This is a genomic window from Pontibacter lucknowensis, assembly GCF_900156415.1.
GTDB lineage: Bacteria > Bacteroidota > Bacteroidia > Cytophagales > Hymenobacteraceae > Pontibacter > Pontibacter lucknowensis.
In genome coordinates, this window is the sequence record NZ_FTNM01000004.1 from 403,701 (window position 1) to 444,403 (window position 40,703).

The 40,703-nt window shown below is 53.0% G+C and carries 35 protein-coding genes (1 of these 35 only partly in view); 18 read left to right on the forward strand and 17 right to left on the reverse strand.

What is annotated here, in order from left to right; all coding sequences use genetic code 11:
* Together BW972_RS14800 and BW972_RS14805 are read right to left on the reverse strand one after the other, a co-directional pair.
* Positions 1-569: the start of a S41 family peptidase gene (locus BW972_RS14800; protein ID WP_076422682.1), read on the reverse strand. Its footprint begins 2,707 nt before the window's first position; only the first 569 of its 3,276 coding nucleotides appear in the window; the start codon lies at positions 567-569; the stop codon falls past the left edge of the window.
* 60 nt (positions 570-629) lie between these two features.
* Positions 630-1,940, reverse strand: coding sequence for an NCS2 family permease (locus BW972_RS14805; RefSeq protein WP_040574002.1), 1,311 nt, complete (start codon positions 1,938-1,940; stop codon positions 630-632).
* A gap of 322 nt (positions 1,941-2,262) precedes the next feature.
* Between BW972_RS14805 and BW972_RS14810 the strand changes: the two genes are divergently transcribed.
* Positions 2,263-4,731, forward strand: a complete 2,469-nt coding sequence (locus tag BW972_RS14810; RefSeq protein WP_083674194.1) for an outer membrane beta-barrel family protein — start codon at positions 2,263-2,265, stop codon at positions 4,729-4,731.
* Between the two features lie 107 nt (positions 4,732-4,838).
* Positions 4,839-5,573 (forward strand): Mut7-C RNAse domain-containing protein, encoded by a 735-nt coding sequence (locus tag BW972_RS14815; RefSeq protein WP_076422683.1) that lies wholly within the window; start codon positions 4,839-4,841, stop codon positions 5,571-5,573.
* A gap of 78 nt (positions 5,574-5,651) precedes the next feature.
* Here the strand turns inward: BW972_RS14815 and BW972_RS14820 are convergent, their stop codons facing one another.
* The 3 genes from BW972_RS14820 to BW972_RS14830 all read right to left on the reverse strand — a co-directional run bounded on the left by BW972_RS14820 (position 5,652) and on the right by BW972_RS14830 (position 8,018).
* Complete coding sequence (locus BW972_RS14820) at positions 5,652-5,903, reverse strand: hypothetical protein (RefSeq protein WP_007655196.1); 252 nt, start codon at positions 5,901-5,903, stop codon at positions 5,652-5,654.
* Positions 5,904-6,129: 226 nt separating this feature from the next.
* The gene (locus BW972_RS14825) at positions 6,130-7,203 is read right to left on the reverse strand and encodes a 3-oxoacyl-ACP synthase III family protein (RefSeq protein WP_076422684.1); all 1,074 of its coding nucleotides are present in this window, start codon (positions 7,201-7,203) and stop codon (positions 6,130-6,132) included.
* A 164-nt stretch (positions 7,204-7,367) separates the two neighbouring features.
* Complete coding sequence (locus BW972_RS14830) at positions 7,368-8,018, reverse strand: CatA-like O-acetyltransferase (protein ID WP_076422685.1); 651 nt, start codon at positions 8,016-8,018, stop codon at positions 7,368-7,370.
* Positions 8,019-8,190: 172 nt separating this feature from the next.
* On the opposite strand from BW972_RS14830, the gene BW972_RS14835 reads away from it, so the two are divergent.
* The 6 genes from BW972_RS14835 (at position 8,191) to BW972_RS14860 (ending at position 18,127) form a co-directional block, all read left to right on the forward strand.
* The gene (locus BW972_RS14835; RefSeq protein ID WP_076422686.1) at positions 8,191-8,817 is read left to right on the forward strand and encodes an OB-fold-containig protein; all 627 of its coding nucleotides are present in this window, start codon (positions 8,191-8,193) and stop codon (positions 8,815-8,817) included.
* Between the two features lie 5 nt (positions 8,818-8,822).
* On the forward strand, positions 8,823-10,958 hold the full coding sequence (locus tag BW972_RS14840) for a flotillin family protein (protein ID WP_076422687.1): 2,136 nt from the start codon (positions 8,823-8,825) through the stop codon (positions 10,956-10,958).
* Positions 10,959-11,027: 69 nt separating this feature from the next.
* Positions 11,028-11,369, forward strand: a complete 342-nt coding sequence (locus tag BW972_RS14845; protein WP_076422688.1) for a hypothetical protein — start codon at positions 11,028-11,030, stop codon at positions 11,367-11,369.
* 86 nt (positions 11,370-11,455) lie between these two features.
* Positions 11,456-11,791 carry a DUF2185 domain-containing protein gene (locus BW972_RS14850; protein ID WP_076422727.1) on the forward strand — a complete coding sequence of 112 codons (336 nt, stop codon included), beginning with the start codon at positions 11,456-11,458 and terminating at the stop codon, positions 11,789-11,791.
* Between the two features lie 156 nt (positions 11,792-11,947).
* Positions 11,948-16,915 (forward strand): DNA repair ATPase, encoded by a 4,968-nt coding sequence (locus tag BW972_RS14855; RefSeq protein ID WP_076422689.1) that lies wholly within the window; start codon positions 11,948-11,950, stop codon positions 16,913-16,915.
* A 372-nt stretch (positions 16,916-17,287) separates the two neighbouring features.
* Positions 17,288-18,127: an MBL fold metallo-hydrolase gene (locus BW972_RS14860; RefSeq protein WP_076422690.1), complete on the forward strand. Its 840-nt coding sequence runs from the start codon at positions 17,288-17,290 to the stop codon at positions 18,125-18,127.
* Positions 18,128-18,342: 215 nt separating this feature from the next.
* On the opposite strand, the gene hflC is transcribed toward BW972_RS14860, so the two are convergent.
* Together hflC and hflK are read right to left on the reverse strand one after the other, a co-directional pair.
* Entirely contained in the window at positions 18,343-19,281 is a 939-nt protein-coding gene (gene hflC, locus BW972_RS14865) for a protease modulator HflC (protein WP_007655185.1), read from the reverse strand.
* 3 nt (positions 19,282-19,284) lie between these two features.
* Positions 19,285-20,268: an FtsH protease activity modulator HflK gene (gene hflK, locus BW972_RS14870; protein ID WP_076422691.1), complete on the reverse strand. Its 984-nt coding sequence runs from the start codon at positions 20,266-20,268 to the stop codon at positions 19,285-19,287.
* A gap of 226 nt (positions 20,269-20,494) precedes the next feature.
* Between hflK and BW972_RS14875 the strand changes: the two genes are divergently transcribed.
* Complete coding sequence (locus BW972_RS14875; RefSeq protein WP_007655183.1) at positions 20,495-21,106, forward strand: hypothetical protein; 612 nt, start codon at positions 20,495-20,497, stop codon at positions 21,104-21,106.
* 13 nt (positions 21,107-21,119) lie between these two features.
* Here the strand turns inward: BW972_RS14875 and BW972_RS14880 are convergent, their stop codons facing one another.
* The 5 genes from BW972_RS14880 to BW972_RS14900 form a co-directional block, all read right to left on the reverse strand.
* Positions 21,120-21,569 (reverse strand): hypothetical protein, encoded by a 450-nt coding sequence (locus tag BW972_RS14880; protein WP_007655182.1) that lies wholly within the window; start codon positions 21,567-21,569, stop codon positions 21,120-21,122.
* Between the two features lie 13 nt (positions 21,570-21,582).
* On the reverse strand, positions 21,583-21,948 hold the full coding sequence (locus BW972_RS14885; RefSeq protein ID WP_007655181.1) for a spore germination protein GerW family protein: 366 nt from the start codon (positions 21,946-21,948) through the stop codon (positions 21,583-21,585).
* A 227-nt stretch (positions 21,949-22,175) separates the two neighbouring features.
* Entirely contained in the window at positions 22,176-23,198 is a 1,023-nt protein-coding gene (locus tag BW972_RS14890) for an LLM class flavin-dependent oxidoreductase (RefSeq protein ID WP_076422692.1), read from the reverse strand.
* 12 nt (positions 23,199-23,210) lie between these two features.
* Positions 23,211-23,912: a DsbA family oxidoreductase gene (locus tag BW972_RS14895; RefSeq protein ID WP_076422693.1), complete on the reverse strand. Its 702-nt coding sequence runs from the start codon at positions 23,910-23,912 to the stop codon at positions 23,211-23,213.
* Positions 23,913-23,987: 75 nt separating this feature from the next.
* A complete protein-coding gene (locus tag BW972_RS14900; RefSeq protein WP_076422694.1) occupies positions 23,988-24,617 on the reverse strand; it encodes an NAD(P)H-dependent oxidoreductase in 630 nt (209 codons plus the stop codon).
* Positions 24,618-24,733: 116 nt separating this feature from the next.
* Here BW972_RS14900 and BW972_RS14905 point away from each other — a divergent pair, with 116 nt between their 5' ends.
* The 3 genes from BW972_RS14905 (at position 24,734) to BW972_RS14915 (ending at position 27,944) form a co-directional block, all read left to right on the forward strand.
* Complete coding sequence (locus BW972_RS14905; protein ID WP_007655175.1) at positions 24,734-25,174, forward strand: winged helix-turn-helix transcriptional regulator; 441 nt, start codon at positions 24,734-24,736, stop codon at positions 25,172-25,174.
* 121 nt (positions 25,175-25,295) lie between these two features.
* Entirely contained in the window at positions 25,296-26,708 is a 1,413-nt protein-coding gene (locus tag BW972_RS14910; protein WP_076422695.1) for a DUF1800 domain-containing protein, read from the forward strand.
* A gap of 24 nt (positions 26,709-26,732) precedes the next feature.
* Positions 26,733-27,944, forward strand: coding sequence for a DUF1501 domain-containing protein (locus tag BW972_RS14915; protein WP_234986399.1), 1,212 nt, complete (start codon positions 26,733-26,735; stop codon positions 27,942-27,944).
* A gap of 57 nt (positions 27,945-28,001) precedes the next feature.
* On the opposite strand, the gene BW972_RS14920 is transcribed toward BW972_RS14915, so the two are convergent.
* From BW972_RS14920 to BW972_RS14935, 4 genes are all read right to left on the reverse strand, one after another.
* Entirely contained in the window at positions 28,002-30,470 is a 2,469-nt protein-coding gene (locus tag BW972_RS14920) for a TonB-dependent receptor plug domain-containing protein (RefSeq protein WP_076422697.1), read from the reverse strand.
* Between the two features lie 119 nt (positions 30,471-30,589).
* Positions 30,590-31,735, reverse strand: a complete 1,146-nt coding sequence (locus tag BW972_RS14925; protein ID WP_040573996.1) for a putative sensor domain DACNV-containing protein — start codon at positions 31,733-31,735, stop codon at positions 30,590-30,592.
* A 229-nt stretch (positions 31,736-31,964) separates the two neighbouring features.
* The gene (locus tag BW972_RS14930; protein ID WP_076422698.1) at positions 31,965-33,563 is read right to left on the reverse strand and encodes a M20/M25/M40 family metallo-hydrolase; all 1,599 of its coding nucleotides are present in this window, start codon (positions 33,561-33,563) and stop codon (positions 31,965-31,967) included.
* Between the two features lie 156 nt (positions 33,564-33,719).
* Positions 33,720-34,289: a pseudouridine synthase gene (locus BW972_RS14935; protein WP_007655166.1), complete on the reverse strand. Its 570-nt coding sequence runs from the start codon at positions 34,287-34,289 to the stop codon at positions 33,720-33,722.
* 359 nt (positions 34,290-34,648) lie between these two features.
* Here BW972_RS14935 and BW972_RS14940 point away from each other — a divergent pair, with 359 nt between their 5' ends.
* The 4 genes from BW972_RS14940 to BW972_RS14955 are packed head-to-tail and all read left to right on the forward strand — an operon-like array spanning position 34,649 to position 37,316.
* Positions 34,649-35,086, forward strand: a complete 438-nt coding sequence (locus tag BW972_RS14940) for a hypothetical protein (protein ID WP_076422699.1) — start codon at positions 34,649-34,651, stop codon at positions 35,084-35,086.
* A 9-nt stretch (positions 35,087-35,095) separates the two neighbouring features.
* A complete protein-coding gene (locus BW972_RS14945) occupies positions 35,096-36,190 on the forward strand; it encodes a toxic anion resistance protein (protein WP_076422700.1) in 1,095 nt (364 codons plus the stop codon).
* Entirely contained in the window at positions 36,190-36,375 is a 186-nt protein-coding gene (locus BW972_RS14950; RefSeq protein WP_007659868.1) for a hypothetical protein, read from the forward strand. Before BW972_RS14945 ends, BW972_RS14950 begins: the two co-directional genes overlap by 1 nt.
* A complete protein-coding gene (locus BW972_RS14955) occupies positions 36,372-37,316 on the forward strand; it encodes a hypothetical protein (protein WP_076422701.1) in 945 nt (314 codons plus the stop codon). The genes BW972_RS14950 and BW972_RS14955 overlap by 4 nt, the downstream gene beginning before the upstream one ends.
* Before the next feature lie 51 nt (positions 37,317-37,367).
* On the opposite strand, the gene BW972_RS14960 is transcribed toward BW972_RS14955, so the two are convergent.
* The gene (locus BW972_RS14960; protein WP_076422702.1) at positions 37,368-38,924 is read right to left on the reverse strand and encodes a protein adenylyltransferase SelO; all 1,557 of its coding nucleotides are present in this window, start codon (positions 38,922-38,924) and stop codon (positions 37,368-37,370) included.
* A gap of 185 nt (positions 38,925-39,109) precedes the next feature.
* Here BW972_RS14960 and BW972_RS14965 point away from each other — a divergent pair, with 185 nt between their 5' ends.
* Positions 39,110-40,039: a 2-hydroxyacid dehydrogenase gene (locus BW972_RS14965; protein ID WP_076422703.1), complete on the forward strand. Its 930-nt coding sequence runs from the start codon at positions 39,110-39,112 to the stop codon at positions 40,037-40,039.
* Positions 40,040-40,453 (forward strand): VOC family protein, encoded by a 414-nt coding sequence (locus BW972_RS14970; RefSeq protein WP_076422704.1) that lies wholly within the window; start codon positions 40,040-40,042, stop codon positions 40,451-40,453.
* The last annotated feature ends 250 nt before the right edge of the window (positions 40,454-40,703 follow it).

Genomic DNA, 40,703 nt, shown 5'->3' on the forward strand with positions numbered 1-40,703 from the left:
CGCCAGCTATTCTCGCCGCCTTTCCGGTCGTGGTAGAGCATGGTACTGCCATCGCGGCTCAGCTTCACGTCCTCGGCTGGTGTAGTGAGCACCTGCTTCACGCGACCACCCGCAACAGCCACCTGGTACAGCTCCGAATGATAGGCGGTTGGGTACTGGCGGTTGCTGGCTGCGTCGAGGCGGGTAGAACCGAAGTATACCGTTTTGTTGTCGTGGCTGAACTCGTACGGGAATTCGTTTGCTGAGTGGTAGGTAATGCGCTGGGCTGTACCACCAGTGGCCGGCATCACAAAGATGTCGAAATTGCCGTAGCGGTCGCTGGCGAAGGCGATGGACTTGCCATCGTGGCTCCACACCGGCATGAAGTCATGCGCCTCGTGCAGGGTGAGTGGAACGGCCGTGCCACCCGCTGCCGGTACGGTATAAAGGTCTCCTTTGTACGTGAAAACGATGGTTTTGCCATCAGGGGAAATAGCCGGGTAGCGCATCCAGGAAGGTGCGTCCTGTGCAGCAACTGAAAGCGCCGATCCGGCGGTCAGCAATGCTGCTAAAGCATACTTTTTGATCATTGGGTTCGGATTGAAAGCCCTAATTTAAGGATTTGTGGGAAAAATATACGAGGTAATTGCTTAATGCGACTGCATCACGAGCGCCAGCACACTAAATGCGACAATCACCCACAGCGTAGGCGATATGGTTCTGGCGTTTCCGGTGGCGACCTTGAGTACAGCCCAGCTCAGAAAGCCCCAGATGATGCCCTGTGAAATAGAGTAGGTAAAGGGGATCAGCACCATGGCCAGAAAGGCAGGTATGGCTTCATCCATCTTCAGCCAGTTGATTTTGACAACCGGTCTTACCATAAAGGCACCAACCAAAACCAGGGCCGGAGCAGTCGCAATGGCCGGAATCATGGAGAGGAGCGGAGCCAGAAAAAGGAAAGGTAAAAACAATAAACCACCTACCACCGCAGTCAGTCCAGAGCGGCCGCCGGCCTCAATTCCGACTGCCGACTCCACATAGGCCGTGCCGGGGCTGGAGCCGAGCAAACCTGCAATGGTAGTAGACATGGCATCAGCTGTTAGAGAACGGGCTACATTGCGTGGCTCCCCGTGCTCATCTGTCAGGTTGGCGGCTTCGGCCAGACCTACAAAGGTGGAAAGACTGTCGAACAAATCGGTGAAGACGAAAGCGAAGATCACCGGAAAGACAGCAAACTGCAGCGAATTGATCAGATCCAATTGTAGGACCAGGCTGAAGTCGGGCGTAGAAAAGAGTCCCTGCCAGCTGATAACCGGATCAGCCTCCATGGCCCACCAGCGACCCAGCGGATAAGCCGCCAGGGTAGTCAGCACAATACCGATCAGGATGGCTCCCGTTACGTTGCGTGTGATCAGGACCGCCATCAGAAATAGCCCACCCAGAAAAGTAAGGACTGACGGCGAAAGCGGACCAAGGCCAACAGTCGTAGCCGGATTGGATACAATGAAGCCGGCATTGGCAAAACCGATGAGGGTGATGAACAGTCCTATGCCTGCGGCGATGGCGTAACGCAAAGGGCGGGGGATGGCCTTGACAATCAGGGTGCGTACCTTGAAGACCGAGAGCAGCAGGAAGATGATGCCTGACCAGAAAACAGCTCCCAAAGCCACTTGCCACGTGATGCCCATGCCCATCACCGCAGAAAAAGTGAAGAAAGCATTCAGCCCCATGCCTGGCGCCACAATAATCGGATTGCGGGCATAAATTCCCATCATCACGCTACTGAAGAAAGACACCAAGACCGTCGCCGTCAACGCTCCCGAAAAAGGCATTCCCGCCTGACTCAAAATGGATGGATTAACGACAACTATATAAGCAGTGGCCAGAAACGAGGTGAGCCCAGCCAGGACCTCTGTCCGAATGTTCGTGTTATTCTTTTTTAGCTCAAAGTATGACTCCATGCTCGGACGTGGGTTAGCAAGGTATGACGGTTTAATATTAGGCAATTTATACGGAGATATCTTAACAAAATGTTAAAGTCCGGTATTGCGCTCAACTTTTTCTTGCTTTAAAGCAACCCTTCACTTACAACACTTCTCTCTTGCTTTAAACTTACCTGATCGGATTGTCCATTTTTAAAACACAGTGTTCATTATCAGACACATAGATAGAACAGGTGTCGGTTGAATATGGTCTAATGTGTTGAAATCAAGCATTTTATGTTGTTGGCATGCAATTAGAATAAGGATAAATAAACTATGAAAAATATTTAATCCAGTCCACATGAAAAATCCTCTATCTATCCAGTCTCAACTTAATGGCAAGGTGCTGTTGCTGGTGCCATTGTTATGTTTCATTTTCACAGCCGCCTCGGCACAGCAGGCCACCATATCAGGCAAAGTGCTGGAAACAGCTGACAAGCCGATGGGCTACGCCAACGTGCTGCTTCTGCAGGCGGCAGACTCTTCTCTCGTGAAAGGGACACTCTCTGACGAGAGCGGTGCTTTCCTGTTCGAAGGTATAGCGGTTGGCAGGTATAAGGTCGTGGCGAGTATGGTAGGTTTCGGTAAGTCAAAGGCTATGGAAGCAAATGTAAGCTCCGAGTCAGAAGCGCTTAAACTGAATCCGATTATGATGAGTCAGTCTGCCACGGCGCTGAAGGAGGTCGTGATCGAAGCACAGAAGCCGCTAATCGAGCAGCATCTCGACAAAACGGTGCTGAATGTGGAGAACAGCATTGTATCAGCTGGCAACACGGCCCTGGAAGTGCTGGAGAAGGCGCCAGGCGTGGTGATCGACCAGAATGACAACATCAGCATGCGCGGGCGCCAGGGTGTAATCGTGATGGTGGACGGAAAGCAGGTACCGATGTCGGGTGCTGAACTGGCCAACATGCTGCGCGGCATGTCAGCCAGCAGCGTGGAGAAAATCGAGCTGATCACCAACCCATCTGCGAAATATGATGCGGCCGGCAACTCGGGCATCATCGACATCCGCCTGAAGCGTGACAAGAGCCTGGGTACAAACGGAACCTTCAACGCTTCGTACGGACAGGGGCGCTTCGCCAAGTCAAACCAGGGAGTGCAGTTGAATCACCGTACGAAGAAGTTCAACCTCTTCGGCAGCTACAATTATGTGCTGCGCAAAGATTTCAATGACCTGGATATCTACCGCCGCTTCCTGGACGAGAACGGCAACTTCATAGGCGCTTATGATCAGCAGAACAGGTTTGACTTTACGCTGAACAATCACACCGGCAGAGTAGGGGCTGATTACTTTTTGTCTCCTAAAACAGTGTTGGGCGTAATAGCCAGTGGATTCGTGTCTGACTTAGACCGCGGAACAAACAACCGCTCCAGTGTGATCAATGCAGCTGGCGTACCCGAATCGTCTTTCATCACCACTGCCGATGTAGAGCATGGACGCCGCAACCAGGCTTATAATTTCAACCTGAAGCACACGATCGACAGTGTAGGTCGTGAGATCACGGCCGATGTGGATTATATCGCATACCGCAATACGGATGTGCAGAACTTCATTACCAATTATTACAACCTGAGCAATGAGCAGATCCGCAGTCCCTACCTGCTGTACGGTACCCTGGACGGTGAGCTGACCATCAAATCAGCACGTGCAGACTACCGTCAGCCACTGGCTGCGATCGGTGGCAATTTTGAGGCTGGTGTAAAAAGTAGTTTGGTTACGGCCGACAACAACCTGGCCTTTTTTGATCGCAGCAACGGCGGCAATGTGCCGGATACCGACAAGAGTAACCACTTCCTGTATGACGAGAACATCAACGCGGCCTACGTCAATGCGAATAAGAAATGGGCGAAAGCAGGTTTGCAGCTAGGGCTTCGTCTCGAAAATACGATTGCCAAGGGCAGACAAGTTGTAGGTGATGATGACTTTAAACGCAACTATACCCAGCTGTTCCCGAGCGCAGCGGTTAACTATAGCCTGAGCAAGAAGCATGACCTGGGGATGTCTGTAAGTCGCCGCATCAACCGTCCGTCCTACAACCAGCTCAACCCGTTCAAGAACTTCCTGGACCCAAGCACTTACGCAGCGGGAAATCCTGCCCTGAAGCCGGAGCTTTCCTACTCCTTCGAGCTGACCCACACCTTTGATCAGCGTTTCATCACCAAACTGAGCTACAGCCACACCACCGATGTGATGGTGAATGTGCTCTCGCCAGACCCGAATGCAGAGAAGCTGGTGGTGCAAACCTTCCGCAACCTGGCTACACTCGACTACTATGGCCTGACTCTGACTGCGCCTTTCTCGATCGGGAACTGGTTCAACAGCGTGAATAACGGCACACTCTACTATGGTCACTACAAAGGTTTTTTGGCTGAAACAGACCTGAGCAACGGTCGCCCTACTTTCAACTTCAACTCAAACAACACCATCAAACTGCCAAACGACTGGTCAGCGGAACTGGTAGGCGTTTACCGCAGCCGCGAGGTATATGGCTTCCTGGAAGTTGACCCGATCTGGTTTATGTCGGCAGGTGTGCAGAAGCAGTTCTGGGACAGAAAGGCAAGCGTGAAACTCAATGTGTCGGACATATTCTTTACCAACAAAGCCAACGGTTATACCGCCCTGGCCCGTTATGAAGAGAACTTCTACCAGCGCCGAGACACGCAGGTGGCCACCCTGAGCTTTAACTACCGCTTTGGTCAGGCGCAGTCTGGTCCGTCCCGCCGCCGCACAGGCAGTGCCGAGGAAGAGACAAGAAGAGCGAATTAAGTGATAAATAGTGTAAAGACTGGTTTTTGTTAGTTGATAAACCGCCCGGGCCTTGTCCGGGCGGTTTTATCTTGTGATGCGTATACCTTGGCTATACCTTTTACCTCATGTCCCACATTGCCCACTTCCGGTTTCACGGTTCCCTGAACGATTTTCTGCGCCCACGCCAGCGCAACACCAGCATCAGCTATACCTATGCCGAGCACCAAACATTGAAGGATATGATGGAAGCGATGGGGGTGCCGCATGTGGAGGTGCGGGAAGTGCTGGTGAATGGGGAGCGGTCTTCTCTAAGTCAGCGGCTGGAGGAGCAGGCGCAGGTGGAGGTATACCCTTTTGAAGGCGGGGAAGCGGAGCTGCTGGCAGGTATAGCGGAGCGTCGATTCGTGCTGGACGTGCACCTCGGCACGCTGGCCCGCTCCCTGCGCATGCTGGGCTTCGACACGGTATACGAGCAGCACCTGCACGATGCGGAACTGGTACGGCTGGCCTATGAGGAGCAGCGCATCCTGCTGACGCGGGATGTGAACCTGCTCAAGCACAAGGCTATACCTGCGGGCTACTGGCTGCGCTCACAACAAACCGAAGAGCAACTGCAGGAGGTGATCAGCAGGTATAAATTGGCGGATCAGCTTCGGCCTTTTACCCGCTGCATGGTGTGCAATGGCCACATTGTGCAGGTTGAAAAACAGGAAGTGCTGGAGCAAGTGCCGCCTAAAACCAGGCTATACTTTGAAGAGTTTTACCAGTGCCAGCAGTGCAGACGGGTATACTGGAAGGGCTCGCATTTTGAGCGGATGCAGGAGCTCGTTAGGCAGCTAGAAGCACAGGGAGAGGTATAGGAGCCGGTTACTTTTTCAGGCTTGGATGGGAGGCTGATAGAATCGATGGCCTCGATTGATGGAGTAGAGAAGATCCTTTTACCTCCTGCTGTCGAACCACTTGATCAGGCTCACATACACCACTGCCTGCGGAAAGGTAATCAAAAAACTATAGGTAAATCGGGTAGCCCAGTCGGCAAAGAAGTTGACGCTGTCCTGGGAGGCGATAAAGCTGTTGACAAGGCAAAGTGGTGTAGCAACCAGCGCCACAAATCGCAGCGTAGGCTTTAGGTGTCTGAAGAAAAAATAACTCTGAAGTTTTGGCTTCAACACAAGCAGCAAATTCTTCATTTAATCAGGTATAAAAATAAAATATTCCCTCTGCTTAGCACATCTGCCAGAGCAGATCATAGCCACTAGCAGGTATACAATTTTGCCCGGCACTATGTTAATGCAATTTACAAAAAATTAAGGGTAAGCGAAGTATTTGAGTAGAGTAATAGACCCCCGATTTATACAAACAGGAAGTCCCCGCTAGCAGTAGCAAGGACTTCCTGTTTAGCCTCTGAATCTGGAGCTATACCCTGTAGCAGATCGCGTTTATGTTCATACCTGCCCCCACGGAAGCGAACAGAATGATGTCGCCGTCGTTGAGTTCGTGCTTCTCATCCTGGCCTCTGCGCACAATGTCGTAGAGCGTCGGCACGGTGGCCACGGAGCTGTTGCCCAGGTAGTGGATGCTCATCGGCATGATATCTTCCGGAATGTCGCGCCGGCCGTAGAGTTTGAAGAGCGCCTGTATCATACCCTCGTCCATTTTCTCGTTGGCCTGGTGGATGAATACCTTTTTCACGTCCTTGATATCCACGCCACACAGATCCAGGCACTCCTTCATGGCCTCCGGCACGAGCTTGATGGCGTACTCGTATACCTTGCGGCCCTTCATTTTGATGTAGCGCACCCGCGGGTCACCGTCCGGCATATAGGACTTGTTCATGTTGATGTAATAGGCCTCCTCCACGCTGTGGCTGCGGGCGCAGCTGGCCAGTATACCGCTGCCGTCTTCGGGCACCTGCTGGTACTCCACCACCGAGGCACCGGCGCCGTCGCTGAAGATCATGCTGTCGCGGTCGTACATGTCGATGACGCGGGAGAGGGTTTCAGCCCCGATCACCAGTGCCTTTCGGGCCATTCCTGCCTTAAAAAAAGCATCCGCCTGGATCATCCCCTGCACCCAACCCGGACAGCCAAACAGTATGTCGTACGCCACGCAGTTCGGACTCTTAATTTTGAGGTTGTGCTTTACACGACTGGCCAGCGCCGGCACGGCATCCGACTGAATGGTGCCCTCAATGACGTTGCCGAAATTATGCGCCACGATGATCATGTCCAGCGTTTCAGGATCGATGCCGCTGCTGCGAATTGCTTCTTCGGCCGCGAGTGTAGCAATGTCGGAAGTGGTGAGGTGGGAGGCCACGTAGCGGCGCTCCGCTATACCTGTTATCTTTTGAAATTTCTCAACAACCACGTTCGGGCAAACCCCGATCGGCTCGTTCTGATCAGTGTAGAAATTGTGAGAGGTGAAGTCCTGGTTGGTTTTTACTTCAGTCGGAATATAACTGCCGGTGCCGGTGATAACGGATCGCCACATATTGGTAGATTATAGGGTGAGGAAAAGTCAGTTGGGTACATGACCCAACTGCTACACAATATATTGGTTGTCACTATATACGGCAAGATAATTCTACCGAAAATGTTTAAACATTATTGCATTTTATACTGACTTCAGGTATAGCGCAACAAATACGTAGAATTCTACAAGGTATAGCGTTGAACCACCCGATTCAGCTCCTCCATGAACAGGTGCATGTGGTAGCCATCCGCTAGGGCGTGGTGCAGTCCGATGCTGATAGGCAGGTATACCTGATCGCCGCGCATCTCCAGTTTGCCATACCCGATCTTCGGTATACCTGCATCTTCCTGCCCGATCGAGAAGGCATGCTCCATGCCTCTGAAGGTGAACCAGGGTAACGTGGTCATGTGCAGCAGGTCTATACCTTGATGGCCGTTGAAGAGCTTCGTGCTTTGCTTTACGGCTGCAATGATGTGGGCGCCTTCGGCACAGAAATCGGCCAGCTCTTCGTGAAAGGGGAAGTGGGTGAAAGCGATCTGCTTGTTGTCTTTGAGAATGGTGGTCGACAGGTCCAGTCCGCTATACCGGACCACCTGCCCGTTTTCGATGCGCAGCAGGAAGTTCTCTACCTGCCTGGCAGCCTGCACGGTGGCGTGCATGTAGGCCAGCGAAATAGACAAACCGTGCTGTTTGCAATACTGATAAAGCGGGGTGATGTCGGCTTCTGTGTGAACGTTGAAAAACGGCTGGGTGAAGGTGCTGAAAAATCGGAAGGTTTCTTCCCGTTCCCACCCTTTGATAGGGATTATTTCTTTGCTGTAGCGGTTCTGCATGTATAAGTAGGACAGTTTTTCGGTAGACTGTCATTTGTAAACGAAAGCGCAAAGATAGGGGATGCTGCACATTTCTCATTTTTTCCAGGGGCGAAATGCAAAAAGTGTATGCTTTGTTATGAATATTCTTTTATATTTATAGCACAATATATGTCATTATCTGCAATTGCCTATGAACGAACTTTTACAAGCTACTTTTTCCGCCGTCAACATCATTCCCACCGCCTTGCTGGCCTTCGTGCTGCTGTACTGGCTGGCCGTCATCTTCGGCTTTCTGGACCTCGACTTTTTTGATGTGGAGGTGGAGCCTGAGGTGGATGCCGATGGTGTGTCTGCCGTCAGCTGGCTCAACAATGTGCTGGCCTTCTTCAACCTGGGCAAGGTGCCTTTCATGGTGTTCCTGACTTTCCTGGCGCTGCCTTTCTGGGCGTTCTCGATCCTGGCCAACTACTACCTCAACGAAGGCTATACCCTGCTTGGGTGGCTATACCTGATCCCGGCTTTTGTGGCCGCGCTATTCTTTGCTAAGTTTCTGACCATGCCTTTCGTGCGCGTCTTTTCCGCCATGGAGAAAGAGCACGAATCGGCTGCCAATATTATCGGGCAGATCTGCACGGTTACCTTGCCGGCCAGCGGCCACGAGTTGGGGCAGGCTGCCGTGAAAACCACGGGTGCGCCGCTTTTGCTCAACGTCAAAACCTCCCACGGCTCCGCTGTGCAGAAAGGGGAGACAGCGCTGGTGCTCGAGTACAATGCTGAAAACAAATTTTACCTCATAGAACCTTACCAAACCATTTAATTCCCATGTTAGAATCTTTATCCTGGTCTATCGTCGCAATTTTGGCGGTAGTCGCCATTGGCTTTATTGCCATCGTTATCAAAATGTACCAGAAGGCCATCCAGGGCGAGGCCATGGTGCGCACCGGTCTGGGCGATACGAAAGTGTCGTTCTCAGGTATATTCGTCGTACCAGTTATCCATAAACTGGAAGTGATGGACATCACCCTCAAAACTATCGTGATTTCCCGTACCGGTTCGGAAGGTCTGATCTGTAAAGACAACCTGCGTGCCGACATCAAGGTGAACTTCTTTTTGCGCGTGAACAAGACGCCGGAGGACGTGATCCAGGTGGCGCAATCCATTGGCTGTAAGCGTGCCTCTGATCACTCGGCACTCGAAAGCCTGTTCGATGCGAAGTTCTCGGAAGCGCTGAAAACCGTGGGTAAGCATTTTGACTTCGTGGACCTCTACCAGAGCCGCGACGATTTTAAGCGCCAGATCCTGCAAACCATTGGTACCGACCTGAACGGCTACATCCTCGACGACTGTGCCATTGACTACCTGGAGCAGACGCCGCTGCAGAACCTGAACGAGAACAACATCCTTGACGCCGAGGGTATCAAGAAGATCATCGACCTGACGGCCAAGCAAAAGGTGCAGGCCAACCTGATTGAGCGCGAGAAACAAAAGACCATCAAGAAGCAGGACGTAGAAGCGCAGGAAACCATCCTGGAGCTTGAGAAGCAATTGGCTGAAAATGAGGAAAAGCAGAAGCGTGAGATTGCCAACATCAAATCACGTGAGTTTGCTGAGATGGAAAAAGTGCGCCACGAAGAGCGCCTGAAGGCAGAGAAAGCCCGCATCGCGACCGATGAAGAAGTAAAAATAGCCGAGCAGAACAAAGACCGCCAGATCCTGGTGGCAGAGCGCAGTAAGCAGCGTACCGACGCCATCGAAACGGAGCGAGTGGAGCAAGCAAGATTGCTCGAGGAGAACGAGAAAGAGCGTATTGTAGCACTGGCGCAGATCGAGAAAGAAAAAGCCATTGAAGAGGAGCGCAAGAACATTCAGGGCATCATCCGCGAGCGTGTGACTGTGGAGAAAGCCGTGGTGGAAGAAGAAGAGAAAATCAAGGACACCAGGGCATTTGCGGAAGCAGAGCGTACCAAAGCAGTGGCGATCAAGAATGCAGAGAAGGAAGCGGAAGAGTCGCTGGTGAAAGAGATCAAGAGCGCTGAGGCGGCCCGTCAGGCGGCGGAGTTCCGAGCCAAGCAAATGCTGATCGACGCCGAGGCAGAGCAGGTGTCTTCGAACAACCGGGCCCAGGCTATTAAGACCATGGCTGAGGCCGAGGCAGCGCAGGCAGCAGCGATCGGTTTGTCAGAGGCACAGGTGATGGAAGCCAAGGCCCATGCCCGTCAGAAAGAAGGCGAAGCCGAGGCGCTGGTGATCAAAGCCAAAGCCAACGCACAAGCCGAAGCCGACGAGAAACTGGGTATGGTAACCGCCAAAGTGACCAAAGAGAAAGGTATAGCTGAAGCGACTGTCGTAGAAAACATGGCGTCAGCAGAAGAGAAACGCGGTCTGGCAGAGGCTCGTGTGATTGGCGAGAAGTTTACGGTAGACGCCAAAGGTATAGAGGAGAAAGCCGAAGCCATGCGCAAACTCGATGGCGTGGGCAAAGAGCATGAGGAGTTCAAGCTGCGCCTGGAGAAAGATAAAGCCATCGAACTGGCCCAGATCAACATCCAGAAAGACATTGCCGGTGCGCAGGCCGAGGTAATTTCCGAGGCCCTGAAAGCAGCGAAGATCGACATCGTGGGTGGCGAAACCATGTTCTTCGACCAGATAGTGGGCTCCATCACCAAAGGCAAGCAGGTGGACCGACTGGTAGGTAACAGCGAAGTGCTGAACACGGTGAAGGAAACCTTCTTCCAGCCAAACGGCAATGGGCATGTGGACTTCCGCGAGAACCTGCAGCGCTTCGTGAGTCAGTTCGGCATGGACTCCGATGACGTGCGCAACCTGAGCGTATCGGCCCTTTTGCTGAAAATGATGCAAAGCAGCGCTGATGAAAGCACGCTCAATACGTTGAAGCAGCTGACCACCACGGCCACAGCCATGGGGATTGCGGATAAGCCGTACATTTCTTTGAACTAACCTCACCCCAAATCCCTCTCCTAAAAACAGGAGAGGGGCTTTTTATGCATGTATTGACAATAATATAAAATGACTGTAGAGTTTCAAATAGAAAAAAACGATACGCGCAAACCATACATTGTCAAGACGTGGAAGGGTAATGAATTGGTTTCCGAAAAACCTGCCAGAATCCTGGCATATTATGATGTCAAGATTTTGCGTACTGGAAAACTCTCAATTTTTGACATCACTAAGTTAGACAATGCTGATGGTGAGATGTTGGATTATGATGACTCCCTCTATGATAACCTTAGTGAATTGGGGATAGAAAAGAATCAAATTGAATTGATGATTGGAAAAATTATCGACAAGGTACAACAGATGTATTTCGATGGGAAATTAAAGGAGAACCTTGAATTAGAAGTAAAATAACTTCTGCCAATTCAGTTTATATCCTATGCTTCAACTGATAGTCTCGCACAAGGTATAAACGAGACCGTATTGTGCAATTGATGCTTATGAAAACCAAGAAATTCAAACTAGAAGCTGGTCAGATAGTGCAGCTGATTGCACCAATGGGTGGCTGTATTGCATCCGATAAAATTACAGTAGAAGGTTTACCTGTGGCCTACATGTATCGAGAGGAACCAGAGTTCGAACATGACAGCGGTTGGAGATTCTTTTCAGGAACAGAAACGCAAGAGTATGCGGACAACTCAAATAACTTAGCAATCTACGATGTTAATACCATTGCAAATTATGACCCCACTATAATACCGTATTTGGAATTAGAAGAAGGAGTTGAGCTTGAGCGGACTGAAGCAACAGATAAGTTTATAGTCATAGAAGAATAAAGGGAGAACATCAACACTATACTTAACTAACCTTGCTGATGCAGCAACACCTTAAGAACGCAGCCGTGAGCCATTAGTACAAAATAAGCCGTGAAAACAATTGGCTTTCACCAAAGCCAAAACTTACCAACCTTAAATTTTTAATCCTCCACCCACATGGAAGATACCAATACCGCCACCACCGCAACTGCAGAAAACGTGCAGTTGGAGGGGGGCACTTATGAAATCTTACGGAACCGTCTGCAGAAAAGCGGGGCCGAACTGCGCACGCAACTGGAGCAGCTGAACCAGGAGCGGAAGAGCGTATTCGGGGCGATTGAGACGAAACTGATTACCACCGAGCGCATCACCACCGAGAACAACTGCGTGCCCTGGGACATGGTGCCCGTGGGCTATACCTTGCTCTTTGGCTACAACGTATACCTTGGCCTGAAGTCGGAGGTGGAGCTGTCGGATGTGTTTGGCGTCTATACCTACGAGGGCCACAGCTTCCATCAGCAGCCGCTCGACTTGCTGCAGGACAAGACCTTTCAGGACGACTTTCAGAAGCTCTACAAATACTACAAGAACACCCAGTTCGTCAAGTTTGCGCACATCGGCAACTACCTGTACATGGTGTTCCGAGTGGGCAAGGGCGTTAACGATATCAAGACCTTTAAGTGGTTGCTCAAAGGCGACACGATCACCTACATCGACAACCGCAGCGACCACGAGTATGTGTTCCCGAACCAGCACGACTTCAGCTGGAAGCGCACCACCCGCGAGGCGCAGCGCAAAGGCAAGCACCCGCACGTGTCCATTGAGGACAAGGTGTTTGTGGAGACGGTCGGCGGTGACCTCACCATTAAGGTGGAAGACAACACCGATTCCGGTCGCGGCATTTACTCGGAAGAGGTAGACGACAAAGACCAGACGCTCGACGACTCGGAGATCTACTACGCCGTGGTGGGCAACATCATTGTCCTGAAGATACGTCCCTACCGGGAGAACAATTACCGCTACTTCGTCTACAATGTGAAGCTGCAGGAGGCCCGCCGCATCGATGCGCTGGAGCACAGTTGTGTGCTGTTGCCGGACGGACAGGGCATCATCTACGCCTATGGCTACTACCTGCAGACCGGCGAGTTCAAGCAATTCGACAACAACCTGCAGGACATGCTGTTTGAGAAGCGCATTGCGTCCCCGAACGGCGAGGATTTCCTGTATGTGTTCTACAACAAGGAGTCGGGCATTTACCAGTTGCTGTCCTATAACCTGATCACGCAGCAGATCGAAACACCGATTCTTTGCCATGGCTACGCCATTTACGAGAACGGCGAGCTGTGCTATTTCCGGGCCGACGAAGAGGCGCAGAAGCACCACGCCATCCAGATCTGGCAGACGCCTTACATCGGGCCGAACTTTGTGATACCGGTTACGCAGGAGTCCTACCTATACAAGATCGGCAACAAGGACATTGTGCGGGCCATGGCCGAGAGCAACGAGGTGCTGTCCCTCTTGCACAAAGACGATTCCTACGCCAACCTATACCTGGACCTGATCAAGAAGACCACCGATGTGCTGGACTCTTACCACTGGCTGAACCGTGCGGAAACCTATAATCTGGCGGCTCCGATTGCGGCGATCCGGCAGACGGCCACGGCGGCGGTAGAGGAGTACGAAAAGGTGCTCAGCATCAAGAAAAACACGCAGGCGCAGATAGGTCAGGTGCTGGGGCAGGCCGACGCGCTGATCCAGACGCTGAAGCACAAAAAGGCCGAAAGCATCAACGACTATGTGAAGTACCTAGCCGACCTGCGGGGTATACGCGGAGAGGTGATTTCGCTCAAAGAGCTGCGCTATACCGACCTTCCGACCATTGAAAAATACGAAGCGCAGCTGCAGCAATTTGCGCAGGATACCGCCAACGGAGCCGTTGAATTCCTGTTGCAGCCGAACGCGCTGGCGCCTTACGAGAAGAAGGTAAAGGAGATCAACACCGCCATTGAAGGTATAGCCAAAGTGGTGGAAGCGGACGCAACCGACAAGGAAATTGCGGCGGTTTCGGCGGAGCTGGAAATGCTGATCGATGTGGTGAGCAACCTCAAGATCGAAGACGCTACCCAGACCACCCGCATCATCGATACGATCTCAACTATTTACGCTACTTTTAACCAGACCAAAGCCACCCTGCGTCGCAAGCGTAAAGAGCTCCTGAGTCAGGAAGGCAAGGCCGAATTCAACTCTCAGATCAAGCTGATCAGTCAGAGTGTGGTCAACTACCTCGACGTGTCGGACTCGCCGCAGAAGTGCGAAGAGTACTTGGCCAAGCTGATGGTGCAGCTGGAGGAGCTCGAAGGCCGCTTCCCGGATTTCGACGAGTTCATCGAGCAGCTCACCGTCAAGCGGGAGGAGATCTACAGCGCTTTTGAATCGAAGAAAGTGCAGCTGCAGGAGGCGCAGAACAAGCGGGCCAACAGCCTGCAACAAGCGGCTGACCGCATCCTGAAAGCGGTGCAGAACCGAGCGGGCAAACTGACTTCGGTGAGTGAGATCAACGGCTATTTCGCCTCCGACCTGATGATCGAGAAGGTGCGGAGCACGGTGGAGGAATTGCTCAAGATCGGTGACACAGTAAAAGCCGATACCATCCAAAGCCGCCTCAAAACACTGAAGGAAGACGCCGTGCGCCAGCTCAAGGACAAGCAGGAGCTGTTCGTGGACGGGGCCAACATCCTGAGGTTCGGCAAGCACCAGTTTACGGTTAACACCCAACCGCTGGAGCTAAGCGTGGTGCACCGCGACGACGCCATGTACTACCACCTCACCGGCACCAGCTTTTTCGAGAAGATCACCGATGACCAGTTTCTGAGCTACCGCCCCGTGTGGGAGCAGACGCTGGTGTCAGAAAACAACCAGGTATACCGTGCCGAGTACCTCGCCTTTAAAGTGCTGGAAGCAGCGCAGGATACAGGTATAAATAGGCAGCAATCGGAGAACAGCCTGCGCTACCTGAGCATCGACGATCTGCACAAACTCACCGAGGCAGAGCTGACCGACTACGTGAACAAGTTCATGACTGTGCGCTTCAACGAGGGCTACATGAAAGGCGTGCACGACCACGACGCAGCCCTTATCTTGGCCGCCCTGATCCGCCTGATCAAAACAGCCGACTTGCTCCGCTATACCTCCATCGACAGGGCCTGTGCGCAGCTGTACTGGCAGGTGTTTGCGCCCGAGTCGAAGAAGAAAACGCTCACGCACCAGATCAAAGGAATCAGCGCTATCATGCAGGTATTCCCCGACACGCATGAGTTTGACGATGTAAAAGCGGGTCTGCAGCAGGAACTCTATACCTTTCAGCAGGAGACGGGGCTGTGCAAAGCAGCCAGTGCAGCTGAAGCAGGGGAGTATCTGTTTTACGAACTGACTCGCGGCAACCATTTTGTGATCGACAGTCAGGCCGATGTACTCCTCAACGGCTTCAAGCATTTCCTGACGGAGCGCAAGGTGCTGGATCGTTTTGAGGAATCGGTGAAGGCGCTGGAGGAGAACGTGGCGCACCAGTTCGAGCTGATTCAGCATTGGCTGAAAGCCTACATTGCACAGGCGGGACAGCACGACAAAGCCGAGTATGTGGCTGAAGTGGCCACGCTCTTGCTCACCGACAGCTACAGTCCCCTGCAGGTGGTGCACACGGTCCTGAAAGAGAATCTGCAAGGTATGCAGGGTGCTCACCAGCAGGTGCAGGGACAAAGCTACCAGTTGAACTACCACCAGTTTCTGCACCGTCTCCGTGACTATACCTCCAGCACGGCTACGGCCTTTACAGCTTTCACGGAGCTCAAAAAGAACCTGACGCAGCAGGCCGAGCAGGCACTGCGCCTGAACGAATTCAAGCCGCGGGTGCTCTCGTCTTTTGTGCGCAATAAATTGATCGACCAGGTATACCTGCCGCTGATCGGCGCCAACCTGGCCAAGCAGATCGGCACGGCAGGCGAGACCAAGCGCACCGACCTGATGGGTATGTTGCTTTTGCTCTCACCGCCAGGCTATGGTAAGACGACCATCATGGAGTACATCGCCAACCGCCTAGGCATTATCTTTATGAAGATCAACGGTCCTGCTATCGGGCACCAGGTGACGGCGCTGGACCCGAAAGAGGCACCCAACGCTGCAGCCCGCGAAGAGCTCGAGAAGCTGAATCTGTCCTTTGAGATGGGCGACAACGTGATGATCTACCTCGACGACATCCAGCACTGTAACCCGGAGTTTCTGCAGAAGTTCATCTCCCTTTGCGACGCACAGCGCAAGATTGAAGGCGTGTACAAAGGCCGCAGCAAAACCTATGACTTCCGGGGTAAGAAGGTATGCGTGGTGATGGCTGGGAACCCTTACACCGAGACAGGAGAGAAGTTCCGCATTCCAGACATGCTCGCCAACCGCGCCGACATCTACAACCTCGGCGACATCATCGGCGACACAGAAGATGTGTTCCGACTGAGCTACATCGAAAACTCCCTCACCTCCAACACCGTGCTGGCCAAGCTGGCGGCGAAGAGTCAGAAGGATATTTATGCCCTGATCCAGCTGGCAGAAACGGGCAACAGCGAAGGGCTGGAGTTTGAAGGCAACCACTCGGCAGCCGAACTCAACGAGTATGTGTTGGTGCTGAAGAAATTGCTCAAGATCCAGGACGTGATCCTGAAAGTGAACCTCGAGTACATCCGCTCGGCGGCGCAGGCAGACGAGTACCGCACCGAACCGGCCTTTAAGCTGCAGGGCTCTTACCGCAACATGAACAAGCTGGCCGAGAAGGTGATGCCGATCATGAACGACCAGGAATTGCAGACGCTGATCCTGTCGCACTACGAAGCCGAGTCGCAGACGCTCACCTCCGGCGCCGAAGCCAACATGCTCAAGTTCAAGCAGCTGATCGGCATCATGACCGAGGCAGAGGCCCAGCGCTGGGAAGACATCAAAGCCACCTTCGTGCGCAACAACAAGCTCAAGGGCTTCGGCGGCAACAACCAGGTAGGGCAGGTGCTATCGGAGATGGAGAACATCTCCGGCGGACTGGCAGGTATAAAGGATGTGCTGAGTCAGTTTAAGCCAAGTAGGTTGGAGGCTACGGAAGGTTTGTAAGGTATAGCTGGAGGAATTATAAAGTATAGCTGATACCATTATCGAATCGTTCGGGTGCTAATTTGCCCTCGCTCGCGTCCCGCGAGTGTGAGCTATCCGGCGGACTCTGGCCGCTAAAACCTGAGCCTGTAGCACAAGTGGCGGGACGCCACTAGATGACTCACACTCGCGGGACGCGAGCGAGGGTTCATTCGCTACTTTGATTTGGTAATGGTAAGAGATGTAAAATAAACTTGGAGGTATAAACTGAAGGGGCTCTTACGTTTACCAAGCCGTGGCTTCAATCCTCGTGTTTTAAAATCAAGGAGCAGGAATTATTTAAAGCTTTAGCAGGTTGACTTATCTCCGGATAAGCCCGACCTTTGTACTTCTATGTCTTTAGCAATTACCTCCCTTAACTCCGGCAGCAACGGAAACTGTTACTACATCGGCAACGAGCACGAAGCTGTGCTGGTAGATGCTGGTATTTCGTGCCGCGAAACGGAGACGCGTATGCGCCGTTTGGGCCTGTCCATGCGCAAGGTAAAGGCTATTTTCGTGTCACACGAGCACTCCGATCACATCAAAGGTATACCGGTGCTGGCCCGTAAGTACAAACTGCCCGTTTACATAACAACAGATACCCTGTACCGCTCCCGCATGGAACTGAGTGGGGTAGAGGTGCTGTCGTTTACTGGCTATGAGTCGGTGCAGGTTGGGGGATTGAGCGTAACAGGCTTCCCGAAATTTCATGACGCAGCTGACCCGCATAGCTTTGTGGTGGAAGGCAATGGTGTAACTATCGGCGTGTTCACGGACATCGGTACGCCTTGCGACCATGTGATCCGGCATTTCCAGCAGTGCCATGCCGCTTTCCTGGAAACGAACTACGACGACGGCATGCTGGAGCAGAGTTACTACCCCTACTACCTGAAGCGCCGCATCAGCGGCAACCATGGGCACATGTCCAACAAGCAGGCGCTAGAGCTGTTTGTGGCGCACAAACCGGCCTTCATGAGCCATGTGTTCCTGTCGCACCTTTCCAAAGACAACAACTGTCCGAAGCTGGCCAAGAGCCTGTTCGACACCTGCGCCGACGGTACAGAAGTGGTGGTCGCTTCCCGCTTCGAAGAAACAGCCGTTTATCACATCCGCAGCCAGGGGGATATTTTCGGTCGGACCCTTTCTGTCGCTGATATCACACCGGCAGGGGAGCAGCTGTCGTTGTTTTAGTCAAGGGACAGCAGGTAAAGGACAACAGAGTTACCTTGTTAGATAAAGAAAAGGGCCAGCTGCATATACAGCTGGCCCTTTTACATTAGCAATTATTTCTGATTCAAAATGCTTGTGCACGATTCGGACAGGTCGCGATCTGTCCCTACAAGAATTCGCACCTTTCTCCCTTTTTAACTCCTAAACGCTCAAACTCCTCGACTCTTAAACTTTCCTCAGTTCGCTCTTTTCAAATACCTATACAATTCCGAGTCTGTTGACAAAATGATACTCGTCTTGTCATCAAATGACTTCTCCAGCGTCTCCATAGAGCGGAGGAAGCCATATAGTTCACGCGCTTGTGCGTTACGGTTGTAGGCAGAGGCGTAGATGGAAGTGGCCTGCGCGTCGGCTTTACCACGGATCACTTCGGCTTCGCGGGTGGCCTGGGAGGTGATCTGGGCCAGGTCACGCTCTTTGTTACCCTGAATCTTGCGGGCCTCACCCTGACCTTCCGAACGGAACTGGTCGGCAATTCGGTTACGCTCACTGATCATGCGGTCGTATACCCTGTTGCGCACCTCGTCCACATAATTCATGCGCTTAAAACGGAAATCCAGGATCTGCACGCCTAAATCAGAGGTGCGTTCGTTGGCTCGTTTCAGGATCAGCGCCTCTATTTTGTCACGTCCTACTGAAATCTTCTCGAGGTTTTCAAGGTCCTCCATAATCTCGTCTGCTATTTCCGGCTCGCGGTTGGTGGAGCGCACGATGTCCAACAGGTCGTGGCTGGCGATGGCGTTGCGGGTTTCACCGTCCAGTATGTCATCGAGGCGTGACTGGCCCGAGCGCTCGTCGCGCAGTCGGATGAAAAACTGCAGCGGGTTGGTGATTTGCCAGCGGGCGTAGGAATCTACGAAGATGAACTTCTTGTCCTTGGTCGGTACCTGGTTGGCGTCGCCGTCCCACTCAAGGTAGCGCTTGTCAAAAAACTGCACTTTCTGGATGATCGGGATTTTGAAGTGCAAACCTGGCTGCGTGCGGGGTTCGCCTACAGGTTTACCAAACTGCGTGACAATGGCCTGCTTAGTCTCATCGAGTACGAATACGCTTGTGAAAAGCAGCGTTAGCAGAAGTACAGCAGCTATGAGCGATAGTATTTTAGGAGTGTTCACAGGCTATTTCGTTGGAGTTTGATTTTTATTCTGATTCAGGTTCAGCAGCGGCAGCACATTGTTGCCACGCTCATCTACGATCACTTTATCACCAATTTTTGGCAGAATGCGTTCCATGGTTTCCAGGTATAGACGCTTCTTGGTTACCTCAGGAGCTTTCACATACTCTTCGAAAAGGGAGTTGAAACGGGCGGCTTCACCAGTTGCCACGTTCACACGCGTCAGCGCATAGGCCTCGGCTAACTGGATCGTTTCATCGGCCTCGCCACGGGCACGCGGAATGATGCGGTTATACTCTGACTCCGCCTGGTTGATGAGTGTCTCGCGCTCCTGCTGGGCCTGGTTTACGGCGTTGAAAGACGGCTTCACAGTCTCTGGCGGATTCACGTCCTGCAGCACCACCTGGTCGATGCGGATACCGTTTTCGTACTCGTCACACATACGCTGCAGCAGTACCTCCATGCTGGTAGCCACTTCCTGGCGCCCAACGGTGAGCACTTCATTTACAGTGCGGTCGCCCACTATTTTGCGCATCGCCGACTCAGACATATCTCGCAGGGCCTTCTCAGCGTCACGCACCTTGAACAGGTAATTATAGGAGTTCACAATCCGGTACTGCACCACCCATTCTACGTTGGCCAGGTTCAGGTCGCCGGTCAGCATCAGCGACTCATCATTGAAGTCTGCTTTAGAATACTGTGTGTTTCTGCCGGCATCCAGCGTTCTGAAACCAAACTCCTGCTTGAGCTGGCGCTGCACCGGGATCTTCCGCATCTCCTCAATGCCAAAAGGCAAAATGAAGTTAAGCCCCGGCTGCACGGTGCGGTCGTAGTGGCCCACGTACATTACCACGCCTTCTTCTTCAGGACCTACCGTTTTCACGGAAGTGAGGAGGAGGATCAGCAAAAACAGTCCAAGCAAAATTTTTCGGAAGTGCTTGCTGAGCAGGAACATGTAGTATTGTAGCCGGTAGTTGGGTTCAGCCATGAGAGCGGGTTAATTGGTTGGTAGCGTTAAGATAACTAAAATATCTTAATATGTTGATGTCTTGATAGGTATAGCTACGGAACCCGGAGGGGGCTACCAGCAGGCATAGATACGTTGCTGGCATCAGAAGACAACATGGCCTAAGCCTTTTCTGATTTTCTTCGTACAGGGTAGAAGCTGAGATTCAGCCCTCAATTAGTTGAACATTCTAAGCTCCAAAACCGATATGAAACACTTCGTAGCTTTCATTTTCATGCTGCTGGTTGGGTATAGCAGCCAAGCCCAGAGCACTACTGTACCCACTCCTGAAAATCAGATCAAAACAGCCGTGCTGGCCGCCCCTGCCGATATGCGCGAAGGCGCTACTGTGCTGGGATACAATCAAAAAGGAGAGGTGGTGACATTGAGGAAAGGAACAAACGAACTGATCTGCCTGGCCGACGACCCGAACCAGCCAGGGTTTTCGGCCTCATGCTATCACCGTGACCTGGAGCCTTTTATGGCACGTGGCCGTGAGTTGCGCCGACAAGGTGTTAGCGCCAACGAGATTTTTGATATGCGTGAAAAAGAAGCCAAGAGCGGGAAACTGAACATGCCCAAACAGCCTACCACGCTCTTCGTGTACAGTGCTCCTGAGGAGCAGGTGAACATGCGAACCGGCGAGGTGGCTGACGGCTATTTGCGTTATGTGGTTTACATTCCCTGGGCTACAGCTGAGAGCACAGGTCTGCCGCTCAAGCCGGACCAAGGCTCCGTAGCCATGCCCTGGATCATGCATCCCGGCACGCACGGGGCACACATCATGATCAACCCGCCACGGAATAAAGCAGGGCAGTAGCCAGATTTGCCTTCTACAGTAGTCGCTGCTCTTTTCTTTTCAGGCGCTCCATCAGGAGCGGGGCCAGTGTCATCATTACCAAACCAATGGGTTGCAGACCGCCTTTCCGGAGGTTGTAATCGGAGAGGAGCCGCTGCCAGGAGAGGTGCAGCACCTTACGGCCAAGCACAAATTCAAAGAGCAGCGTGAGCAGAAGCCACGCTATACCCAGGCGAAGCAGCGTGCTTTTGTTGCGGCTGCCGATCCAGCTGATGGTTAGGTAGGTAATGCTCAAAATCAGGGCAGACCCCGAGAAGACACTGATCTGCCTGGCTTTAAAGTCGCCGGTCCGGGGTGCCAGCAAAGCTGTGCGGGCAATGCCGTGTATTACCTCGGCACCCATGAGCAACAGCCAGACAGCAGTACCTCTCATCAGGGTTTTCTGTAAGGAAGGCTCCCCTGCAGATGATTCCATTCCTTTCATCACGCAGCCGGGCTTATTGACGGTCCAGCATCTTGGTAACGGCTTTAACCAGCAGCAGGGCCATGACACCACTCACACCGATTATCTTTACCACCCGTTCCGGATCTGGTATGGATCTGAATTTGGTGTTCCCGTCTTTTATCTCGATGTAGCCCACGGGCTTGATGCCCACACCGCCACCGCCGCCGATTCCTTCTTCGCCTGCTTTGGAGCCACTGCCTCCCCCGAAGCCGTACATGGCCTTAGCCGCAGGTATAACCGTCACGCCATCGCGCTCTACCGGTTCACCATAAATGGTACTGGCATTCGCCGTAATGCCCAGTCGCTGCGCCAGTCGCTCAATAAAGGTGTTATCGTCCTTTTTTGATGTCTCTTCCATAGCTTTATGTTTGATTTAATTTGAAACCATTCAACAATAAGTTGTACGATAGTAGATTAAATCGTTGCAGAAAAGGAGGGGAGGAGCATCGAATAAAAGGTGAGTGGCGCTGGCATACAGGTATAGGTATAAAAAAAAACAGACCCGAAGCGAATTTCGGGTCTGTTGATGAATAGCGGGTCAGGTATACAAAACCTAGACCTTATGTTTCATGAATTTGCTTCGGCTTATACCTTAGCGCCTGCGAGTTCGCTGATCTCAGAGAGCAAGGTATAGGAGTGCAGTCGTTTGGCTGGATCGAAGATGCCGGTTGAGATCATCAGCTCGTCTACCTGCGTCTCGTCCACAAAGGCCTGCAGCTCTTCCTGCACCGACTTCTTGCTGCCCACAAAGCTGTAGCGCAGCATCTGTTTCACGGCGTACTCTTCCTGCAGACTCCAGCGGCCTTTCATGCTCTCTACAGGCGGCTGCATCGGCAGGGCCTTACCCTGAATCACGTTCAGGAAAGACTGGTACAGGGAAGTTGCCAGGTGCTCCGCCTCTGCGTCGGTGTCCGCGGCCACCACGTTCACGCAGGCCATAGCGTAAGGCTCTTGTAACTGCTCAGATGGCCGGAAACTTTCGCGGTATACCTGGAGCGCGGCGTGCAGTGCGGCAGGGGCGAAGTGACTCGCAAAGGCGTACGGCAGTCCCATCATACCGGCTAGTTGTGCGCCGAAGGTGCTCGAGCCGAGTATCCAGATAGGTATGTCGAGGCCCTCGCCAGGTATAGCGCGTACCTTGGCCGTGCTGTTGTCAGCACTTAAGTATTGTTTTAGCTCTGCCACGTTGTTCGGGAAATCCTCCACATTACCCTGCAGGTCGCGGCGCAGTGCATAGGCTGTCACCTGGTCGGTGCCGGGCGCTCGTCCCAGACCCAGGTCGATGCGGCCCGGGTATAGGCTCTCAAGTGTGCCGAATTGCTCCGCTACTACCAGCGGCGCATGGTTAGGCAGCATGATGCCACCAGATCCCACCCGTAAGGTAGAAGTACCACCGGCAATATAGCCGATCAGCACGACTGTGGCCGAACTGGCGATGCCGGGCATGTTGTGGTGCTCCGCCAGCCAATAGCGGGTATAGCCCAGCTGCTCCACGTGGCGGGCCAGCTCCAGACTATGCTGAAAGGAATCGTGGATGCTCTTGCCTGTGCGGATAGGCACCAGATCGAGCACGGATAATTTGATATCACTTAGTTTTTTGTCTGCCATAGCTTTAGTTTTTTAGCACACTCTGCCTACCTCGCAGCTGTCGCCTTCTATGTCGAGCTTCTGGATGGCAGGCGCTACTTGCTTAAATAAGTTCAGGAAAGTTTCGGCAGGCTGTGCGCCGCTCACCAGGTATTGGTCGTTGATCACAAAAGCGGGCACGCCGGTTATACCTGCAGACTGCGCAAAAGCTTCCATCTGGCGCACTTCCTGTTTGCCTTCTTCGCTTTGGAAGAAGTTTTCCAGCCGCTCAGCCGGTATACCTTCGGCTATACCTATTTCCTTCAGCACGGCCAGGTCATTCATGTTACGGTTTTCGGTGAAGTAAGCTTTGAACAGCGCATTGGCAACCTCGTGCTGCACCCCGTACTGGCCTGCCAGCCAGATCAGGCGGTGTCCGTTAAACGTGTTGTTCACCGTCATACCTTCTGAGAAGTTGAACTTTATACCTTCTTCAGCACCAGCCTCGGTCATGCGCTGGTCCATAGCCGGCACCTGCGACACGATCTGCTCACCGTAATTGCCTTTGAAGTAGTCGAGTCGGCCCATGCCATCCTGCGGGATATTCGGGTTCAGCTCAAAGGCTTTGAAAGAGATCTCGGCTTCATATTGATCTCCCACCTGCTGCAGGGCTTTGTCGAGTCTGCGCTCGCCTACATAGCACCAGGGGCAGTTGATGTCGGAGAAGATGTCTATTTTGATTTTCTGCTTTGTCATAGTAATTTCTTTAAATGCGTAAGCCGACGGCTACCCGATAGAGGCAGCTGTCGGCTGAATCTGCTATTGTGAAGCCTATGCTTCCAGTACGAATTTTTCCTTCTGACGTCTTACTTTCGGCAGTTTGGCCAGCCAGTCGTTGTCGGCATCGCGGTAGCCCAGCGGCATGATGGTCACACTGCGCAGACCTTTCTCAGGCAGGTTCAGCAGTTTGTCCAGAGCGGCTGCGTCGAAGCCCTCCATCGGGGTAGCGTCCACCTGCTCAGCGGCAGCGGCTACCAGTCCCACGCCAAAGGCGATGTAAGCCTGACGGGCGGCCCAGTTGAAGTTCTGCTCCTGTGTGTTGCGATCGGCTATACCTAGCAGCGTGTTTTTGAAATCATTCAGCTGCTCGGCAGGCATGTTGCGCACCTCGGCTGTATGCCGGATGTACTCCTCGATGTGCTCCGGGTTGATATCGTCCCAGGCGGCAAACACCAGCAGGTGTGAGCTTTCCTCAATCTGCGGCTGGTTCATGGCGATCGGTCGGATCTGCTTTTTCAGCTCCTCGTCCTCGATCACCAGCACCGTGTAAGGCTGCAGACCCATGGAAGAAGGGGCCAGTCGGATGGCCTCCAAAATACGCTCTACTTTATCAGACGGCACGCGCTGGCCGTTCATTCGCTTGGCGGCATAGCGCCATTTCAAAGATTCTAAGATTTTCATGTCTATACAACAGTTAAATGACCAGTAACGTTTCAATACTTAGTTACTTTTGGTAACTCAAAGGTATTTGTTAAATTTGTGCTGGTCAAGCAGGCACTTCAGCCTCACCTAGTATCATGGAAGTAACTAAAGTTGAGAACCAGCGACTTGCGATTCAGAAAAAGATTGATAAAGTTTTGTGCAGCAAGGCAGAACCCGAAACCTGCTGCCCGGTTAAGGACATTCTGGCCCGTTTCGGCGACAAGTGGTCCATCTATACCATCCTCACGCTGGGGAAGGAGGAAAAGCTGCGCTTCAACGAGCTGAAAAGCCAGATCAACGGCGTGTCACAGCGCATGCTCACGGTCACGCTGCGCTCTCTGGAAGAGGACGGACTGGTGAGTAGACAGGTATACCCCGAGATTCCGCCGCGTGTGGAGTACAGCCTGACGCCGCTGGGGCAGGGGCTGCTGCTGCAACTCCTGCAGCTTGCCGACTGGGCAAAGCTCAACATCGACCAGATTCTGGAGGCGCGGGAACGGTACGCGAAAAAGGAAAAACAGGCACAGCTTGCCTAGCAGCGAACCGGTCAAAACCGGCTGACTTTAAATTTGTTAGATGCCATACCTGCTAACATATATTTTCAGGTATATTTAAACTTCGATGAGTCTTTTTCATCTAAGTTTAAATGGCATCTGCATGAAAACTTTAGCACGCGAACAAAAGCTGCAGCACCTCTACTGGAGGGCAGGCTTTGGTATACCTTTCAGGCCTGATCAGGCTAGTCCCGGAATCAAAAGTGCCATTCGTGAACTGCTTCGCCAGTCGGGGCAGGCAGTGCCATTGGAGGTAGCGCTTCCGCGCACAGAAACAACACTGCAGGCCGACGCACAGAATGCCGAAATGCGCCTGCTGCGGCAGCGGGAACGGCAGCAGGGATTCGTGCTGCTCAACAACGTGTGGCTACAGCAAATGGCCACCTCCGAAGCCCAGCTGCGTGAGAAGATGACGCTTTTCTGGCACGGGCACTTTGCCTGCCGCCTGCGAGAACCCCGATTTGCGCTGCAGCAGCACAACACTCTCCGGGAGCACGCTTTGGACAAATTCCCGGACCTGCTGCTGGCCATCTCCAAAGACCCCGGCATGTTGCAGTTCCTCAACAATCAGCAAAACCGCAAACAGCGCCCCAACGAGAACTTCGCCCGCGAACTGCTCGAGCTCTTCACGCTGGGCCGCGGACACTATACCGAACAGGACATCAAAGAAGCCGCCCGCGCCTTTACCGGCTGGTCTTACAACCCGCAGGGGAAATTCGTGTTTCGCACACGACAGCACGACCGGGGCAAGAAAACCTTCATGGGGAAACGGGGAAATTTCAGCGGGGAAGAGATCCTGCAAATTGTCGTTGAAAACCCACGCACTGCCGAATTCCTGACGGAGAAAATCTACGCTTTTTTCGTGAGCGATACCCCGCACCCCGAGCGCATCCAAAGCCTGAGCAGCTACTTCTACGAGACAGGCTACGATATACCGAAGCTGCTGGAGAAGATCTTTACGGCCAAGTGGTTTTACGGACCGGATGTGGTGGGAAGCAAAATAAAATCGCCGATCGAGCTGCTGGCTGGTTTGCAGCGGCAGTTTGACGTGCGTTACAGCGATGGCCGTAGTCCGCTGGTATTACAGCGGGCGCTGGGGCAGGAGCTGTTCAGGCCCCCAAATGTGAGCGGCTGGGCCGGCGGACGAAACTGGATCGACAGCTCCACACTCGCTTTCCGGCTGCGCATCGGGCCAGCCCTGCTGCAGGATGCGGCACTGGAGGTGAACCTGAAACCCGACGATGACACCGAACCGACCGCACCACGCAGGCGCCGGCAGGATGGAATCCGGGTTGTACGTGCCAAAGCCGACCTGAACGGACTGCAGCAGCAATTGCAGAAAGTGAAGGACCGGGAACTGATCGACAGGCTGAGCCAGAAGCTGCTGCAGGTACCGTTACGCCCGGAAACAGCGGCACTGCTCACGCAGCACATACCCTCGGGAGCTGCTCACGCCGACAAAGTGACGCTGCTGACGCTGCGGCTGCTTTCTTTACCTGAGTACCAGTTATGCTAGTTTTCCACCGCTCACTTTCGCACTATGGCAACTAATTCCAGAAGAGAATTCATTAAAATGTCGGCGCTGGCCTCCGGTATGCTGCTGGTACCCAATTTTCTGCACGGCCTTGACCGCGGCGGACTGTCCCTGCTGGCTAATTCCAACGGCAAGAGGCTGGTCGTAATACAGCTTAGCGGCGGCAACGACGGTCTGAACACGGTGGTACCTTACCAGAACGATCTCTATTACAAAGCACGCCCTTCCCTGGCTATACCTTCCCGCGAAGTGCTCACCCTGGGAAAAGGTCTCGGATTGAACCCGGCGATGGAAAAGATGCGCCTGCTTTACGATCAGGGCTATGTTTCTATCCTGAACAGTGTCGGCTATCCCGATCCGGACCGCTCACACTTCCGCTCGATGGACATCTGGCACTCCGCCAGCGCCTCCGACGAATACCTGAGCACCGGCTGGCTGGGCCGCTACCTCGACAGTCTTTCCGGCCCTTCGGCCAACTACGCAGCCATTGAGGTGGACGATACGCTTAGTCTGGCGCTGAAAGGAGCACAGTATACCGGTATAGCGGTACAGGATGTGAAACGCTTTTTTCAGGCGACGAACGACCAGTTCCTGAAGCAGGCGGCGCAGTTGCACGCGGAGGAGCACACGCACCACCAGGTAGATTACCTCTATAAAACACTGATCGATACACAGCAATCGGCTGGCTACCTGCAGGAGAAAACCAAGGTATACCGCAGCAAAAAAGAATACCCGAACGGTGAGTTTGCCCGCCACCTGAAGACCATCGCGGAGCTAATCGCTTCGGGCGTGGAGTCGCGGGTATACTACGCCTCCCTCACCGGTTTCGACACGCATGTGCGGCAGGCGGGGCAGCAGGCGAACCTCTTGCGCGAACTCTCAGAGGGGCTCTACAGCTTCGTGGAAGACCTGAAGCAGCAGCAGGAGTTTGACAATACCGTGATTATGGTGTTTTCGGAGTTTGGCAGGCGCGTAGCCCAGAATGCGAGCAACGGTACTGATCACGGCACGGCGAACAACCTTTTCCTGATCGGCGGGAAACTAAAGCAGGCAGGTATTTACAACGAAGGCCCCAATCTGCAGGACCTAGACCAGGGCGACCTTCGGTATAACATCGATTTCCGGAACATTTACGCCACCCTGCTGCACAACTGGCTGGACGGAAACGCGGCAGGTATACTGGGCGGCAAAACCCAGTTACTGACCGGACTGATGTAAAGTATAGGCACAAAAAAACCGCCGCTCAGGTATAAGCGGCGGTCTTTTGTGTTAGTCTTACGGGTTCGCTTTTCCCAGACTCACACCAAAGGTTGTGATACCCCGGCCAGGCTTACCTGCATCGGATATACCTTCGGCAGTGGCTCTGTAAGTCGTGTTGCGATCGGCGGCGTAGAATGTAACAGTCGCTTTGCCTGCTGCGTCGGTTTGCACACTCGGGTTCCAGTACAACGTCGTGCGCAGGTCGGGCTCGCGGCTGGCGGGTGTCTTGCCGTCGTAAGCAGGACTGTAGAACTCCCGCACCTTGCTGTAGCCCTGTGCCCGGTGTATGATGATGTACTTACCAGGCTCCACTTCCTGCATCGCCTCACCACCCTGACGGGTATACAGCGCAATCACACCGCCCGAAGCACGACCGCCATACAGACTGGCGCTGGCCGGATCTTTCAGGATCTCGATGCGGCTGATATCGAACTGGTTTAGCTGCGAAGTGATGCCCTCTTCCACAGGCATGCCATCGATCAGGTATAGCGGAGCGGTTCTGCTGCCCCGGATGCGCGCCCTGTAATCATTCGGACCGGCACGGTATACCTGCACGCCTGCTACTCGCCCCTGTAAGGATTCTATTACATTGCCGGAAGGGGCAATCGGTAAGTCCTTCACATCAATAACCGCATCTGCCTTTCGGTGCAGCTTAAAGGGCTGTACCATGTCGGCTTCGCCCTGAATCTCCACATCCTTCAGCAGAATGCCTTTCAGTGTCAGGTCAGCGTTTACCTCGTCAGCCGCTGCCATTTCTACTTTACCGGCGGTCAGCAGATCCGGGCTGGCGCTGGCTACCAGTTCCTCACTTCGTGGCGCAGGTATAGCCGGCAGTTTTGGCTGGTAATCCTGCTCGTCGATCTTCACCTGCAAATGCTTTCGCCGACCGCGATTATCTGTGCCCTGCACCACCATATCCACGGCGCCGGTAAAGTCAAATCCCTCGAAAGCAAATCTGCCGTCTTTATCTGTTTCAGTCGTGATAAAAGCCAGGTGCTGCCCTTTCAGGTATAGCAGGGCCTCACCGCCTTTTACCGGTTTGCCTCTGTCGGTCAGCACAGTACCCCGCACGGCAAGGTCCGTCTCCGGACTATGCTTCAACTCCGGGAATTCACCCTTGGCGAGTTGCTGCCAGCCAAAGCGGCGCCAGCCCTGCGTCATCAGCAGGTAGGAGAGGGCTTCTTTTCGTGCGGCATTATTCTCCTCAAAGTAGTAGCCCGGATTCTGTACATGGCCGCGCAGGTCAGATGTTAGCAGGAGGTAGGCGTTGATATTAAGCCCTTGCAAATCCGGCGTCACCAGCTCGTCGTCAGTGATCGCCAGCGAGAAATCCGTAGACACCGGCTTGCCTTGTTTGTCGCGGGCCAGCACCTGCATGGTCACACGCTCACGTCCCGCATAGGTTTTCTTGTCGGTGCTCAGGCTGATGTCCAGGTTGTCCTGATTGTCGATAAACACGAGGCGCTCTGCCAGCGGCTCCCCGTTGGCGGTGGCCAGGTTAAAGCGGGCTATACCTGTCGGGAAATCCGCTTTGGCGACCTGCTTGCTAAAGGTCTGGCCTGGCTGCAGGTTGAACTGCTCGGCGTATTGCACCGCGTCGCGGCTTATACCTGTCAGCACCAGCGACTGCCGGCCTGAGGCATTGCCGGCAATGCTCACCTGTACCTGCTCCGGGTTGGCTGTTTCATTCACGCTGAGCACATAGCCCGTCGGTTTTGCTTCCGGCAAGGTATACTCGGCCTTGCTGCCATCTTCGAAGGTTACCCGAGCCTGGTACCGCTGGCCCTGCTGTGGTTGCAACGTAAAGGCGCCCATTCCCATGTGCGTGTCTTTAATATCGAACAACTTCTGGTTCTGCGCATCATACACAGCACCTGTCATGGCTATACCTGTTCCGTCGGGTTTGGTGGCTTTAAAGGCGACGCGGCTTTGCAGCCCCTGTACCAGGTCACCGCCCTCCGGGAAAAACTGCAGGTCGATCTGCTGCGCGGTCTTATCCTGCTTTTCTGTCGTCGCCTTTTCGCCTATGATACTGATCTCTTTCCGGAAGAAGCTCTCCTCCCCGAAATTGCGCATCCATTGGGTATAGGCGGTGAGAGTATACTGCCCCACTGGCAGGTTAGCCGGCAGAACAATGTCGCCGTTGGCTTTGCCGTTCTCAGCCTTCAGTTTCAGGCGCTGCACGGCTTCGTTGTTGGCGTTAAGCAGGTCCACGTACAGCACGTTGCTTTTGGAGGTCGGCTGCAGACTGGCGGCATCTACTACATAACCTTTGAGCCAGATCTGCTGGCCTGGTGTGTAGCGCGGCTTATCTAAGTGCAGGTATACCTTCTCAGGGGCGTATTGTGTGCGCCAGCTCGTAAGATGCTTCTCCAACTGCTGGAGCAGGTCCGTTTGCGGACTGACGAAGGCCAGCGACACAAATGCCAGCAGCAGTGCCGGCACCAGGTAGGCCCATTTTTTAGTTATTTTATATCTGATCATATCGTCCTCTCTTTCTAAAACATCTCTTCTTTATCAACAAAAACGAGTGCAATAATCATTCCTTAAAATCATATGGCGGGGACCCTTTACGGGAGGGAGAAACACCGTGATTTATGCCGCTAGAGCAGCAGGGAATCAATGCGGTTGGCCTGTACCATGTTCTCGCAATCAGACCAGCTGAAGATGGTGAACCTGCCATCCTGTGAAGCGACCAGTGCAATAGCGTCCCGCTGGTCGTGCACGAACTGGGCGGCTGACAAATGCCTGGTGCCACCGCTCAGGGCGGGTTGGTCGATCATGGCTTCACCCCCGATCACAGGTTCTGTCAGAATCAGCTTATCTACCGGCGTGCTGCCTTGTTTGCGGGTTATTTTGGCGCCGAAAGCATACAATTCATATTTGTCGCTGATAATTGTGGCGCCATCCACGGCTGTAAGGCCGGCCATAGCCTCTATGGCTCTTCCGAGCTCGTCCTGCCAGTTGGAGTTTTCGCCGTCCTTTTCTTCTTTCTGTTTCATCAGATCAGTCAGTTCGGAGTATGCTGGGCCCACGGCATACCGCATAGGGTGCCGGATAGAGGTGCGCCAGGTATCAGAGCCAGCAGGTACCACCAGCAGGATGCCGCCTCTCTTGTGGGAGCGCATCGACACGGCCAATTGTACCAGTACGTTGAGCGACTTGTTCCAGACGCTCAGGGAGCTGAAGCCCAGCAATGAAGTCAGCACATCAGGACAGTTCGGCAAATGGGAGCTTTGTTCGTTCACGATCTTCACCTGATCGCCCATCAGTACGGCCACATTCACAAACTTGCCAAAGCCATCCTGCCGGCGGTGCTTGATCACCAGCAAGCCAGGCTCTGACACATCCAACACAAAGCAAAAGTTGGGGATGCTGCGGGTTGTCCCCCAGATATGGAGGTAGTCTCCCTCGTACCATACGCCCAGGTGAATGCCCTGCCGCTCCACACCCGGACCAAGCTTGGTCAGCACGGCAGGGGACAGGGTGAGGTGATGCTCGAACAACAAGGGCTGTTCGGTCTGTTCGGGCGGCAGAAAGGCAAGGGATATTTTAGGGGATTGGCCTTCTTCACGACGCAGGCTAGCCCAGAAAGCGGCATCGATCATGGTTTCGATGATGCGGGCAGGCGGTACGGTGGCCAGGTTGTTACCGTTTAATTTTTTTGCTGCTTCTATCTGGGTTGTGAAATGGTCTTCTGCTATCTGAGCCACCTCACGTGCGGCCTTGTATGTCGATTTGCCAATCATGTATTTTTTCGCTTTTCAGGTATAGCTGGTGCAATTATTCAGGGGCAGGTGTAGAAGCACTGGCACAAGCCCTCTTTTTTTATACGGTGCATGGCGCAAAAACTTATAGATTCCTTTAAAGGCAGGTGGGAGAGTGAAACAGGTATAGCTAAAAAAAGCACAGCCGCTGCAGAAGGTCTGCAACGGCTGTGCTGAAATAAACCAGGTATATTACCTGCTTTTGTATGTCTTAGTCAAGACCACCTTTACGGGTAGCAGGTCTGGCCTGTGGCCAGCTCATCTGCTCACCAGTGCGTGGGTTCACCGGCATCACACTGCGCTCACGCGGTACCAGTTCCGGCTCTTCGCTGGCCATGTAAGCCAGGATAGCGGTCAGGATCACGTTGCTGCGCACATCGTCGAACACGATCTTGTCGTATGTGTCGCGGTTGGTGTGCCAGGTATAATTGCCATAAGACCAGCTCAGGGAGCTCAGCATGAAGGCAGGTACATCATGCGGAATGAAAGAAGCATGGTCAGAACCGCCACCGCCCGGGAAGCCAGGGTAAGAGGTCTGGATGTCTTTGGTGATCTCACGCGGAACAGCGTTCAGCCAACGACCCATGTAGTCGTAAGCATGCAGAAAGCCCTGGCCAGAGATGTTGGCCACGCGACCAGTACCGTTGTCCTGGTTAAGCACCGCCTGTGTGTTCTTTACAATCTCCGGATGATCTTCCACGAAAGCACGAGAACCATTCAGGCCCTGCTCTTCGCTACCCCAGTGACCTACCAGGATCGTACGCTTCGGATTCGGGTATACCTGCTTCAGAATGCGCATTACTTCCATCATTAGGATCGTGCCGGTACCGTTGTCTGTAGCGCCGGTAGCGCCATCCCAGGAGTCAAAGTGAGCTGACAGGATCACATATTCGTCAGGCTTCTCAGAGCCCTTGATCTCAGCAATGGTGTTGAAGGTAGGAACCGGCTTCTTAGAGTGCTTCGACTCCGCTACCACTTTGATACGTGGCTTGCTGCCGTTTTCGGCCAGGCGGTATAGCATACCATAATCTTCCAGAGAAAGATCTACAGTAGGAATCTTCTTGGTATAGGCGCTGAAGATCTTGTTCACGCCGAAACCTTGTGACCAGTTCGACATCACGATACCGGCAGCACCGGCGTTCTCCAAAGCAACAGGCAGCGTACGGGCGGTTTTGCCAGTAGCGGCAATGCGCTTGCGGTAAGCCTCGTTCTGCTCGTCACGCACTTTTTTCATTTTCTCGAAAGACTCTTCCGTCGCAAACTCTTTCCAGTTGTACTCCGGACGGCCACTTGGCTGGTTCATCGAGATCATCACTATTTTGCCTTTCACACTTGGCAGCCAGCGCTGGAAAGCAAGGGAGTCAGCGAAATCAGGCATCGTAATCACCTCAGCCGTTACACCTTTAGAAGACGTAGACGGGCTCCAGGCCAGCTGCATACCCTCCAGAGACTGTACACGCGGGTGCACCATATCGATGTGCGTGATGCCACGCTCCCAGCCGCGCCATTCGCCGTAGTTTTCAATGCGGGCATCGATGCCCCAGCCTTTGTACTTGTTCACGGCCCAGTCGGCGGCTTCCTTCATCTGCGGTGTACCTACCAGACGTGGTCCCACGCCGTCCATGAGTTCATGGCCCAACTGCTCGAGTTGTGAGTTCTCGGTAGCCATTTTGATGATGTTCTGGATAACAGGATCCTGCTTTTGTTGTGACTGTGCCTGCTGCTGCGGTCGTTGCGCGAGCGTTGCGCTGCTCACACCGCCTGAAAGCATAAGGGCCAGGGCCAAAATGCGAATAGGGTGTTTCTTCATGGTTAATGTAAGGTATGGATTGTTTGTATGATATGTTAAGGTATATCCGTTTAATATAGTAAATAAGTGCTATAGATACCGAAACCGCTCAATAGACTCATCATGACGGCTTTGGTTTAAAGTCACGAAGAAATTTCGCAGGTATAACACAGGTTTTTATCCCAAATCAAAGCTTTCAACTTCTGAGACACTCCCCGGCACAAACTCCTGCAGGCGCATATTGCCGATCCGCACACGCACGAGTCGCAGCGTCGGAAAGCCCACGGCGGCAGTCATTTTGCGTACCTGCCTGTTCTTCCCTTCCGATATCGTGATCGACACCCAACTGGTAGGCCCGTGGCGGTCACTGCGGATGCGGCGGCTGCGCTCCGGGAAATCCGGTGCGGCCTCGAGCCGGAAAGCAGTGCAGGGACGGGTACCGTACTGTTCGCCGTAAATGCCGATCGAAACACCAGCTTGCATCTGAGTAATGGCTTCATCGGTGATCAGGCCGTCTACCTGCGCATAGTATTCCTTTTCGACATGCTTGCCACGTACCTGTTCGCTCACTTTGCCGTCGGTGGTGAGCAGGAGCAGACCCTCGCTGGCCTCATCCAGCCGCCCAATAGCCATTGTTCCTTCCGGGAAATCATACAACTCCCCCAGTAATTTCTGCTTTTTCTTATCGGTCACGAACTGGCTGATGTAGCCATAGGGTTTGTGCAAAATGAAATGCCGGTGCTGCATGTAAACGAAAGTATAAAATCAGGGATAGATCGTCCCGCAAATTAGACAAAATGCCTGATTTTATCGGCGAGCGCTGTAAAGTATAGTGCCCTGCCACCGTAATAGGACAATGAAAAGATGCGTTCGGGTACAATTGGTACAGGAGGCTATACCTGGCCCTTATTCAGCCTGAACTCTCGTTAGCCCCAGGTGTAGGTTCCGCGTATAGAAGAAAGAAAAGGCTGGGAGCGAGGCGCAAAACAGGTGATCAGGAGAATCATCCAGCTGTTTCAGGCCCCATCCGCTTCACTAATACTTGATTACATCAATTTATTTTGCTTCATTACATAGTTAATTAAGCGTCAAACTTTATAAACGCAATGCTTATTTTTTGGACATTCCTGATAGCGGCTCTTCTGGGGTACATCGTGGGGCACTATGTTATCCCGAACCGGCAACTGCGCAAAGCACTGCAGGATGTACGGCAGCAATGTGCCCTGGCGCTTGACGAAGGCAACAAGGGCGTGTACAAAACCATGGTGACAGAGGACGGCAAATCCTCAGAACTTGTGGTGGAAGTGCGCGAGCTGGCTATAACAAAAACCGGACAGGTGAAGGTGGAATACCTGAGTGCGCAGTACCGCAACCCCGAGTTCAGAACCCGTAAAGGCGATGCGCTGCTAAAAGAAGTGCGTGACCTCCTGGGCGAGTACCTGCCGCTCAACGAAATAGAGTGGTACGAGCAGACCGACCGACACGAGCGCATCAAAAAGTATTTAGACTCTTTAGACCTAATCAATCACAAACTTTTTAGGTAATAAAACAAGATGGAAAAAACAGAGAAAACAGAGATTACGATCGCAGAGAATCAAGAGAAAATAAAAGAGAAAGCCCTGGCAATCTCTAAATCCATAGATCCGGGCAATCCGGAAAGCCTGAGCAATTTTGGCGTGGAAACCCAGCGCAAACTCGGTCACTACTCAAACGAACTGCTCACCAAAGTAAAAGCCAAAGATTCTGGCGAAGCTGGTGATGCCATCAATGAACTGCTCAACCAGATCAACATGATCAAGATTGATGAGCAGGAGAAGGGTGGTTTCTTTTCACGCCTGCCTTTCGTGAAAAAGTTTTCAGACAAGTCGAAGCAGATTGCCTCGCAGTATAACTCCGTGTCGGCTAACGTGGACGATGTGGTGGTAAAACTGGAGCGCACCCGCCAGAGCATCATGAAAGACTCCACTTCACTGGAAGTAATGTTCAACCAGGCGGTGGAGTACATCCACGAGATACGCTCTGTGATTGCGGCCGGAAAGATGAAGATCGAGGAGATCGAAACCGATATCATACCGAAGCTGCAGGACGAGGTGGAGAACAGCGGGCAGGACGAACTGGCCGTACAGCGCCTGAGCGATATGATCGCCTTTAAAGAGCGCCTGGAAAAAAAGGTGCATGACTTCACGCTTTCCCATACTATTGCCACGCAGTCGATGCCGCAGATCCGCATGATCCAGACCACGAACGATGTGCTGGCTCAAAAGATCCAGAACTCCATTGTGACGGTTATACCGGTATGGCGTCAGCAGGTGGCGATTGCGCTCGGTCTTGAGAAGCAGCGCAAGGCCCTCGAGATCCAGAAAAAGGTGACTGACACCACCAACGAAATGCTCCGCAAGAACTCGGAACTCCTGAAGAAAAACGTAGTGATCGCGGCGCAGGAGAATGAACGCGGCATCGTGGATGTGGAGACGCTGAAGAAAGTGAACAAGGACATGGTGGAAACGCTCGACCAGGTGATCAAGATTTCGGAAGAGGGCAGCAAGAAACGGGCAGAAGCCGTAAAAGAACTGGCGCAGGTGCAGGAAGAGCTCAACAGCAAGATCATCGGCACCTTCGGCAAGTCCAAGCAGATTGAAATAGAATAATGATATACCGAGGCGATAAGAAAGAAGAACTAGCCGTCCGGCACCGCATCCTGAGCGACGAGCAGGAGGCGGTGCTGGACCTTTATATCCAGCATATCGACAACCTTTTCGAAGAGATGAAACTCTCGGAGAAATTGCAGGTCGAAATTGAAACCCAGCACCTCAAACGCATCCTGTCTAAATGATCCGATTTTTTCGTTCTTTTTTCGGGCTGGAACAGGAATCGACCCGCACGGTCATGGACCATCCAGGTGCCGCTGACGCCCGCGCCATGCAGTATATCCGTGCTTCCAATGCCAGGCTGAATGCCCTGCACAGGCTGTATGAAAGGTATAGGCATACGCCGCATGCCGATAAACTGCTGGCTGTGTTCGAAAAGACCAAGCTGGTGCACAACTACCTCGTTACCCGCAAGCGCATACAGGAGTTGGAGCTGTTTCATGTGCAGAACACGGAGCATTTCATTAACACCTTCACAACGGTGATCAACGTGCACGAGCGTCATATCAAAGACAGCTATGTGCCGGAGCGGGAAAAGCCGCAGCCGCTACCACAGGTACAGAAGCCACGTCCGCAGGGACAGGCACCAGCACAACCTGCTGCACCACGTCCAGCCCCAGCCAGGCCAGACAATCCAGGGCAGCCTTTTGAGTCGAAGGTAGAGCAGGTGCTCAAGCGCATCGAATCCGAAACGATCAAAGGCATCTATACAGCGCAGAAAGTAACGGAGATGGTGAAGCGGGTCGCCAATCAGGCACCCATGGGCCAGCCGGATGTGATGCAGGCGAAAGTCCCGGCTTTGGGTGTTCCGGTTATTGCCATCGATACTTACTCCCGCGTGTTTTATTCCCCGGAGCTGGAAGGCGGTGCCACCATGTCACGCGAGATTTCCTTCACCTCTTCGGATACTGACAAGGACGTGTTTTTGCAGCATATCGCTTCAAAGCTTGCAGTGCCGAAGGAAGAGGTCAGCTATATCGGTAACACGATGTTGGCCATACCGGATACCAAGGGTCCGAGTCCAGCGCGGCATGTTCCGATTGTGCATTGGCGCGGGTTTCCGTATGCCGTGAGTTTAATGGATTACCGCTTGTTTCCGGTGAGGATGCATCGAAAGAGCTTTTAAGAAAAATGCCTCTGATTCTTCAGAGGCATTTTTCTTGTTTTGCAAATAAGTTTACGAACTACACGACAGCATCGAGCAGCCTGCTTTCTGAGAAGCCCATTCCGGACGGGTCTGGAAGAATTCATCGAACTTATCGGAATACGGCTCTTTAATTGCCTCCTGCAGCTTCACGAACAGGACATCATCACCTTTCTCCAGCCCCTCAATCGCCTGGTGCAGCAGGTAGTTGCGCAACACAAAACGTGGATTGGCTTTTCGCATCATTTCCTGTGAATCCGATCGTCTGATCTTGTTCGTGTTCAGGCGTTCCAGGTAATTGCTGATCAAGGTATAGAAGGCTGTTTTCTGCTCAGCTGACAGGTCATCATACAGAGCCTGCTTAAAGTGATCTGCTACTGCTTCTTCACCTTCTACCGAAAGCGGCAGGTCAATCAGCAATTGAAAGAAAATGGTCATGTCAGGCTGTATTTCCGTCAGGGTTTTCTCGAACTGGCTGATCAAATCGCGGTCTAATTGGGACACCTGGTCAAGGCCGAGTTTACGGCCCATCATGGCATAGTATTCCGTCCAGTAAACGTCTTTGAACGACTCCAGGGTCTCTACCAGCTTGTCTTTATCTGCCAGCGGCAGCAAGGCACCCGCCAGGGCGCCTAAGTTCCAGTAACCGATCGAGGGCTGTTTTCCGAAGGCATACCTTCTGCCCGGCAGGTCGGTCGTGTTCGGAGTGAAGTTCGGGTCGAAGTTGTCCACGAACGAATAGGGACCATAGTCGATGGTCAGGCCGAGGATGGACATGTTATCCGTGTTCATCACGCCGTGCACAAAGCCCACCCGCATCCACTCCACCATCAGTTTTGCCGTACGGTCTACCACTTCTTTAAACCAGTCTATTACTTTGTCCTCACCTGTAATGTGCGGGTAATAGCGACTGATGGTCCAGTCTACGAGCTGGCGCAGGTTGTCGTGCTCTTTGCGGGCGTTCAGCATTTCAAAATTGCCGAAGCGCAGGAAGCTGGGCGCTACCCGCATCACAACCGCACCCGGTTCGTAGGCGGCATTGCCATTGTAGAACATGTCGCGGAGCACAGGCTCACCGGTGCTTACCAGGCTTAGCGCTCGCGTAGTCGGCACGCCCAGGTAGTGCATGGCTTCACTCATCAGATACTCACGCACAGAGGAGCGCAGCACGGCACGTCCGTCGGCACGGCGGGAGTAGGGGGTCAGGCCAGCGCCTTTCAACTGTAGCTCCCACGTTTTGCCGTCAGCTGCTTCCCATTCTCCTAATGTAATCGCACGTCCATCGCCCAGTTGACCGGCCCAGTTACCGAACTGGTGTCCGGCATAGCAGGCTGCATAAGGGTACATGCTGTCCGTTACCCGATTACCACCCAATATGTCGATGTCTTGCTGCTCTGTAGGCTTAGCTATACCTAGTTCGTTGGCAAGGGTATCGGACCAGGTCAGGAGTGTTACTTTTTCTACAGGAGTAGGTTTTGCTTTGCTGTAGAGTACGCCCGGCGTTTGCCGTGGCGTTAACGTGCCGCTGTCATCACCGGCAAAAGTGTCTACAAATTCTTTTTTATAAATTTTCGAGCTCAGTTGCTCCATCTTATTCAGTTTTAGGTATAAGGTAGCTGACCAGGGCACTTCTGTAAACCTTTTATCAGCCTTTTGATTTCTCTTTAACAAGATTTGTGCAAGATTAGTTAAATTTAGCAGACTTATCCCGTTTAGCACGTAATCAGGGACAGGCTTTACATCGCCAAGCATTACTGAACAGACTTACAGCTTTTATGTCAATCACTATATTTAGCCAGGGCAGAAACACAAGCCGCTGGGAAAGTGCCCTGAAGGAACGTCGTCCGGGCCTGGAAGTACATGTTTATCCGGATACAGGTCCGGCAGAGGAAGTTGAGTTTGCCCTGGCCTGGAACCATCCGCCCGGCGCTTTTACAGCATTCCCAAACCTAAAATGCATCGCCTCCACGGGTGCCGGAGTAGACCATATTCTGCGTGACCCGGAGTTACCGCAAGGGGTGCAGATTACCCGCATTGTAGACGAAGACCTGACGCAGGATATGGCTGCATTTGTGACCGCCCAGGTGCTGAACCATGTGCGCGGCCTGGACAAGTATAAGGAATTACAGCAAAGCCATACCTGGAAACAGCACAGTTACAAGCGAACGGCCGATGTGGTGGTCGGGGTAATGGGCATGGGCGTACTTGGTACGCACACGGCACAGCAGCTGAGTAAACTCGGCTTTAAAGTGCATGGCTGGTCCCGCTCTCCCAAACTGATGGAAGGGGTAGGAACCTATGCCGGATCAGAGGAGCTGGACGCTTTTCTGGAAAGTGCCAATATCCTGATTTGTCTGCTGCCCCTAACCAGGCAGACGGCCGATATCTTAAACAAAGACACCTTCAGCAAGCTTCCCAAAGGAGCTTATGTCATTAACGTAGCACGCGGAGAACACCTGGTTGATGACGATTTGATCGAAATGCTCGACAAGGGGCATCTTTCCGGTGCCAGTCTGGATGTGTTCAGGGAGGAGCCGCTACCAGCGGAGCATCCGTTTTGGTCGCATCCGACGATAACGGTGACGCCCCATGTCGCCAGCATTACAAATCCGGCCTCGGCTGTGTCGCAGATTCTGGAGAACTACGACCGCATGCGCCACGGCGAGCCCTTAATCAATGTAGTATCAAAAGCTAAAGGATATTAAATGAACCCATTCCACTACGCCTTCAAAGTGAAGGACATTGAATCGACCCGCCAGTTTTACGTGGGTATCTTGGGCTGTAAAGAAGGGCGCAGCACCGAGCACTGGATCGACTTCGACTTTTTCGGTCACCAGCTGTCGGCCCACGTGAGTGCCAACATACCTGAGCCGGATTACTGCGGACAAGTGGCTGGTATCAGTGTGCCGGTGCCGCACTTCGGCTGCCTGCTCAGCTATGAGCAGTTCGATCAGGTGCGCGAGCGACTGGAGCAGCATGCTATACCTTTTGTGGTGGAGCCCTATACCCGCTACGAAGGCCAGGTAGGAGAGCAACGTACTATGTTTATCCTCGACCACAGCAAAAATCCGCTCGAGTTCAAGGCTTTTAAAAATCCGGAGGAAGTGTTTGCTTCTTAAAAAATTGTGAGGGTATAGCATGCCTGGATCAAGGTGACCATTCCTCTATGACAAAAGCACAAGGGCCGCTTAGCTGAAACTAAGCGGCCCTTGTGCTTCTTATGGTTTACTATAGTACTGTCAGTTTCCTGATGATCAAACCGCGTTCCGTCTGAATGTGCAGGAAGTAGAGCCCGGCTTTGGCAGTTGGCAGCTTTATCTGCACCGCCTCCGGCCTCGGGCCGGAGATGCGGGTCTGGTGCAGGCGCTT

What these genes read in the sequence shown, in the direction of transcription:
- BW972_RS14890 (WP_076422692.1), bottom strand. Translation starts at nt 23,198, where the DNA reads ATGGCAGACAAAAAACTAAGTGATATCAAATTATCCGTGCTCGATCTG.
- BW972_RS14915 (WP_234986399.1), top strand. Translation starts at nt 26,733, where the DNA reads ATGGCAACTAATTCCAGAAGAGAATTCATTAAAATGTCGGCGCTGGCC.
- BW972_RS14935 (WP_007655166.1), bottom strand. Translation starts at nt 34,289, where the DNA reads ATGCAGCACCGGCATTTCATTTTGCACAAACCCTATGGCTACATCAGC.
- BW972_RS14895 (WP_076422693.1), bottom strand. Translation starts at nt 23,912, where the DNA reads ATGACAAAGCAGAAAATCAAAATAGACATCTTCTCCGACATCAACTGC.
- BW972_RS14875 (WP_007655183.1), top strand. Translation starts at nt 20,495, where the DNA reads ATGAAACACTTCGTAGCTTTCATTTTCATGCTGCTGGTTGGGTATAGC.
- BW972_RS14825 (WP_076422684.1), bottom strand. Translation starts at nt 7,203, where the DNA reads ATGTGGCGATCCGTTATCACCGGCACCGGCAGTTATATTCCGACTGAA.
- BW972_RS14965 (WP_076422703.1), top strand. Translation starts at nt 39,110, where the DNA reads ATGTCAATCACTATATTTAGCCAGGGCAGAAACACAAGCCGCTGGGAA.
- BW972_RS14930 (WP_076422698.1), bottom strand. Translation starts at nt 33,563, where the DNA reads ATGAAGAAACACCCTATTCGCATTTTGGCCCTGGCCCTTATGCTTTCA.
- BW972_RS14855 (WP_076422689.1), top strand. Translation starts at nt 11,948, where the DNA reads ATGGAAGATACCAATACCGCCACCACCGCAACTGCAGAAAACGTGCAG.
- BW972_RS14810 (WP_083674194.1), top strand. Translation starts at nt 2,263, where the DNA reads ATGAAAAATCCTCTATCTATCCAGTCTCAACTTAATGGCAAGGTGCTG.
- BW972_RS14910 (WP_076422695.1), top strand. Translation starts at nt 25,296, where the DNA reads ATGAAAACTTTAGCACGCGAACAAAAGCTGCAGCACCTCTACTGGAGG.
- BW972_RS14850 (WP_076422727.1), top strand. Translation starts at nt 11,456, where the DNA reads ATGAAAACCAAGAAATTCAAACTAGAAGCTGGTCAGATAGTGCAGCTG.
- BW972_RS14830 (WP_076422685.1), bottom strand. Translation starts at nt 8,018, where the DNA reads ATGCAGAACCGCTACAGCAAAGAAATAATCCCTATCAAAGGGTGGGAA.
- BW972_RS14940 (WP_076422699.1), top strand. Translation starts at nt 34,649, where the DNA reads ATGCTTATTTTTTGGACATTCCTGATAGCGGCTCTTCTGGGGTACATC.
- BW972_RS14920 (WP_076422697.1), bottom strand. Translation starts at nt 30,470, where the DNA reads ATGATCAGATATAAAATAACTAAAAAATGGGCCTACCTGGTGCCGGCA.
- hflK (WP_076422691.1), bottom strand. Translation starts at nt 20,268, where the DNA reads ATGGCTGAACCCAACTACCGGCTACAATACTACATGTTCCTGCTCAGC.
- BW972_RS14960 (WP_076422702.1), bottom strand. Translation starts at nt 38,924, where the DNA reads ATGGAGCAACTGAGCTCGAAAATTTATAAAAAAGAATTTGTAGACACT.
- BW972_RS14900 (WP_076422694.1), bottom strand. Translation starts at nt 24,617, where the DNA reads ATGAAAATCTTAGAATCTTTGAAATGGCGCTATGCCGCCAAGCGAATG.
- BW972_RS14905 (WP_007655175.1), top strand. Translation starts at nt 24,734, where the DNA reads ATGGAAGTAACTAAAGTTGAGAACCAGCGACTTGCGATTCAGAAAAAG.
- BW972_RS14945 (WP_076422700.1), top strand. Translation starts at nt 35,096, where the DNA reads ATGGAAAAAACAGAGAAAACAGAGATTACGATCGCAGAGAATCAAGAG.
- BW972_RS14885 (WP_007655181.1), bottom strand. Translation starts at nt 21,948, where the DNA reads ATGGAAGAGACATCAAAAAAGGACGATAACACCTTTATTGAGCGACTG.
- BW972_RS14820 (WP_007655196.1), bottom strand. Translation starts at nt 5,903, where the DNA reads ATGAAGAATTTGCTGCTTGTGTTGAAGCCAAAACTTCAGAGTTATTTT.
- BW972_RS14835 (WP_076422686.1), top strand. Translation starts at nt 8,191, where the DNA reads ATGAACGAACTTTTACAAGCTACTTTTTCCGCCGTCAACATCATTCCC.
- BW972_RS14805 (WP_040574002.1), bottom strand. Translation starts at nt 1,940, where the DNA reads ATGGAGTCATACTTTGAGCTAAAAAAGAATAACACGAACATTCGGACA.
- BW972_RS14950 (WP_007659868.1), top strand. Translation starts at nt 36,190, where the DNA reads ATGATATACCGAGGCGATAAGAAAGAAGAACTAGCCGTCCGGCACCGC.
- BW972_RS14925 (WP_040573996.1), bottom strand. Translation starts at nt 31,735, where the DNA reads ATGATTGGCAAATCGACATACAAGGCCGCACGTGAGGTGGCTCAGATA.
- BW972_RS14970 (WP_076422704.1), top strand. Translation starts at nt 40,040, where the DNA reads ATGAACCCATTCCACTACGCCTTCAAAGTGAAGGACATTGAATCGACC.
- BW972_RS14840 (WP_076422687.1), top strand. Translation starts at nt 8,823, where the DNA reads ATGTTAGAATCTTTATCCTGGTCTATCGTCGCAATTTTGGCGGTAGTC.
- BW972_RS14815 (WP_076422683.1), top strand. Translation starts at nt 4,839, where the DNA reads ATGTCCCACATTGCCCACTTCCGGTTTCACGGTTCCCTGAACGATTTT.
- BW972_RS14845 (WP_076422688.1), top strand. Translation starts at nt 11,028, where the DNA reads ATGACTGTAGAGTTTCAAATAGAAAAAAACGATACGCGCAAACCATAC.
- BW972_RS14955 (WP_076422701.1), top strand. Translation starts at nt 36,372, where the DNA reads ATGATCCGATTTTTTCGTTCTTTTTTCGGGCTGGAACAGGAATCGACC.
- BW972_RS14880 (WP_007655182.1), bottom strand. Translation starts at nt 21,569, where the DNA reads ATGAAAGGAATGGAATCATCTGCAGGGGAGCCTTCCTTACAGAAAACC.
- BW972_RS14860 (WP_076422690.1), top strand. Translation starts at nt 17,288, where the DNA reads ATGTCTTTAGCAATTACCTCCCTTAACTCCGGCAGCAACGGAAACTGT.